Below are 57221 nucleotides of genomic sequence, written 5' to 3'. Positions count from 1 at the left end.
TTGCTACTTCATTGCTAGATATGCCATAGTCCTAGGTGTTTTAGTCTAAAAGGATTTACGTGTTCCGTCCCTATATACCCGACGAGGCGCGGCTGCCGGAGATGACCTTCCGCGCCCTGTTCCTCGGTACCTTGCTGGGCATGGTGTTTGGCGCTTCTTCGCTGTACCTGGTCCTCAAGGTGGGCCTGACTGTCAGCGCATCGATTCCCGTAGCGGTGATTGCGATTACTTTCTTCGGCCTGGCCAGGAAAATGGGCGGCAAGGACGCCAGCATCCTGGAGAACAGCATTGCGCAGACTGCCGGTTCGGCGGGCGAATCGATTGCCTTTGGCCTGGGCGTGACCATGCCGGCCATCCTGATTCTGGGTTTTGAGCTTGAAATCTGGCGCGTGATGCTGGTGGGCGTGCTGGGCGGCCTGCTCGGCATCCTGATGATGATCCCGATGCGCCGCACCATGATCGTGGACCAGCATCATGAGCTGAAATTCCCCGAGGGGACGGCATGCGCCGAGGTGCTGAAGGCTGCGGCCAGTGATTCTTCGCGCCAGGCCGCTGGCGAGCCGGTGCAGGGCGAGTCGGACGCGGCGCGCGACGCGCGGCGCCGTGCGCGGCTGATCTTTGGCGGTTTCGGCATCGGGCTGCTGTACAAGGCGCTCAATGTCTCGTTCAAGGGCTGGAAGGATACGCCGGACGTTGTGCTGGGTGCGCCGCTGAAGGGTGGCTCGATCGGCGCCGAAGTATCGCCGGAGCTGCTGGGGGTGGGGTATATCATCGGTCCGCGCATTGCGTTGACGATGACGGCAGGCGGCGTGCTGTCCTACCTGCTGCTGATCCCGATGATCAAGTTCTTCGGCGACCCGCTGAGCACGATCCTGGCGCCGGGCACCATGCTAATTTCCGAAATGGGTCCTGACGATGTGCGCGGCGCCTACATCCTGTATATCGGCGCCGGTGCTGTGGCGGCGGGCGGCCTGATTGCGCTGCTGCGCGCCATGCCGATGATCTGGCGCAGCCTGGCGGCCGGCTTGTCCGGCGTCGGCAAGGGCAGCAAGGCTGACGCTACGCGCCGCACCGAGCAGGATATCCCGATGAAGTGGGTGGTAATCGGTTGCCTGGCCCTGATTGCGGTCATCACCGCCGCGGCCCCGCTGCATATGAATCTGCTGGGTGCCTTGCTGATCCTGGTGTTCGGCTTCCTGTTCTCCACCGTTTCGTCGCGCCTGACCGGCGAAATAGGTTCGTCGTCCAATCCGACTTCCGGCATGGCGGTGGCAACGCTGCTGTTCACCTGCCTGATCTTCCTGATGGTTGGCTGGACCGGCGGCCAGTATTACGTGACGGCGCTGTCGGTTGGTGCGATTGTCTGCATCGCTTCCGCCAATGCCGGCACGGTGTCGCAGGACTTGAAGACCGGCTTCCTGGTTGGCTCCACGCCGCGCTTGCAGCAATACGCCATGCTGGTGGGCTCGCTTGCATCGGCCCTGCTGCTTGGCCCGATCCTGCTGCAGTTGAATAATGCCAGCACGGTGTATGTGCCGGCTACCCAGGTTGCGCCCGGACTGGCGACCGACGCTTCCAGGCTGACTGCGACGGCCCGTCTGGACGGACCGCAGGCGGCCGGCGACAGTGCTACCTACAAAGTGTGGCAGAAACCAGACGCGCAGGGCGGGCCTGAAGGCAAATACCTGGTGGCGCCGGACGGCAAGGCGGTCTGGTTCGTTGATCCTGGCATCAACGGCACGCACCACAAGCGCCCGGACGGTACCGAGGTGCGCAAATACGATGCGCCGAAGGCGGTCCTGGTGTCCTATATCATCAAGGGCATCCTCGACCAGCAGTTGCCGTGGACGCTGGTGATGCTGGGGGTGATGATTGCCATCGTGCTTGAAATGTCGGGCGTGCAGTCCTTGTCGTTTGCGGTTGGCGTGTACCTGCCGCTATCGGCCACGCTGCCGATTGCCGTAGGCGGCGTGTTGCGCTGGCTGGCCGACCGCCGTAACAACAAGCTGCCGCAATACGCCGGCTTGAGCGAGGAAGCGCTGCAGGCGGCAGGCGACCGCAGCGAGGGCGTGCTGCTGGCGTCCGGCTATATCGCTGGCGGCGCGCTTGCCGGCATCGTGATCGCGATCACGGCTGGCGTGCTGACCAATTTCGACGCGGCGGTGACCGCATGGGCCGAAACCAGCAATCCATTCTTCAGCGGGCCGATGGCGGATTTGCTGTCCTTGCTGCCTTATGCTGTAATCATGGCGCTGCTCCTTTGGGCGGCGCGAGAGAAATCCACACGTTAAAGGGGATTGGACGATGAGGAAACTGGGTGCGGCGGGCCTGTTGCTGACGATGGGGGCGGCGAATGCCATGACGGTTGATTGCGGCCGGCTGCTGGACGTCAAGGCAGGCGTATGGCGCGAGAATGTCACGGTCCATATCGAGAATGGCTCCGTGAAGGCGATCGAACCGACCAAGGGCAAGGGCGACGTCGACCTGGGCTCCATGTCCTGCATGCCAGGCTTTATCGACATGCACGTGCACCTGACCGGCCAGACCCAGCCGCAGGTCGAGGCCCTGCGCGGCCAGATGACGCTGGATGCCATCGACCGGGCCTACGATTCGGTCGCCTTTGCGGAACGCACGCTCAAGGCCGGCTTCACCACGGTGCGCGACCTGGGCGCCAATGAAGGCTTGAATATCGCCATGAAGCGCGCCATCAACACCGGCGCCATTCCCGGCCCGCGCATGTTCACAGCCGGCAAAGCGATTGCCACTACCGGCGGGCATGGCGACCCAAGCAACGGCCAGTCGCGCGAATTGCGCCACCTGCACGGCGCGCCGGGCCCGGACGAGGGCGTGGTCAACAGCCCCGACGAAGCGCGCCAGGCTGTGCGCGCCCGCTACCAGGAGGGCGCCGACGTGATCAAGATCAGCGCCACCGGCGGCGTCCTGAGCCAGGCCAGCAGCGGCATGAATTCGCAGTTCGACGACGCCGAACTGAAGGCGCTGATCGCCGCAGCCAGGGATTACGGGTTCAAGGTCGCTGCACACGCGCACGGCGCGGAAGGCATGAAGCGCGCCCTGAAGGCAGGCGTGGATTCGATCGAACACGGTACCTTCATGGACGACGAGGCCATTACCCTGTTCAGGAAAACCGGCGGCTGGTACGTGCCGACCATCAGCGCCGGCCGCTACGTCGCCGACAAGGCCAGGGAACCGAATTACTATTCGCCCCTGGTGCGTCCGAAAGCGGCCGCCATCGGGCCGCAAATCCAGGGCACGTTTGCACGCGCCTACAAGGCCGGCGTAAAGATCGCTTTTGGCACCGATGCCGGTGTTTTCCCGCACGGCGAGAATGCCAGGGAATTCGCCTATATGGTGGAAGCCGGCATGCCTGCACTGGAAGCAATCCGCTCCGCCACGCTCAGCGCCGCATCGCTGCTGGGCCAGTCGAGCCGCCTCGGTTCGCTGGAGCCGGGCTTTGCGGCCGACATCGTGGCGGTGGCGGGCGATCCATTGAAAGACATCACGCTGCTGCAGAAGGTAGGATTCGTGATGAAAGAAGGCGTAGTTTATAAACAGTAGCCGGGGAACGGATGGCGGACGTAGATTGCGATGTACTGGTAGTAGGCGGCGGGATCAATGGGGCGGGCATCGCGCGCGACGCGGCGGGCCGCGGGCTGTGCGTCGTCCTGTGCGAAAAGGATGACCTGGCGTCACACACTTCGTCCGCCTCCACCAAATTGATCCACGGCGGCCTGCGCTACCTGGAATACTATGAATTCCGGCTGGTGCGCAAAGCGCTGGCGGAACGCGAAGTGCTGTTGCGCAGTGCGCCCCACATCATGTGGCCGTTGCGCTTCGTGATGCCGCACGACGCCGGCCAGCGCCCGGCGCTGCTGATTCGCGCCGGCCTTTTCCTCTACGACATGCTGGCCAAGCGCGAGCTGCTGCCGGGTTCGCGCGGCATCAACCTGCGTTGCCATCCGGCGGGACGGCCGTTGAAAGAGTCCTTCAGTGCCGGTTTTGAGTACTCCGATGGCTGGGTTGACGATGCCCGGCTGGTGGTCCTGAACGCGATGGACGCTTGCGCCAAAGGGGCCTGCATCCTGACCCGCACCAGCTGCGTCGGCGTCGAGCGCCATGCCGACCATTGGGTAGCCACGCTGCGCAAGGCTGACGGTACGGAAAAACGCATCACCACGCGGGCCGTAGTGAACGCGGCAGGGCCCTGGGCGCAGTCCTTTATCCAGTCGGCAGGGGGCAAGCAGCAGTCGCGCAACCTGCGCCTGGTGAAAGGCAGCCATATCGTGGTGCGCCGCATCTTCGAGCATGACCAGGCCTATATTTTCCAGAACAGGGATGGGCGCATTGTGTTCGCCATCCCGTATGAACGCGACTTCACGCTGATCGGCACCACCGACCTCGAATACAAGGGCGATCCGCAGCGTGTAACGATTGAAGAAAGCGAAATCCGCTACCTGTGCGACTTGGCCAGCGAGTACTTCCGCGAGCCGGTGCGCCCGGCCGACGTGGTGTGGACCTACGCCGGCGTGCGTCCATTGCTGGAAGACGCAGCGGCCGATGCCAAAGCTGTTACGCGGGATTATTTCCTGGAACTCGACAAGGAAGGGGCGCCGCTGTTGAATATCTTCGGCGGCAAGATCACGACCTTCCGCAAGCTGGCCGAAGACGCAACGGACATCCTGTGCAAGACGCTCGGCCGGCCGGAAAAAGGCTGGACCGAAATGGCCTGCCTGCCGGGCGGCGACCTGTTCGGCGCCATGCCGCAGAACCGTTCGGTGCTGGAATTTTGCACCTGGGCCGCCGCAGTGCAGGTCAAGTACGACTGGCTGCCGCAGGAACTGGTGAAGCGCTATGTGCGTGCCTACGGCACGCGCGTTCATACGCTGCTCGAAGGCTGCGCATCGTTGGCCGACATGGGGGAAGAGATCCTGCCTGGCGTGTACGCGGCGGAAGTGAACTACCTGCGCCGCAAGGAATGGGCTGTCACTGCGGCCGACATCCTGTGGCGCCGCTCCAAGCTCGGACTGCATTTGCCTGCCGGAGCCGAAGCCAGGCTCGACGCCTGGCTTGCAGCAAACTGAAAAAAAGGCAGCCGAAGCTGTAATGCCGTTCAGTTAAGATCCTTTTTCAGGTATCGAACGACATATCGCTGAGGCAGGGCTTTGACGGCCCGGTCGATTTTTCGACCGGGCCGTCCTTCATTTGGGAGCATGACCAATCGCTGGCGAAGGCGTTGCATCAGTGCAGGAAGTTTGCCCTGCGCGCGGGTCACAGCAGCCCAGTGCAGTTCGTATTGAATGGTGTGGAATGCACGGATGAAGCTGATTTCTATCGGCGCGCATTTCACTGCCAGCGCTGCCTTGGCTATTTCCAGACGTATGAGATTGTAGGCGGTCAGTGTGCCCCAGATTTCCTGGTAGACGCGTTCCACAGTACGGCTGCGCAGAGTCAATGCCATGCCCATCATTGTCTGTTTGAGTTCACGGTAGCTGGTCTCGATTTGCCAGCGGTTCGCGTAACAGGCGGCGATGTCCTTAGCCGCATAGCGCTTGATATCGGACAGTGATGTCAGTAGTACGTATTTGCGTGCGCTCTGGTCGATGACTGTGATGGCGCGAGCGCGCCATGCTTTGGGAAGAGCCGGACATTTCTTGCGTGCTTGGGGCGATACGCGCATCTCGATGATGCCGTCGTCCGGTGTGCCACAGACCATTTCCCATTTGGTATTGGCCTTCGCGGGAATGATGAAGTGGCGGTTGGTTCCACCATTAGCCAGGCCGCAAAGAATCTCAGCCGACAGAAAGCCCTTGTCAAAAACAGTGAGCGAGTCATCAGGAATCGATGTGAGCAGCTCTTTAGCATAGAGCATTTCGTTGATTCCATAAGGGCCGAACCTCGCATCGCGGATCAGGTGCGTCGGCACGGCAGTTAAAGTCACACCCCGCACCTGCGGATAGCTGGAGATTCGCCCGCTGGGAGAAACGTGATAGCCAAAATGCTTGCGATGTTCTGGCGTATCGGCCGTCTTCAAAGTCGTGCCGTCCATCGCAAACAGGCTCAGCCCCTTGAATAAATATTGCTTACCGTCTTGTTCCGACCAAGCTTTAGCCGATATCTCGAATAACGCCCGCAAGGGTTCAGCACCAAGGCGTTGCCGTGCTTGCGCGACCGCACTCTTGCTTACAAAGGGCACCTGCGCATCCGGCAATGCCAGGTCCAGATCATCCACCACTTCGCTGATGGACTGATGACGATACAGCGCAAGTGCAACTACCAGCCACACTACCTGCTCAGCCGGCAGGCGGCGTTGACGGATGCTTGCTTTGCCAGTGTACGCGACCGCTTGCTCGACCCACTCGCAGGGCAAATGCTGACCTAGTCGCGCCCAGTCCGGGCATTCCTGGGCTTGCACGAGAAAATGGAGTGCGTCATCAAGCATGTGACGCAGGTTAACAGCCCCGATCAACGTTTACAACATCCAGAAAGAAAAATGCCGTTCAGTCTTAACTGAACGGCATTACAGCCGAAGCTGCCTTTTTTTTGCTTGAAAAATGGGGGCGTACCCCATTTTTTTATTTCACGCCGTGCATCAGTTTCTGGATGAACGGGGCGAGGATGAACAGCAGCACGCCGCCGCCGATCAGGATCCAGAAGCCCTGGGTGTAGCCGGTCAGCGCCGATTCAACGGTCATGCCGTGCTCGCCGGACATCATCGAGGCGACGATGCCGGACAGGTTGTTGCCGATGCCGGTGGACAGGAACCAGCCGCCCATGCCCATGCCAACCAGGCGGGTCGGGGCCAGCTTGGTCACCATCGACAGGCCGATCGGGGACAGGCACAGCTCACCGATGGACTGGATCACGTAGACCATGAACAGGGTCCAGAACGGGATCATTTTCTTGTCGTCGACCAGGTGGGTCAGCGCGTACATCAGCAGGCCGAAGGCCAGGCCGTTGCCGATAATGCCCAGCGCGAACTTGCGCGGGATCGATGGGTTCTGGCCGCGCTTGCCCATCCAGACCCAGATTGCTGCCACAACCGGTGCGAAGAAGATGATGGCCAGCGAGTTGACCGACTGGAACCAGGCAACCGGGAAGGTCATGAAGCCCAGTTCGCGGTTCACGATCTGGTCGGCCAGGAAGGTGAAGGAGGAACCTGCCTGTTCGAAGAAGCACCAGAACATGATGTTGAAGGCGAAGATCACCATCATGGCGATGGTCTTGTCGCGGGCCACAGGGCCGTTGCGCACGCCTTCGACGATCAGCATCACCACCAGGATCAGGAACAGCACCGACAGCACGCCTTGCAGTTTTTCTGCGCCCAGTGCCAGCAGGCTGTACACGACAGGGATCATGACCAGTGCGCCCAGGGAGACGTAAGCGATGCGCATCGGGCTCTTGGCTTCCGCTGCCGGTTCGCCAATGCCTTTCAGGCTACGGCGGCCCAGGTAGAACCAGAACAGCGAAATGATCATGCCAACGCCGGCAGAGATGAACACGATCTTGTAAGCCGGCGTGTCGCCGGTGTTGAAGACTTTCTGCGCGAGCAGCTGGGTAATGATCGGGGCCAGGAAGCCGCCGACGTTAATGCCCATGTAGAAAATGGTGAAGCCGGAATCGCGGCGGGTGTCGTCCAGCGAATACAGCTTGCCGACCATGGTCGAGATATTCGGCTTGAACATGCCGTTACCGACGATGATGGTCGCCAGGCCGAACTTGAAGATGGTCGGGTCGGGGATGGCGATCATGAACAGGCCGGCCGCCATGAAGCTTGCGCCGACCAGGATGGAACGCTGGTAGCCCAGCACGCGGTCGGCGACATAGCCGCCGAACAATGCACCGGCATACACCAGCGCCAGGTAGGAACCGTAAGTCAGGTTGGCTGCCGCCTGGCCCGACGCATCGCCGTGGTAAAACTGCGAAACGATGTACAGTACCAGCGCCCAGCGGATCCCGTAAAACGCAAAGCGTTCCCAGAATTCGGACATAAACAGCATCCAGAGCGGAGCAGGGTGACCCATGATCTGCCTGAACTCAGGGATTTTAGCCTCGGTGGTTTGCGTGATAGGACCGCTCATGCGGTTTCTCCTGGTCGAAAAAAAGCCGAATTGTAATCCACCCCGAACGGTTAAGGGCAAATTCGCGTGCTGCAAAGCAGCATTGTGGTATGTTTGCCAAGCTTGCGTCTGTGAATCGGCATACCAAGAGCGTATATTGAAGGTGCAGTCCCCCAAAAGTTAAATAAAAGGATTTATGTATCATGGACAGCAACGTTGTCGATACTCTCATCGCTCCGGAGGGCAGGCTTGAAGTCCTGTCCAAGGCGGAGGTGGTCCAACTGCTCGACTCGGGTAAAGGCGGCCTCTATAACATCTTCCGCAACTGCGCCCTGGCGGTGCTGAATTGCGGCAGCACGATCGACGATGGAAAGGAATTGCTGGATCGCTTCAAGTCGTTTGACATCAACATCCTGCAGCGCGAGCGCGGGATCAAGCTGGAAATCAAAGGTGCGCCGGCCATCGCTTTCGTCGATGGCAAGATGATCAAGGGTATCCACGAGCACCTGTTTGCGGTGCTGCGCGATATTGTCTTTGTCAGCAACGAAGTCACGGGGAATCCGAAGTTCGACCTGGCCCGCAGTGAGGGTATCACCGACGCCGTATTCCATATCCTGCGCAATGCGAATGTACTGAAGCCGCAGCTCAATCCGAACCTGGTGGTGTGCTGGGGCGGCCATTCGATCAACCGCGCTGAATACAACTATTCGAAGGAAGTGGGCTACCAGCTTGGCCTGCGCGGGCTGGATATCTGCACCGGCTGCGGCCCGGGCGCGATGAAGGGGCCGATGAAAGGCGCCACCATTGGTCACGCCAAGCAGCGTTTTACCGGTGGGCGCTACCTGGGTATCACGGAGCCGGGCATTATCGCCGCCGAATCGCCGAACCCGATCGTGAACGACCTGGTAATCATGCCGGATATCGAAAAGCGCCTGGAGGCATTCGTGCGCGTAGGCCATGGCATCTGCGTGTTCCCGGGCGGCGCGGGTACGGCGGAGGAGATCCTGTATATCCTTGGCATCCTGCTGCATCCGGATAATGCGGACATTCCGTTCCCGCTGATCTTCACTGGTCCGGAAACAGCGCGCGAATACTTCGTGCAGATCAATGAGTTCATCGGCCTGACGCTGGGCCCGGAGGCGCAGAAGCGCTACAAGATCATCGTCGATGATCCGGAGCTGGTGGCGCAGGAGATGCAGGAGGGGATGAAGCAGGTGCGCGAGTACCGCAAATCGCGTTCGGACGCCTACTACTTCAACTGGGCTTTGAAGATTGACGATGAGTTCCAGCGTCCGTTCGCACCGACGCACGAAAACATGCGCAACCTGAGCCTGCACAAGAACCAGCCGGTGCACGTGCTGGCGGCCAACCTGCGCCGGGCGTTTTCAGGCGTGGTAGCGGGCAACGTGAAGGAAGAGGGCATTCGCACCATCGAGAAGTATGGCCACTTCGAGATCCACGGCGACAAGGAAATCATGGGGCCGATGGATGCGCTGCTGGCGTCTTTCGTGGCGCAAAGCCGGATGAAGCTGGCGGGCAAGGCTTACACGCCTTGCTACAGGGTGATCCAGTAAGTAAAAGGGCCGCAATCGAGCGGCCCTTTTTTATCAGTCTTCCTTGCGCAGGTGCGGGAAGAGCAGTACGTCGCGGATGTTCGGCGAGTCGGTCAGCAGCATCATCAGGCGGTCGATGCCGATGCCGCAGCCGCCGGCCGGCGGCATGCCGTATTCCAGTGCGCGGATGAAGTCGGCGTCGTAGTACATCGCTTCGTCGTCGCCGGCTTCCTTGGCCTTCATCTGGGCCAGGAAACGTGCCGACTGGTCTTCGGCGTCGTTCAGCTCGGAGAAGCCGTTGGCGATCTCGCGGCCAACCATGAACAGCTCGAAGCGCTCGGTGATGCCTTCGCGGGTATCGGAAGCACGGGCCAGTGGCGACACTTCGATCGGGTAGTCGATGATGAAGGTCGGTTCCCACAGTTGCGCTTCGGCGGTTTCTTCGAACAGCGCCAGCTGCAGCGCGCCCAGGCCGGAGGTAGCGAATGGCTTGACGCCGAATTTCAGCAGCTCGGCCTTCAGGAAGTCCATGTCGTTCAGCTGCGCTTCGGTGTAGCCTGGCGCGTACTTGTTGATGGCGCCGCAGATGGTCAGGCGCTGGAACGGCTTGGACAGGTCCAGTTCACGGCCGCCGTAGGTCAGCACGGCGCTGCCCTTGGCGTCGACCGCGGCCTGGCGGATCACTTTCTCGGTGAAGTCCATGATCCATTCGTAGTCGGTGTAGGCCGCGTAGAACTCCATCATGGTGAATTCAGGGTTGTGACGGACCGACACGCCTTCGTTACGGAAGTTGCGGTTGATCTCGAACACGCGGTCGAAGCCGCCCACCACCAGGCGCTTAAGGTACAGCTCGGGAGCGATACGCATGAACATCTGCATGTCCAGTGCGTTGTGGTGGGTGATGAAAGGCTTGGCCGACGCGCCGCCCGGGATCGGGTGCAGCATCGGGGTCTCGACTTCCATGAATTCGTTGGCTTCCATGAAGCGGCGGATCGACGAAATCGCAGCGGTACGCGCCTTGAAGGTACGGCGGGTTTCTTCGCTGGTGATCAGGTCGACGTAGCGCTGGCGGTACTTGGTTTCCTGGTCGGCCAGGCCGTGGAACTTGTCCGGCAGCGGGCGCAGGGCCTTGGTGATCAGCTTGATCTCGCTGACCTTGACGGTCAGTTCATCGGTCTTGGTCTTGAACAGGGTGCCGGTCACGCCCAGGATATCGCCCAGGTCCCAGCTGCCAAAGGCTTCCATTGCCTCTTCGCCGGTGGTATCCATGTTGACGTAGATCTGGATGCGGCCGTCGGCTTTCTGGCCGGAGGAATCCTGCAGGGTCGCGAAGGCGGCTTTCTTGCCGGCTTCGCGGCGCAGCATCATGCGGCCGGCGATGACGACGGGTACAGGCTCGGCTTCCAGTTCTTCGCGGGTCTTCTCGCCGTACTGCAGGTGCAGGTCGGCAGCCTTGTGCTGAGGACGGAAATCGTTAGGGAAGGCGACGCTCTGTTTTTCGCGGATGGCAGCCAGCTTGGCGCGGCGCTCGGCGATGATCTTGTTGTCGTCCTGGCCTGGTGCCTGGTCTTGCACTTGGTTTTCCGTAGTCATGGTTTTAATGGTTTGTCAGTGTATTGATATCGATTTCGCTGAAGTCGCGTGCAATGCAGATCACATTGTCGAACGCCTTAAACGCTTCAGCAGGCAAAGTGGTTGTCAGGACGACGCAGCGCATGCCGGCTCGGCGCGCTGCTTCCACGCCCAAAGGCGCGTCCTCGAACACGATGCAGTGCGCCGGATCGGCGCCGCAGCGTTTGGCGGCCAGCAGGAACACGTCTGGTTCCGGCTTGCCGCGTTTGACGTCGGCGGCGCCGACGACGGTGTCGAACAGTTCGCGCACACCCAGGCCATCCAGCGTGAAGTCCACGTTGCAGGGCGGGGCGGCGGTACCCACCGCCAGGCGAATGCCGGCGGCTTGGGCTGCATTCACCAGTGCGCCAAAGCCTTCCACGGCGCGCAGGTGGGGAGCATAGATTTCGCGGTACAGCACTTCCTTCTCGCCGATCAGGGCGGTCACGTCGTCATGCGCCAGGCCCTCGCCGAGGTATTGGCGCATGATTTCGTGGCCGGTGCGGCCGGCGGTGGCGGCAAAGAAGGCCGCCTCGTCGACAGCATGGCCGCGGCGGCTGAAGAACTCCAGCCACGAGCGGGTGTGGAAACCCATGTTGTCGACGATGGTGCCGTCCATGTCGAAGATGAAGGCGCGCTGCTGAATCATGCTTTAGATGCCTTGCTTCAGGGACGCGGAGATGAAGTCGTCCAGGTCGCCGTCCAGCACCTTGCCGGTGTTGCCGGTCTCGAAGCCGGTGCGCAAGTCCTTGATGCGGGATTGGTCCAGCACGTAGGAACGGATCTGGTGGCCCCAGCCGACGTCGGTCTTGGAGTCTTCCAGCGACTGCTGCTCGCTCATGCGCTTGCGCAGTTCCAGTTCGTACAGCTTGGCCTTCAGCATGTCCATCGCTTCGGCCTTGTTGCGGTGCTGCGAGCGGTCGTTCTGGCACTGCACCACAATACCGGACGGGCCGTGGGTAATACGCACTGCGGAGTCGGTCTTGTTAATGTGCTGGCCGCCGGCGCCGGATGCGCGGTAGGTGTCGATACGCAGGTCGGCCGGGTTGATCTCGATCTCGATCGAATCATCGACTTCCGGGTATACGAACAGCGACACGAAGGATGTGTGGCGGCCGCCCGAGGAGTCGAACGGCGACTTGCGCACCAGGCGGTGCACGCCGGTTTCGGTGCGCAGGTGGCCGTAAGCGTATTCGCCTTCGACTTTCAGGGTGGCGGTCTTGATGCCGGCAACTTCGCCTTCGGACTCTTCCAGCACCTCGGCTTTGAAGCCTTTGCGGTCGCAATAGCGCAGGTACTGGCGCAGCAGCATGGACGCCCAGTCCTGGGCTTCGGTACCGCCGGCGCCGGCCTGGATGTCGATGAAGCAGTTGTTCGGGTCCATCGGATTGCTGAACATCCGGCGGAATTCCATCTGTTCGATGATCTGCTGGATGTCGGCGGTATCCGCAATCACGGCTTCGAGCGTGTCGTCGTCGCCTTCTTCCTTGCCCATTGCGAACAGTTCGTTCATGTCGCGCAGGTCGCTTTCTGCCTTCTGCAAGGTCAGGACCACGCCTTCAAGGGCTTTTTTCTCGCGGCCCATGTCCTGGGCTTTTTTCGGGTCGTTCCAAACGGCCGGATCTTCAAGTTCGGCGTTCAGTTGTTCCAGTTTCTCCGACTTCTTATCGAAGTCAAAGATACCTCCGAAGTTCGGCTTCGCGGTTGGTCAGGTCCGCGAGCAGGTTGGCGAGGGAATTGATGCGTTCAGCTTCCATGGTTTTTCAGGTCTGATAGTTGTGAAATCGAACCTGAAATTATACCTCAGAGGCTGGCGCATCGGGCAGCTCACACAAGCAGGCTGAATTCGGCGCGGTACAGGGCGCCCAGGCCGGCTGCCGGGCCACGGCCGGCCGGCTCCATGAAGATGGACATGCGACCTGAAAGAGGGTTGTCTATTTCATAAATTCCCGCATCCAGCCCTGGCGCGCCGGTGAAAAGCAGGGTGAACTGCTCCTGGTGTGGCGCTTCCTTGCCGCCGCGCACAGCCAGCAGGTCGAGCGAGGTGCCGCGCTTGCCCTGGAATGCGATGAATTGCTGGCCCACCAGGTCGCGGAAACCGGCCATGCGCAATGTGGATGCGCTTGGCGGCAGGGCAGCCAGCGATGCGGCGCGGGCTACGGCCGGGGCGCCAACCAGGGTGCCTGCGGCGAGGATGAAATTGCGACGTTCCATGACTTATTCCTTTAACAAGATGGGATGCCATTCCATGGCGATGTACAGGCCGTCCGTTGCCGCCGGCTGGAAGCCGAGGCGGCGATACAGGGCGCCGGCCGGGTTGTCTTGTAAAACGTGCAAGCGCAAGGGCAGGCCCGCGCGCTGGCTCGCGTCCTGCAGCCGGGCCAGCAGGCGGTAGCCGATGCCTTGGCCCCGGAAGCCGGGAAGCAGGCTGATGTCGGCCAGGCGGATCTCGTCCTGGCCGCGCGCCACGTACAGGCGGCCGGCAGCAAGGCCGTCGGCCAGGACGATGCTTTCCTCCATGCCGGGGAAGCGGCGGCGGTAATCGGTGAGCTGGGCTTCATATTGCATGCGAACCAGCATGGATTTGACAGTGTGGTCCAGGATTGCGAGATCCTCGCGCGTGCTTTCCACCAGCGCCAGCAGGAAGGTCTGGTCGCCGGCTTCGACCGGCCGCAAGGCGAGATGGCTGCTCATCGCTACTCAGCTGCGCGGCGGGAAGATGCCGCTCAAGGCAATGATGAAGTTGACCACCAGGTAGGGCTGGAGATTGTTATGCGCGCCGCCGCCGCCGGCCGTGCCTAGCGGACCCGCCGCGGATGGCGCTATTGCTGTCGCATCGTGGTAAGGCGCGCTGATCGTGACCGGTTTGGCGAGCATGGCGTTGGCCGGTGATTGCACCGAGGCGGTGGCGCTGGAGGCGGTCATGCCATGGCTGTGTGAAGGCATTTCGAGTGCGGTCAGCGTCGCTGTGGCCGCGCCGCCTTGCTCACCCAGGTCGCGCGGACTGAGCCCAGGCCCGCTGCCGGCATGCATTGGAATGCGCTGGCGCAGGTCCGGTAGCGCGAAGTTGGTTTTGCCATTTCCGCCGTAGGTGGTGCCGAGAATGGAAAACAGCGCGGTGTTCTGCGCAATGGGGAGTAGCTGGCCATTGCACATAGCCCAACCGACGGGTGCGAAATTACCGCTGAACATGCGGATTTCGCCGATATAACGCTCTGCCATGCTGGACTCCTCGGCTAGTTCTGCGATGGGAAGATGCCTTCAATGGCGATGATGAAGCTGACCGCCAGGAAGGGCGCCATATTGTTATGCGGCTGGTTGCCTCCGGCCGGCTGGATCGCCTGGGGCGACATGGCCACAGCGCTGGAAGCGGCAGGCGCGTAAAACCTGGGCTTTGCCGGCGCGGCCGGTACGTAAGTCGTCGGTCCGGCCAGGTTGATGCCGGTGCCGGTGGCTGGCGGCACCGCCGTGCTGGCGCTCGCGCTGTGGCTATGGACCGGGATCTGGTTGCTGTTCAGGGTCACCGTTTCGACGCCCGCTTGCTGGCCGATGACATAGCTGTTGCCGGTGCCGGGCTGCGTGCCCTGGTGCAGCGGCACGCGCCCGCGCAGGTCGGGCAAGGCAAAGGTGGTTTGCCCGTTGCCGCCGTAGGTGGTGCCGATCAGGGCAAACAGGGCGGTATTCTGCGCTATCGACAGCAGGCTGCCGTCGCAAAATGCCCAGCCGAGGGGCGGGAAGTTACCCGCGAACAGGCGAATCTCGCCGATGAAGTTATCCATGCGCCGGCTCCGGTCTGGTCTAGGACTGCGAGGGGAAGCTGCCCTGCAGCGCGATGATGAAATTGATGGCCAGGTAGGGCTGCATATTCTCGTGCGGCTGGCTGCCGCCGGAATTGCCGACCGTACTGGGCGCCAGGGTGGCGGTACTGTCTTGCGGCGCGTAGTAGTTGAGCGCACCGGCTTCGACATTGCCCAGCACGCGCCCGCTCGGGTCGGCCTGGTGGCTGACTGCCGTCGAAATGCCAAGGCTATGAGTGTGTGCCGGCATCTCGCTGGCGCTCAGGGTGTGGCTGGCTGCGCCCCCCTGCTGGCCCAGGCCGAAGCCGGCATCCATATGGACCGGTACGCGGCCACGCAGGTCGGGCAGGGCAAATGTGGTCTGGCCGTTGCCGCCGTAGGTGGTGCCCAATATGGAGAACAGCGCCTGGTTCTGGTTGATTGGCAGGATCTGGCCATTGCACAGGGCCCAGCCCTTGGGGGCAAATTGAAATCCCGTCATCCGGATTTCTGCGAGATACGGTTCGGACATGCAGCCTCCTTGCAGGTGCAGGCGCCCCGGCTGGGGCGCTGCAACCGTTTCAGTGGATGGAATGGTTCAGGAACGGGCGGCGCGGCGGCGGTTGTAGCCCAGGGCCGCGAGGCCACCGGCCAGCAGCGCCAGGGAGGCTGGTTCGGGCAAATCCGGGTCACCCGGGTCGTTCGGTCCGCGCAGGAATTCAAGGCTGATGTTGTCGAGCTGGTTCCAGTAGATCGGGTCGTTGTTGAAGTTGCCGAATTCAAGAAGGGTGCTTGCCGAAAGGGCGGTCACGATCAGGGTATGCGTGCCCCAGTCGCCGGCAATATCCGCTTCGTTGAAGACCGTGGCGGCGCCGAATTTGACCTGGGCCTGGTTATCCGGCGGGAATTGCGGATCGGTGGTCCAGCGCTGCAGGTCGAACTTGAGCTGGTAGGTGGCGCCGGCAATCGTGGTAATCGTTTGGCGCAAGAAGCCAAGCTCGGTAGTATTCAAGTCGCCGAAGACGCGGTTGCTGCCGTCCGCCAGCGGGGAGCCTGTTACGTCCCGGTCGAAGGCCTGGCCGCCGCCGCCCGGGCTGGCAATGGTCCACATGCTGACGTCAAGATTCTCGAAATTTCCATTCAAGACCAGGTTGGGGCCCGCTTGCGCAAGTGATGCTGTGAGGAGCAGGATCGAGGTAAGCGCGGTGCGGAGTTTCATGATCTTTTCCTTTTGGCGGATGGCTGAAAGTTGAGATGGATCATACGACCGAGTATTGACAATCGAACATTTATTTGCGTCAACGTGGCGCATTTGCAAAGATTCCATATAATTTTGCAAGCCGGTGCGCTGCGCCCCAGAGTGCAATGTGCAATTCTTTGGATTGCAAGGGCTACGTCAGTGGCGCAAGGCAAATATTCATCGGTAAATTTCAATTCAAAAGACAGTCAATGCGCCTCCTTTTTCTCGTTCCAGCCGCCGCCTTCCTGGCCGGCTGCAGCAGCATTCCAGCCAAGCCGCCGCAAGGCTCGCAAGCCGCGTTCGTCATTCTTGAAACGACGGACCTGCATGCCAATGTCCGCAGCTATGACTACTACAAACTGGCGCCGGACGCCTCGCTGGGGCTGGAGCGCACGGCGACCCTGATCCGCCAGGCGCGCAAGGAATTCCCGAATTCGCTGCTACTCGACAACGGCGACACGATCCAGGGCACCGCGCTGGGCGACTACCAGGCGCTGGTAGCGCCAGTTGGTTGCGGCCAAGCGCTGGCCATTTACAAGGCCATGAACGTACTCGGATTCGAAGGTGGCTCGGTCGGCAACCATGAATTCAATTGGGGACTGGATTTCCTGGGCCAGGTCACGGCTAGCCGCTTTGGCGCGGAAGGAGCTTCGGCCCGCGCCCAGCCTTGCGCCGGCCCGGCGTTCCCGGTGGTGCTGGCGAATGTGGTTGATGCCCGCAGCGGCGTGCCGCTGTTCGAGCCTTATCGCATTCTCGACAAGCGTGTGAGCGCGACCGGACCGGATGGCAGACCCGTTGAGGCGACGCTCAAGGTGGGCATCATCGGCTTCACGACCCCGGCGATCATGGGCTGGGACAAGCGCTGGCTTGAGGGGCGTGTGCGCACCGAAGGCTGGCGTGAAACTGCGCAACGCTACATCCCCGAGATGCGCGCCAAGGGCGCGGACGTGATCGTGGCCATTTCGCACGCTGGCCTGGATGGCGCGGCCTACGCGCCTGCAATGGAGAATGGCAGCTTGTACCTGGCGCAGGTGCCCGGCATCGATGCGCTGTTGCTGGGGCATTCGCACGACGTATTCCCGAATGCGGCCGGCAAGGCTGCTGGGTTCAACCTGCCTGGCGTCGACAAGGTCCAGGGGCGGGTGCATGGGGTGCCGACAGTGATGCCTGGACTTTGGGGCAAGCACCTGGGTGTGGTCCAGCTTGCGCTGCGTCACGACGGCGAGCGCTGGGTGTCCGATGCCGGCTCAGCGAAGGTTGAAACGCGCAGCATCCAGCGTCCTGACCGCAGCTTCGTTGACCCTGACCCGGAAATCGCCGCGCTGGTAAAGGCCGAACACGAGGCGACTATCGCCTACGTCAAAACGCCGATTGGCGATACGGACTTCCGCATGTCGGCCTATTTTGCCGACGTGGGCGACGTATCGGCGATCCAGATTGTGAACCAGGCGCAGGCCGACTATGTGCGGCGGCATGTGCAGGCGAACCTGCCGCAATATGCGCAGTTGCCTGTGTTGTCCATGTCGGCGCCATTCAAGACCGGCGCGGCGGGCGCGGCCGATTACACAGACGTCGCTCCCGGCCAGATGGCCCTGAACAATGCCGCTGACCTTTACCTGTACCCGAACGACTTGCACGCCGTGAAAGTCGATGGCGCAACGCTGAAGGCCTGGCTGGAAAAGTCTGCCGGCCGCTTCAATATCATCGATCCAGCCCGCAGCGAACCGCAGGAGCTGGTCAACGCCGCCTTCGCTGGCTTCAATTTCGACATGCTGACCGACCCGGACGTGCGCTACCAGATCGATGTGACGCAGCCGCCGGGCCAGCGCATTAAGGAATTGACTTGGCGCGGAAGGCCGGTGCAGCCTGGGCAGGAGTTCATCGTCGCGACCAATAACTTCCGCGCCAGCGGCGGTGGCGGGTTCCCGGGGCTGGATGGCAGCAAGACGATCTTCGCTTCGCCGGACAATAACCGTGCGGTGCTGATTGCTTACATCAAATCGGTGCAGCACCTGTCCCGCGCCGCCAATGGCGCCGCGCATAGCTGGCGGTTTGCCCCGGCGCGTACCAAGGGACCGGTGATTTTCCGGTCGGCGCCAGGCAAGCTGGCACTTGCGCGTGAAGCCGGGCTCGACTTCGTCCAGGAGCGCGGCGATGGTGCGTATGAAATATTGTTTGATTTGCCAATAAACTGATTGCATAGTTTATAATTTTCCCAAGGTTAACTTCGGGAACTTTGATGCAATCTTTTAGATACCTTGCAGCCACTTCTGTTGTGGCGCTTGCGGCGGCTCCTTTATACGCGGCGCCTGTCGCCATCAAGGGGCAAGATTTCGTCCGGCAGGCAGCCTTGCCTGCCTGGGTAGTGGCGCCGCTGCGCGCGTCTGCAAGCGAGAAGACAGATCCCGTCGTCGACCTGGTGTCTGAAACGCAGGTCTGGGCGGGTGCAACGACCGCAACCCTGTATAACCGAGCAGTGTTGGTCAATGACCAGAGTGCGTTGGCCGGCATTGGTCAGTATGCATTGACCTACGTCCCGGCTTACCAGCACCTGTTGATCCATCGTGTGGCGATCATTCGCAAGGGCCAGTTGATCGACCATACCGCGACCGTCAGCATCCGAGCGCTCGAACGTGAAGAAGGCCTGGAAAAGGGCGTATATGGCGGGGCCAAGACCATGCAGATGCTGTTGCGCGACGTGCGCATCGGCGACACGTTGTGGGTAACCTACACCATTGAAGGTGCGAACCCCGTATTCGGGGGGAAAATGCATCGCGTCGAGGCGTGGGACAGCGAATTCCCGGCCGAGCAGCGCCGCCTGGTCGTCACGTATCCGCGCAAACGTTCGATCGGGTGGACGCAATTGGGGGATTTCGTCACCGGCAAGCTCGAGCCTCGCGTAGAGGAAGTCGGCGAAAATACCCGGCTTACGTTCGATGGGCGCGAGCTGGCTGCGTTGGAAGGAGAGCCGTCCACGCCGGCTGAATACATGCCTGGGCGCATTTTGCAGTTCAGCGAGTTCGCCGACTGGAAAGCCGTGGCGCAGTGGGCGTCAGCCTTGTTTGAACCTGCGAAATCGACCCCGCAGCTGGCCGCACTGGCTGATAGCCTGGCAAAAGGCGGTACTCAAACGGCCCGCGCAACTGCAGCCTTGCGCTGGGTGCAGGATGAAGTGCGCTACTTCAGCGTGTCCATCGGCGAAAATTCGCATCGTCCGCAGTTGCCGGAAGTGGTGCTGCGCAACCGCTATGGCGATTGCAAGGACAAGAGTCGGCTACTTGTGGCTTTGCTGCGCCAGATGGGGATCGAGGCCAAGCCAGTTCTGGTTTCCGCATCCGCGCCGCGGCTTCCTGCGCGGGTCAAGCCATCGCCATCCTGGTTTGACCATGTGATCGTGCGCGTCACTATCGATGGCCGCGACTATTTTGTCGACCCGACACAGACCGGGCAAACCGAGGCACTGGCTGACCTTCGGCCTGCCCTCGCCGGCGGCTCGGGCCTGGTGGTGGATCCCGCGACATCGGCCTTGCTGGCGATTCCAGTCGATAGCAGCGAAGTGCCGCATTTCGAGCTGAGCGAGAACCTTGCTGTGCCGCAGTTCGACGGCGCTGGCACGCTGCTGGCGAAGCGTTATTATTGGGGCGATTACGCAGCGTGGGCGCGCCGCCATTTCAGCAGCCTGTCGCAGCCATTGCAGCGCAAGTGGGCGCTGGAGCTGTATGAAAAGCAGTACCCAGGGGTGACACTGCTGGAAGCGCCGACTGTGGCGGAAGAAAACGGCCGCTTCGTAATGACGGCGCGCTATTCCGTGCCCAAGCCGGTTGAGCATAAAGATCAGGTTTACAAAATTTCGTACGACACCCGGATACTCGAGGGGAGCCTTGACATACCGGCCAAAATTGCGAGGAATTATCCCTTCGTGCCGGCTTCAGGGAAATACCGTAGCCGCTACCGGCTCACCATGGAGTTGCCGAAAGCGCTGCGCCTCAACGTTCCGCCTGCTGGCCGCCAGCTCGATAGTCCGTACCTGGCAGCGCATGATGACTATATCTTGCGCGGCAATCTGATCGATTACCAGCTCGATTACCGCATCAAGGAAAGCCGGGTCCCGGCCTCGGATATGCCGGCCCTGCACGAAACATCGAAGAAACTGCAGGAGTTCCTGTCCGGCACTTTCAAGGTGACGGACGATCAGCTGTCGCCTCCAAGCGTGGCCGGATTCCCGTATCGCGACTTCCAGCTTGCATTAATGTGGGACGGCATGGTCGCATATAGGAGCAGATCCCAAGGGAAGAAACCAGCGGAAGTTTCGCTGCAGGATACATGCGCATACGCGACGATGTTTTTTGCAATCAGGCCCACACTGAGGACTAATAGCGTCTTCGAGGGAGAGGCCCTGCATAAGCGCTTGCTAAGCGAGCAAAAAGATCCGAAGGCGATTGAGTGCACTCCCTACAGTCTGTTGGTTGCGGGTGATGGTGCCGGTGCACTGTCCGTACTGGCAGCCGGCAAACTTGCGGACAATTCGCCTCAGCTTGCAGCGCAGGTGACCGCACGCTGGGTGACCGGCGATCTGGCTGGTGCCGCCTCCGACATGGAGCGCTCCTACAAGGCCAAGTCAGTGGTGGCGCAGGTGAATGGTTTCGATACATTGCGCCTCCTGACTTTATTGCAGCGTGCGGGAAGGCATGTGCCGGAAGAGTTGATGGCCAAGGCAAAGCGTCATCCACGGGGCCCCTGGCCCCTGCCATTACTCGCCTTGCAGGCTGGCACGCTGGATGCGGCCGAAGTAGAGGCGATTGCCAGGGCAATGCCAGCGGATGCGGCGGTGATGGCATTGAACGATTATTGGTTCCAGGTGGGCGAGCTTGCCTTGACCAGGAAGGATACGACGGCAGCACGGAAGGCTTTTGGCTGGCTTAATGCCAATGGCATTCGGGCCAGCATTCCCTACATTCTGGCGCAAGCCGAACTGGCCCGCCTTGACAGGCCAGAGCCCGAGGCCGTCATTGCAATGAATTTACTGCTTATCGATGAACGCGACGAAGGCCTATATGCCTTGCGAAACGCTGCAAAACGCGGGTCGGCGCCGGCGCAGTACAAATTGGGGATGATGTATCGGGAAGGGCAATCTGTTCCGAAAGACCCTGCCAGGGCGGCGCAATTGTTCCTGGCCGCAGCCAGTCAAGGCCATGCGGGCGCCCAGAATGAGGCGGGGAATTGTTATTTGCTTGGCCTGGGACTGCCTGCGAATGCACAGTTGGCTGCGGAATGGTTCCGCAAGGCCGCCGAGTACGGGGATGAAATTGCCTTGTATAACCTGGCAAGTCTATACAGGCATGGCAAGGGTGTCGAAGAAGACCATGCAACAGCGTTCGCGCTGATGCGTGCGTCCGCGGGACTGGGACTTACCGCTGCGCAGGAAGAACTTGTGTCCTATTATCGGCAGGGTATTGGCGTCAAAGCGGATGTTCAGCAGACCAAGCTCTGGGAATTGTTTGCGAGCCAGGAAAATGATGGCGCGAGCATCGTCGCTGAGCTGCTCCACTTGTTGAGCCTTTCCAATAAAGAGCAATCATTGCCCGGCTTCTATTTTGAGAGCGGAGTGATGAGCTTGCCTGACAAGGCGCTCGCCCTTGAATACTTGCGAGCTGCGGCTGAACACGGAGATGCCGCTGCGATGATGAACCTCGGGCGCATGTATCGGTACGGGTTCGCTGTAAAGCAAGATCTCGTGATGGCGAGGGACTGGATGAAGAAGGCGCACGCGAAGCATGATCCGGACGCTACGTACTTCTTGGCGGAGATGTTGTACTACGGTTTGGGCGGCAGTGCCGATGTGCCAGCAGCCATCGAACTATGGGCCGGTAACGCGGAGCTGTCGGCGCGGTCGGCCTTTGCCTTGGGCCAGGCATACAATACTGACGGCAAAGTCGCCATCGATCGCGCGCTGGCCTTGAAGTTTTATGCGATCGGCGCCAGGCAGGAATATGGCGCTGCCATCAATAACTTGGGCGATATGTACGAACTAGGGCAAGGTGTGCAGCAAAGCTATCCCAAGGCGATCGAGTTGTACAAACGTGCAGCCCTGGCTGAGAACCGGACGGCGTTCCTCAGCTTCTCTTCCTTATTCGCCAACGGACTCGGCGTCAAAAAGGATTTGCGCATCGCTTATACGTACCTTGCGCTGGCCGAAAAATACGGTCTGTGGGAGCGCCGCAAGGAACATAAAGAGTTGGCAGCGCAGTTGCCTGCCGCCGTCAGGAAAGAGGCGGAGGCGTTCGCCGAAACCTGGACGGTAAGGACCCCCCTGCCTGGCTTCAGTGAGGCTTCCGCTTCTCCTGCTGGACGAGAATAAACGGGCTGACGACGCTGGCCCACAGGTGGGCGTCGCTGGCGATCCATTCCTGGCACTGCTGGTCGGAGACTTTGGCGACCTGGCCGGCCTGCATCCAGGCCGAAATGCTGGTCTTGTCGTCGTGGGCGATGCGCACGGCGACGTCCACCAGGTCCAGTTCATCGGCCACCCACACCACATTGCCCTGGGCGAAGTGCTTGAGCAGTTCGCTCCACGGGATGCGTGCGGTTTCGCGGTTCACTTTGGCGCGGAGCTCCGCGTCTTTTTCTGGTTTCAGCTGCATGTTCAACTCTTAAATCGTGGGAATCTGCTCGACGATGGCCGCCGGCGAACCCCGCCATGTTAACCGATACGCCGGGCCTTTGCGAACATTGCCTACCAGCGCCGGGCGGAAGCAGGCCAGGTTGGTGCCGCCTTCGCGCCGTACGCTCGGGTAGATGACGCCGGTCGAACCTTCGGCCAGCAGGCTGCGGGCCAGGCGTTGCGAGGCGACGTAGCTGTCCGGGTCCAGGCAGTCGGCATATTCAGGCTGGCCGCAAATGTCGTGGAACTGGGCACTGAAGTCCGAGAGCAGGGCCTGGTAGCTGACGCTGTCGTCGAAGCGGTCGATCTCGGCGTATTCCACCGTCTTGTGGAAGATCACTTCCGCCAGTGCCGTTTCGTGCTCGAAGGCGCAATACCAGGCGCCGCGCTGGCCGTCGTTGAAACGGCTGCCTTGCGGGCGGGCATAGGTGAAGGCGGCATTGATGCTGCGGTAGTTGGGTACGTAGTAGACCAGTTCTTCGATACCAATGCCGAGGGCGCCGCCGTGTTCCGCGCGCAGGCGGGCATTGGTGGCGTTGTCAAGTTCAAATAGCTGCTGCAGCTCGGCGTCGTTATCGGCGAGGGCGGCCAGCACGGAATCTTCTTTGTAGACGAAGCGCGAGGGAATCAGGCGCACGGTGTCGAATTGGCGCAGCAGGCGGAATGGCGGCAATTACAGGCCTCCGCGACGAGCGTCGAGCAATTGGCGCACGGTTTGCATGGCGAGCAGGCCGCCGGCTTCCATGTAGTCGAGCGGGGTTCGGCCGCCGAAAATACTGTTGCGGTTGGCCAGGCTGACCCATTCGTCGGCCAGCTTGTCGCCGTAAATGATGTGCAGGGACTTGTAGATGCCCAGCAGGTAGGAAATGCGTGTGATGCGGTCGACTTCAAGCACGCGGTCGGGATGTTTTTTCCACTCGTAGAAGGCGCTGCTGGACAGTCCGCCCAGTAATTCACGGGCGTCGTCGTCGCGCAGTTTCCAGGCGGCGGCCAGTTTGAAGAAGCCTTTGAGGGCGGCGTGCGACAGGCGTTCACGTTCCTCTTTGCGGCTCAGGTCGACCGGTTGGGGGATGGCGTATTCGCTGTTGGGGTAGGCAAAGGCGGGATTCATATTTCCTCCGTTTATGGATTATTTATACTCCATTTTCGCATCTATTTCAAGTTGAATGTCTTTGTGCGGAGTCAAAACGGGGCTTGCCGCCTGCTGTCAATATTGCACAAAATCATCGAACAGGGACGCGCGATGGAGAAAATCCTTCCGGCGCTGGAGCAGCAATTGCGGCGCTTCCGGGCCAATGCCGCCGGTATGGCTGAGCGGCATCCCGGCCTGGCGCGGCAACTTGGCGCAGGGGACTGGCCGCCGGACGCACATGTCGACCGCCTGGTGCAGGGCGTCGCCACCCTCCACGCGCGTACGGCACTAGCTTTGCAGAGGGCGCGCTGCCAGCAGGATGAGCACTTGCTTGAACTGCATTTCGCGGAGCAGTTGCGCCCCTTTCCGGAGTGCCGTGTCGGCCCTGAGGCACATGCCGCGATCCTGACCGCCCAATATTGTCCCGGCACGCCGGCCTCGATCGAGTTCGCGGTCGATACCGGCGCGCGCCGCGCCAACACCGTCGATATCTTCATCGACGGTGACGCCGCCTTCAGCGCGGCGTTGCGCAGCGCCATGCTGGACGAGGCGGGCGGAACCCGCGCCGCGGCCTTCTGCGCCGATGGGGAGGGCGAGTGGCGCTCGCTCGGGCGCTGGCCGCTGGCGCCAACTGGCCTCGACCCGGCGCAAGCGCTGCTCCCGCGTGCGCCGGGTGCGCATGCCGGGCTGGCGTTGCTGCGCGAGTATTTCAATTTTCCTTCACGCTTCAATGTCCTGCGACTGGACCTTTCCCCGTTTGCTGGAGCCCGGCGCGGACAGTTAAAGCTGCCAGTTCGCGCTGCGAGCCTTCTGCAGACCCTTCAAGCCAGCCATCTGCGCGCTGGGTGGGCGGCACGCCCATGCCTGCAGCGGATAGCTGCCGCGCCAGTGAGGATTGACGGTCGCCAAAGCGAATACGTGGTTTCAATTTCGCCCGAAGTGGAAATCTTCAGCATCGACCGGGTTCACGTTGGCGGAGCGGAGGACTTGGGGTGGAGTGCGCGCCGGGTCGAAGGTGCGCCGGCCGGCCATGAATGGCGCATCGCCTTCCATGGCGCCCATGCCTGGCCGGCGGGCACGGTCGCTTCCATCGATGTGACCTGCTGCGAGCGCGGCAAGGTACTGGCGCGACCGGCCCGGGGGGCGGGCTGCCGCTGGCAGCTCAACTCGTTGCTGGCGCTGGACCACTTGCCGCTTGATGCAGTCGCGCTGCGCGAGTTGATGGCAACCCAGGCCATCGACAATTCCCCGGCGAGCCGCACAATCATCAATGCAGTGCGCAAGCTGCACGCCCGGACCGTACTGCTGCGCCCGGGCCGGGCCACGGCGCTGGCGGGAACCGAAATCCGGCTGCAAGTGGATGCAGCGGCATTCGCAGGATGCGGCCTGCTGCTGTTTGGACAAGTCATGGACCGCTTTTTCGGTGAATGCGCGCACATGAATACCTTTACCCGGCTGGTGCTGGCTTCGGCCGATACTGGCGAGGAGCTGATGCGATGCAAAGCGAGGAATGCCGGCACATTGCTGGAGTGAGCGAGGCAGGGGCGCATGGCTATGCCGTCTACCAGTTGGCAGCTTTGCTTGATGCGCCGGCGTGGCGCAACAGCCTGTCGCTGGCTTTCCCCGCCAGCGATGTCGCGCAGCTGGATGGCAGCGCCGTTACCCCCGCTTGCATAGGCTTGCTCGGCATGGCCGGGGCGCTGCCGTACTACTACACCGAGGCCGTGGCTCGGGCCGGAGGCCTTGCGGCGCGCGCCTTCATCGACCTGCTGTCGGCGCCGGCAATCGATGCATTTTGCGCGGCGTGGCGCGAAAGCCGGCCCGAATATACGCCGTTGCCTGCGGCGCCGCTGCAACGCGGACCGCTGAGGGCAAGGGCGCTCGGCGAACAGCTTTCGCATGCCTTGGGCGTGCCGGTGCGGATCGAACAATTTGCCGGCCGTTGGGAGAGGCTGCCGCCCGCGCAGGCAACTGCGCTTGGTAGCGGCAGCTCATGCTGTGGCGACGGGGCGCTGCTCGGTGAACGATTGTGGCGCATCGATCGCGCCGTGCGCGTCCATGCCGGTCCGCTCGGCCGGCAGGCGGCCCAGGCCTTCCTGCCTGGCGGGCGCGATGCGCTGGCGCTGGCGCAGTTATGGCAATCGTTGGCGGGCGATGGCGGCTTTGAGGCCGAGGCTCGCGTGCACATCAGCCCCGGCGCGAGTGCGGCGGCGCAGCTGGGTGCTGGCTCGCGCCTTGGGTACGACGCGCTGCTGGCAACGCAGCCGACTGGCGAAAGGGATGACTTGCGTTATCAGCTTTGCTAGTATTTGGCGACACTCTAAAGCGAGGGGACGATATGAAGAAGATGATCCTGCTGGCGGCTTTCGCAGCGACGACGGCCTGCACCAGCATGCATGCACCACCCAACAATGCGCAGTTGAAGCAGCAGGTGGCCGACACCGAGCGCGCCTTCGCGGCTACGATGGCGAAGCGTGACCACCAGGCTTTTGCGGCCTTCCTCGCGGACGAAGCGATCTTCTACAACGGTCCCAAGGTCCTGCGCGGCAAGGATACCGTCGCAGCGGAATGGAAGCCCCTCTACGAAAAGCCGGAAGCGCCGTTCAGTTGGGAACCCGACCAGGTCGAGGTCCTTGATTCCGGCACCCTGGCGCATTCCTCGGGCCCGGTGCGCGACCCGCAAGGCAAGGTCACCTCGCGTTTCAATTCCGTCTGGCGACTGGAAGCGCCGGGCAAGTGGCGCATCGTGTTCGACAAGGGCGAACGCATTTGCGACTGCAAAAAGCCGTGATCAGGCCGATTCGGCGTGCTCCACCAGCAATTGGACGCGGGTCACGCCGTTGTATTCGTTGGCGTCCAGGCGGAAAGCAACGCGGGCCCGCTCGCCCAGCGCATCGGTATGGCCGAACCAGATCGCGTCGTAGCGCACGCCTTTCTTTTCCAGCATCAGCTTGAGGTGGCGGTCTTTCAGGATGCGCTGGCTTAGCACGCGGAATTCATCGCAGAACACCGGCGGCGCAAAGCCCTGGCCCCAGACCTGGCCGTCGAGCAGTTCGATGAACTGGGTCGTGTAGCAGTTTTCTTCCAGCGGGCCGTCAGTCTCCACCACGCGTTCCAGCTGCGGCTCGGTGAGCCAGGCCTGGCCAACCGCCTCGAAGGCGGCGCAGAAATGCTCGAAGGCTTCGGCGCGCAAGCTGAGGCCCGCCGCCATGGCGTGGCCGCCGAATTTGTCGATCACGCCCGGCGCACGCTTGGAGACCAGGTCCAGTGCGTCGCGCAGGTGGAAGCCGGGGATCGAGCGCCCGGAACCTTTGATCATGCCGTCGCCGGCAGGAGCGAAGGTAATCGTCGGGCGGTAGAAGCGTTCTTTCAGGCGCGAGGCGACAATGCCGATCACGCCCTGGTGCCAGCTGTCGTCGTAGACGCAGATGGTGGTGCTGTCGGCTGGCTGGAAATCATCCAGGTGCAGCAGGGCGGCGTCTTGCATCTCCGCCTCGATCTCGCGGCGTTTCAGGTTGATGTCGTTAAGCTGCTGCGCCAGCTCCCAAGCGCGGGTTTCATCGTCCGTCAGCAGGCATTCGATGCCGAGCGACATGTCCTCCAGCCGGCCAGCCGCGTTCAGGCGCGGGCCGAGGGCGAAGCCGAGGTCGAATGGAGAGGCGGTGTGCGCGGCGCGGCCGGAAACGCGGAACAGCGCCGCCACGCCGGGGTGCATGCGGCCCGCGCGCATGCGCTTCAGGCCCTGCGCGACGAGGATGCGGTTATTGGTGTCCAGGCGTACCACGTCGGCGACGGTGCCCAGCGCAACCAGGTCCAGCAGGGCATCCAGCTTGGGCTGGGTCTGGGCGTCGAACACGCCGCGGCGGCGCAGTTCCGCGCGCAGTGCCAGCAGCACGTAGAACACCACGCCCACGCCGGCCAGGTGCTTGGACGGGAAGCCGCAAGCGGGCTGGTTGGGATTCACGATGACGCGGGCATCGGGCAGGCTGTCGCCTGGCAGGTGGTGGTCGGTGACCACAACGTCGATGCCGCGGCGCTTGGCTTCCGCCACGCCTTCGATGCTGGCAATGCCATTGTCGACCGTGATGATGATGTCGGGCGACTTCTCGCGCGCGGTCAGCTCGACGATTTCCGGCGTCAGGCCGTAGCCGTATTCAAAGCGGTTGGGGACGATGAAGTCCACCTTGGCGCCCATGGCGCGCAGGCCGCGAATGGCTGTGGCGCAGGCGGTGGCGCCGTCGCAGTCATAGTCGGCCACAATGACCATGCGTTTGCCGGCTGCGATGGAGTCGGCAAGGAATTCGGCGGCGTGGTCGATGTGCAGCAGGCCGGAAGGCTGGATCAGGGCCGCCAGTTCGCTGGAAAGGTCTGCCGGGTTGTTCAGGCCGCGCGCGGCAAACAGGCGGGCCAGCACCGGGTGGACGCCGCCCTGGCGCAGCAGTTCGGTTTCCTGCGATGGGCAGGGACGGATGGCGATACGGGTCATTGCGTGAGATTCTTCAGGTTCTGTGCGCGCCAGAATTTGCGCAGGGCAGCTTTGCTGGTGCGGATTTCGGTCCAGCCTTCGCGGCTGGTCAGGATCATTGTCAGTTCATTGGTGCTGCCGCCGCGCAAGGCGGCCAACAGCGGGGCGAACCATTCGTGTTCCAGTTGCTGCATGGCGCCCAGCCAGGCGCCCCAGTCGTTGCCGGCTGCGGCGGGGATTAACTGGGGCAGTACAACGGCGCCGTTTTCTCCCGGCGCCACCTTCGCAGCGGGCGTCGCTAAGGCTGCCAGCCACGAAGGCGCTGCGCCCGCGGCGACTGCGAGTGCACGCGGCGGGGCGCCGGCAGCGGCGGCCGAGCCGGCGCCGGCGCCGCCCCACATCCAGAACGAATTGACCGGCGCCAGGCCGCGCTGCTGGCGGGCCTCGTTGACCGGATGCTCGTGCCACAGCATCTGGATCTCGTTCTGCAGCTTCTTGAAGGCCAGCGCGGTGGGGCCGACCGGCATCCAGTCGGCCAGGTTGCTGCCCAAGGCCGCATCCGGCGAAGCGGCATCGAGGCCTTGCCAGCCATCAGCGCGCATGAACCAGGTCTCGGCATCGCCCCACACCAATTCGTCGAAATAGGGCTTGGCCAGTTCGAACAGCACCCGCGAGTCCGCCTCGTCCAGGCGCAGGCGGCGCGCATCCGCCAGCACCAGGTGGTTGCGGGCGAGCTGGATGTGCACCGGGTGGACGATGAACCAATAGCCTTCTTGCGGCGCCAGTCCAAAGCCCTGCATGACGGCCGCGGCCAGCGCGCCGCGCTCACGGGCCAGCCACGCTTCGTGCGGCAGAACGCGGCTTTCGTCGCCGGCAACATGCTTTTTTAGCAAACTGTTGCGCGAAAGTAATGTCGCGAGAGCCGGGGCCTGCAGGTTGCGGGAAAGTTCCGGGGCCAGTTCGGCGGGCGGTAATGCGAAAGGGAGTACGACGGTCGTGGAAGCCATGCGGCATTGTAGTGGAATCTCTTTATATGGCAAACTGCGGGCTTTACTGTATCAATTTAAATAAAAATGCCGTTTGAATGGCTGGTTGGCCTGCGCTACACACGCGCTGGCAGGCGCAATGGGCGCAATAGTTTCATCTCCTTCATCTCCGCGATTTCGATGGCAGGCATCGCTCTTGGCGTCACCGCCCTGATTGTGGTGCTGTCCGTCTATAACGGCTTCCAGACGGTGGTGACCGAACGCATGGTGTCCGTGCTGGGCCATGTGGAAGTCTATGAGGTGAGCGGAGCCGGCCTGGGCGACTGGCGTACCGCCGCCGCTTCTGCGGCGCGCAACCCGCAGGTGAAGGGCGCAGCGCCGTTCATCGAATTGCAGGGAATGCTGGTGCATGGCGGTGACTTGATGCGTCCTGCCATTGTGCGCGGCGTGCTGCCGGGCGAGGAGCCAAAGGTGTCCGACATCGGCAAGCAGATGAAACAGGGCGCCCTGGAGGCACTGCAAGCCGGAACTTCCACCATCATCCTGGGCGAGGAACTGGCGCGCGAGCTGGAAGTGAAGCCGGGCGACAAGGTGGCGCTGGCAATGGCGCAGGGGAATTCCACTTCGAACATGGCGCCCACCATGCACTCGTTCATCGTGGCCGGAACTTTCGAGTCCGGACATAACGAATTCGATTCCGGGCTGGCGCTGATCCACCTGGGCGATGCGCAGGAACTGATCAACGTCAGCGGCCCTTTCGGCATGCGCCTGCGCCTGCAGGACATGCAGAAGGCCCCGGCCGTGGCAAATGAACTGCGCACCGTCCTGCCGGGCCACTTGGTGATCCGCGACTGGACCAAGCTGAATTCGGGCTGGTTCGCCGCGGTGAAGTCGCAAAAGAACATGATGTTCATTATCCTGACCCTGATTATTGCAGTGGCGGCCTTCAACCTGGTGGCCACGCTGGTGATGACGGTGACGGACAAGCAGGCCGATATCGCGATCCTGCGCACGCTGGGCGCGTCGCCATTCTCCATTATGAAGATTTTCGTGGTGCAGGGGGCGCTGGTCGGGGTATTCGGCACGGCCATCGGCGTTATCTGCGGCGTGCTGCTGGCACTCAACGTCGGCGTGATCGTGGGCATGTTTGAAAGCCTGTTCGGCATGCACTTCCTGTCCAAGGAAATCTATTTCATCAGTGCCGTGCCTTCCGACCTGCGCTGGGCCGATGTCGCCTCGATTGGCGTGACGTCCTTGCTGCTATCCCTTGTATCGACCCTTTATCCAAGCTGGTGGGCCGCCCGCGTCAAACCTGCGGAGGCCCTGCGTTATGAGTAAAAACCTGCCATTCGAATGGATCGTCGGCTTGCGCTATACCCGTGCGGGCAAGCGCAATAGCCGCAACAGCTTCATTTCCTTCATCTCGCTGATTTCGGTCGGCGGCATCGCACTGGGCGTGGGCGCCATGATCATCATCCTGTCGGTGATGAACGGCTTCCGCAAGGACGTTACCGGCCGCATGCTGTCGGTGCTGGCCCACGTCGAAGTATTCGAGCGCGGCACCAGCTTGCCGAACTGGCAAGAGTTGGCCCAAAAGCTGCAAAGCAATCCTGAAGTGAAGGGCGCCGCGCCGTTTGTCCAGGCCGAAGCCATGCTGTCGCACGGTGGCGAGGCGCTGCGCCCGGCCGTGGTGCGCGGCGTTTTGCCCGAGGCGGAGCCGAACGTGTCCGACCTGGCGAAGACTACGCGCTACGGCAGCTTCAACGACCTGCGGCCGGGCGAGTTCCGCATCGTGCTGGGAGTCGACATGGCGCGCGCCCTGCAGGTCAGCCTCGGCGACAAGGTCACCATGGTGCTGCCGCAGGGGACAGTAACCCCGGCCGGCATCGTGCCGCGCATGCGTACCTTTACCGTGGCCGGCGTGTTCGTGGCAGGCCACCAGAAGTTCGACGAGAGCATGGCCTTCATCCATATCGAGGACGCGCAGAGGTTACTGAGGCTGGACGGACCGGCCGGCCTGCGCCTGCGCCTGGAAGACATGCACCGCGCGCCGGAAGTGGCCGGCGAGCTGCAAAAACTGGTTCCGAAGGAAATGACTGTACGGGATTGGTCAAAACTCAATGCGACCTGGTTCGCAGCGGTGCAAACTGAAAAACGCATGATGTTCGTAGTGTTGGCGCTGATTGTCGCGGTAGCGGCTTTCAACCTGGTGTCGACCCTGGTCATGACCGTGACGGACAAGCAGGCCGATATCGCCATCCTGCGCACGATCGGCGCCTCGCCGCGTTCGATCCAGAAGATCTTCGTGATCCAGGGCGCGCTGGTCGGCCTGCTCGGCGCGGTGCTTGGCGTGGCCGGCGGCGTGCTGGTGTCGCTGAACATCGACGTCATCGTTCCATTTATTGAAAACCTCCTGGGAGTGCAGTTCTTGCCTAAAGATATTTACACAATCAGCTCCGTGCCATCGGACATGCATTGGTCCGATGTCGGCGTGATCGGCGTGGTGGCCGTGGTGCTGGCGTTCGTGGCAACCTTGTACCCGAGCCGCTGGGCGGCCAACGTCAAACCTGCGGAGGCACTGCGCTATGAGTAATGTATTGAGCTGCCGCGACCTCGGCAAAACCTTCACCCAGGGCAGCTACAAGGTCAAGGTACTGGAAAAGATCGACCTGTCCGTGGCGCGCGGCGAGCGCGTGGCGATTGTCGGGGCTTCCGGTTCCGGCAAGTCGACCCTGCTGCACCTGCTTGGCGGCCTGGATACGCCCAGCACCGGCAACGTGGTCCTGAAAGGGAGCGACTTCGCCGCGATGAACGAGGCGGCGCGCGGCGACCTGCGCAATCGCGAATTGGGCTTCGTCTACCAGTTCCACCACCTGCTGCCGGAATTTTCGGCGCTGGACAATGTGGCAATGCCGCTGCTGATCCGCCGCGTCAAGCGTGCGCAGGCGGAGCAGCAGGCGCGCGAAATGCTGGCGCGCGTGGGCCTGGAAAAGCGCGTTACCCACGTGCCGGGCGAATTGTCCGGCGGCGAACGGCAGCGCGTGGCGCTGGCCCGCGCGCTGGTAACGCAGCCGGCCTGCGTGCTGGCCGATGAGCCGACCGGCAACCTGGATCATTCGACTGCCGAAAAGGTGTTCGACCTGATGCTCGAGCTGTCGCGCACCCTGGGGACGGCCTTCATCATCGTGACCCACGACGCCGGGCTGGCAGAGCGCTGCGACCGCATGCTGCGCCTGACCGACGAAGGTTTGCATCCTGCCTGAGGCCCGCACCATGTGGATCGATACCCATTGCCACCTTGATGCCCATGAATTCGGCGACCGATCGCTGGCGCTGGCTGCGCAGGCGCAGGAGCGCGGCGTGGGGATGGTGGTGATTCCGGCGGTCGACCGCGCCAACTTCTCCGTGGTGCGCGAGCTGGCGCACCGGGCTCCCAATGGCAGTTACGGGCTGGGCATCCATCCGATCTACGTGCCGCACGCGGTGGAGGATGACCTGGCCTTCATGCGCGAAGCGGTGGCGCAGGCGATGGACGATCCGCGCTTCGTGGCTATCGGCGAGATCGGGCTGGATTTCTTCGTTCCGATGCTGTGCGAACCGGATATGCGCGAGAAGCAGGTGTACTTCCTGCGCGAGCAGCTCAAGATCGCGCGGGATTTCGACTTGCCGGTCCTGTGCCATGTGCGCAAGTCGCAAGACCAGGTGCTGAAGCACGTGCGCCAGGTTGGGCCGGCAGGCGGCATCGCACATGCGTTCAATGGCAGTTTCCAGCAGGCGCAGGCCTATATCGACGCCGGTTTCAAGCTTGGCTTCGGCGGCAACCTGACGTTTACCCGGGCGCTGCAGATCCGCCGCCTCGCGGCCGAATTGCCGCTGTCGTCGATCGTCGTTGAGACGGATGCGCCGGATATTGCGCCTGCCTGGGTGCATCCGGGCGTGAATACGCCGGCCGAGGTGGCGGGGATCGGCGAGGCGCTGGCCGGGCTGCGCGGCGAAGAGGCCGGTGAAGTCGCGACGGTGACAACCCGGAATGCTTTGGATGTGATGCCGCGCTTGCGGGCCTTGATGGCCGCCTGACCGGCCAGCCGATCGGGGAGGGGAGATGCGCTGCGCAATCCTCGGCCTGGTCGGCGGCGTAGCCTGGCTCCAGGCGCAGGCGGTATTGCCGGAAGCCGGCACGCAGCTGGGGTGCGCATCCGGTGCGATCCTTGCCGCTGCCGGGAGCGCGTGGCTGACGCGGCGGACGCTGCTGAACGCTTCGCAGCCCCTGGCCACTTTCTCCTGCCTTTTCCGCGCATGCCTGGTTGCCGCGGCGGGAGCTTTGCTGGGCTTCGCCTGGGCCGCCTTCATTGCGCAGGCTGGCCTGTCCAGCGAGCTGGCGAAGTCCGACGAAGGGCGCGACTTCGACATCGTCGGCACGATCGACAGCCTGCCCAACCGCCAGGATGGCAGCACGCGCTTCAATTTCGCCGTTGAATCGCCATCGGCCGTCCCGCCGCGCATTGTGCTGTCCTGGTACGCGGGGACGCGTCCCGGCAACGCGGCGCCGGCGCCGGACTTGCTGCCGGGTGAGCGCTGGCGACTGAAAGTACGCCTGCAGCGGCCGCATGGAAATGCCAACCCGTTCGGCTTCGACTATGAATTGTGGCTGCTGGAGCAGGGCATCCGGGCTACCGGCTATGTACGCGCCGAGGGGCGCAATGAACGCCTGTCCGGTTTCGTGCCGAGTGTGCACAATGCGGTTGAACGCGCCCGCTATGCGATTCGCCAACACATCAATGCCGCGCTGCCCGGCGCACGATTTGCCGGCGTAATCGCCGCGCTGGCGATGGGCGACCAGCGCGGGATTTCCCAGCAGGACTGGCAAGTATTCAGCCGTACGGGTATTTCGCATCTGGTTTCCATCTCGGGCCTGCACATCACCATGATCGCCGGGTTGGCGGCGTGGGCGGCCGGCTGGCTGTGGCGCAAATCGTTCTTCATGCCGGAATGGCAGCTGCCGTTGCTGCTGCCCGCCGCGCGGCTGGCGGTGGTCGCAGGTTTCCTGGCCGCGTGGGGATACGTCGCGCTGGCCGGGTTCGGGGTTCCGGCGCAGCGGACCCTGTACATGCTCGCGGTAGTAGCCATCGCGGTGTGGCTGGACCGGGTGTCGGCGATTTCGCACGTACTGGCCCTGGCGGCAGGGGTGGTCGTGATCCTTGATCCTTGGGCGGTGATGTGGCCGGGATTCTGGCTGTCGTTTGGCGCAGTCGCGGCGATCCTGTATGCCACAGTCGGCCGGATGTCGCTGTCAGCTGCCGCGGACCCTGCGGGCGCGCCGCCGGCCGCGCCGGGACCCGCGGCCTGGCGCAACGCCGCATGGCTGGCCCGCACCCGCGAGAACCTCCGCCTGGCCGCGCTGACCCAGCTTGCCGTCACGGCCGGCCTGGTGCCGCTGACAATGCTGCTGTTCTCGCAGGTTTCGCTCGTAAGCCCGTTGGCAAATGCCATTGCCATTCCCGCCATCAGCCTGCTGGTCACTCCGCTGGCGCTGGCGGGCAGCGTCCTGCCCGACCCTTTGGCCGCACCGGTACTGCAATGCTCCCATTGGCTGCTGGAGGCGCTGCTCGACCTCCTGCAGCGGCTCTCCGTCCTGCCGCTGGCCGTCTGGTCCGCCCCTGCGCCGGGGTGGCCAAGCTTCGCTTTGGCCCTCGGCGGGACGGCCTGGATGCTGGCCCCGCGCGGCTGGCCGCTGCGTTGGCTTGGCCTCGCCTGTTGGCTGCCGCCGCTGTCCGCGCAGCCGGACAGCCCGCCGCCCGGCGCATTGCGCGCCACCGCCTTCGACGTGGGGCAGGGCATGGCCGTCCTGATTGAGACCGGCAGGCACCGCCTGCTTTACGACACTGGTCCTGCCTACACGCCGGAGACCAACGGCGGCAACCGCGTGATCCTGCCGTACCTGCGGCAGCGCGGCATTGCACGGCTCGACGGCATGGTGGTCAGCCACAGCGACACGGACCACAGCGGCGGCGCGCTGGCAGTGCTGGGCGAGCAGGAGGTGGGCTGGGTCGCCTCGTCGCTGGCGCCCGGTCACCCGATCGCGCGGGCGGCCAGGCGCCATCTGCAGTGCGCCGCGGGACAGCGCTGGGAGTGGGACGGCGTGCGCTTCGAGATGCTGCATCCGGCAGCCGGCAGCTATGCCAACCCCGGGCTGAAGGCGAATGCGCGCAGCTGCACGCTAAGGATTAGCAATGGCCGCACAGCGATCCTGCTGGCCGGCGACATCGAAGCGGCGCAGGAAGCGGAGCTGGTCCTGGGCGGCGCCGATCGGCTGCGTGCCGATGTGCTGCTGGCGCCGCACCACGGCAGCGGCACCTCGTCCACAGCGGCCTTTCTGGCGGCTGTACGTCCGGCCGTCGCCGTATTCCAGGTGGGGTGGAGGAATCGCTACCACCATCCGAAAGACACGGTGTGGATGCGCTACGGCGAGCTGGGCATCCGCCGCGAACGCACGGACGAGGCGGGCGCGGTGCTGCTCGCGCTCGGCGATCGGGTGGATGTCAGCACGTGGCGCGCCCAGCATCTGCGCTACTGGTATGGCCGCTAGTGATGATGACGGCGACATGGTAATTGCTGAGAGTCAATGTTATCATGTTGGCTACTTAGTTATCATTTCAGTGGAAGGTGCGGCATCGTGGCAACAGATTATTGCGTGTATCACGCGGACAGGGCGGCAAACTGGAATTGCGTCGCTTGCGGTACGCTCCTGTGCCAGGAATGTTTCCCGGCCGCGCGACAAGCGACCCATACGCTGTATTGCACGCTGTGCAGCGGAAAAATGCGAGCGCTCGGCGTCGGTAATGCCCTGCCGTCGTTCTGGTCGCAATTGTCCCGATTCTTCGCCTATCCGTTCGCGCTGAACGGACTGCTTTTCCTGGCCCTGCTTGCCGGCCTGGCCAGCGCATCGGCGATGCTGTTTGACCCGCAGAGCATCCAGATCTTCTTGCCGATCTTCATTGTGGTTGCGCTGGCAGTCCGGCAAGGCCTGCGCGTCATCGAGTTTTGCAGCCAGGGCAGGGCGCAGCCGCCCAGCATTCCTGAATTGTTCGACGGTAATCCGACCACGCTCAAGATGTTCGGACTGATGCTGGGCTACGGCATAGCAGTGGGCTGCCTGGGGCATTTCGGCTTGCTGGGTTTCGGTTTGATCATCTGCCTGTCGGGTTTGCTGCCGGCCAGCATCATGCTGCTGGCCATCCACGGTTCCTTGCGCGACGCCCTCGATCCCATCCAGGTATTCCAGCTGGCGTTGCGTATCGGCTGGTCCTATTTCGGCTTGCTTTTCGTATTGTTCATTACTGCGCAAGGGCCGGAACGGGCGATCGGGCTCTTGCCTGCCACAACACTGCGCTACCTTGCTGAGCACTATTTCTACCTGCTCATCGCAATTCCAGTAGTGGTCACCGTCTATTTCAATATGGTCATGGGGGCGATGATGGGATACCTGCTGTTCCAGCATCACGAAGACCTGGGCATCGAGCCCGACGACGACGGGACGGCCGCGCCAGCGGACTATCGCGCCCTGGAACTGGCCCGTGCGGTGATCCTGGTGCGGGAATCCCGCTACCCGGACGCGCTGAAGCACATGGCCGGCATGGTTGCCGACTACCCGAACGACCTGCAGGTGCTGGAATATCACCACAAGCTGCTGTGCCAATCGCGCAGCGAGCCGGAGCGCATACAGCAGCATACGGAGCGATACCTGCAGGTCTTGCTCGACATGCAGCGCAAGAACCGCATGACCGCTGTGCTGGAAGCGGCATGCATGGTGGTGCCGCACTACAAGCCGAAGAGCATCGCCTTGCGGCGCGCATTAGCGGAGGAGTATTTTGCCCAGAAGCGTTTCAACCAAGCCATTGCGCTGATCGGCATGCTGCACAAGGAAGCACCGACGAGCGAGGAGCTGCCGGCGGCCTATTACCTGCTGGCGCGCATCTACTCGGAAGGATTGCGCGACGATGGCAAGGCCGTCATGATCCTCGACTTCCTGCTCAAGCAGCATGCCGGCCACGCCATCGCCGGCGAGGTTGGGAATTATCGCAAGGTGATCCTGTCGCTCGGGCAAATGAGTCAGGCTGCCGTGTGAGCGGCCAGTTGGCGCGCTTCGTCCGAATCGGGGAAGCGCTCCAATAACTGTTCGCGGTAGCGCTGCGCCTGCGCCGCCAGCTGTGCCTTGGCGGACAGATTGGCCACTGCCTGCAAAATTCTTGGCATCATCTGGTGCCGGCATTGCCGTTCCAGCAGACGCTCGGTCAGGACGGCCAGCGGTTTGATATGCTCGACCCGGCCGAGGCGCTGCGCGAGCAGGAGCGACACCGATTCCGTCAGCGCCGGTGTAGCGCCACCAGTCGCGGTGTAGGCATGCGCCACTTCCACGATCAGGTCTTGCAGCACCGGATCGCGCGCGGCATGGCCGGCCTGCTTGAACAGGGCGTGCACGGTCTCGTGGTATTCCCGGCTTGCCGGAGAGATTTTCACGACGTTATACAAGGCGCGCCAGGCGCGCGCATCGTGCGGATGCGCCTTTACCAGCTGCACAGCCGCCCGCCGCGCCTCATCCAGCTTCATCATGACGACCAGTTCCTGGAGCCGGGACAGCGCGGACTTGAGCGGGGTGTCGGGGTCAATCTTCTCGACAAAATTGCGGTTGTAGTCGAGGCCAAGGCGCATCCAGAGCGCAAGCAGGACGAAGCCGAACAACAGCCCGCCCGTATGGGCCCAGTGGGCTACCCCGTCATTGCCAGAGCTCGACCCCAGCAGCTCATAGCCCACCCAGACCGGGAAGACGATAAGCGCCGGCGCCCGCAACTGCCCGGTAAAGAAAATTACGTGGTAGAAGAAATTGATTTTTCTCAGGCCATACAAGGCGATATACATGCCCATCAAGCCCGATATCGCCCCCGACGCGCCCAGTGCGCTGTGATCGGTACCAAACTCCGACATCCAGTACAGCAAGGTCCCGCCAAATCCGCTGCACAGGTAGAGCAGCAGGAAAACGCCGCGCCCGATGGCGATTTCCAGCGCAAAGCCGAACAGGAACAGGAATACCATATTCCCCAGCAGGTGCATGAAGTCGCCATGCAGGAACATATTGGTGATCCAGGTATCCCAGCGCGCTTCCCTGGCATTGAAGGCGTAGGCCCGGTAGCTGAGGGAATTGACCAGCTGCTCGAACCGGCTGCGGTCAGTGCGCCACTCCGGATCGCTGTCCAGTTCCTGGTGCAAGGCCTGGATGAACGGCCGGTCGTAGGCTGCATGCTCAAACTGCATGTCGCGCCGCCGCGCCAATCGCTCTCGCTGCGGCATATCCTCGTCATCCGCTGCGTCGAGAGATTTCCTTACTTGCGGGGTGGCCCGGCTCAGGTATTGGCGAAACGGCTGTTGCTCGCGCTCGAACAGTCCTGATTCCACATACCACCGGTAGGATTGCTCCAGCCGTTGCGGATCTTTGCCTTGATAGGCAAAGAAAATCAGCACGTTGATGAGGATGAGCAGCAGAGTCGCGACAGGCGGATTCTTCCAGTCGGGACGGTTTTCTATGGGGACGATAAGCATCGGATTGACACCAACTTTTTATTGTTGTTCGAATTTTTCTTGCCATTTGGACATACATCGGGATCTTACATGTCATGAAGACGTGGCGTCCAGCGGCATGCCCAATACTGGCATGGGCGTCCATCCTGAGCGATAATTAGAAGCTTTGTACGAAACACCTGTTGCCATTGCTTTTAGAATAAGTTGATGACGAAACCGAAAGTCCATTTCGCCCACGCGAACAGTTATCCGGCGGGCACTTACCGTCAATTCTTCGAGTACCTTGGCCAGGATTTCGAAGTGCAGGCGCTCGACATGCATGGCCATAACCCGCGCTACCCGGTGGAAGACGGCTGGGCCAAGCTGGTGGAAGAACTGATCGCCGAGCTGGAATCCCGCTATCAGAAAGAGCCGGTGATCCTGGTTGGCCACTCCCTGGGCGGGCTCCTTAGCCTGATGGCGGCTGCCCAGCGCCCGGAACTGGTGCGCTGCGTGGTGATGCTCGATTCCCCTGTAGTTGCCGGCTGGCGCGCCAAAGTGTGGCGGCTGTTCAAGGGCACCCGGTTTTCCGACCGCTATTCGCCGGCGCGTTTCTCGGTCAAGCGCCGCAACGTCTGGCCAAGCCACAAGGAAGCGCTGCGCCATTTCGCCAGCAAGGAAGTGTTCGGCGCCTGGGCGCCGGGCGTGCTGCTCGATTACCTGGAACACGGCCTGGTCGAGCACCCGGAGGGCGTGCAGCTGCGCTTTACCCGCGAAGCCGAAACCGCCATCTACCGCAGCCTGCCGCACCATATCGGCACCTTGGTCAATGGCGAATTCCCGGTTCCGGTGGGCTATGTGGCGGGCGACAACTCGGTGGAAAATCGCCAGGCGGGGCTGGAGCATACCCGCAAGCTGGTGGGCCGCAATTTCCGCATGATGCGGGGCTCGCACCTGTTCCCGATGGAGATGCCGCGCGTGGCGGCTGAAATGACGCGCGACGTGATCCGCCAGATGCTGGGGAGCGGGCTCCAGGCCAGCGAAGCGCCCCAGCGCATGCGCGCCTGATGTAAAATCCGCACCATTATTTAAACCAGAAAGCACCTGCGATGACGATTAAAAGCGACAAATGGATACGCCGCATGGCGGAACAAACCGGCATGATCGAGCCGTACGAGCCTGGCCAGGTACGCGCCGTGGACGGCCGCAAGGTGATTTCCTACGGCACTTCGTCCTACGGCTACGACATTCGCTGCGCTGATGAGTTCAAGGTTTTCACCAACATCAACAGCACCATCGTCGACCCGAAGAACTTCGACTCGAACTCCTTCGTCGATGTGAAGAGCGATGTCTGCATCATTCCTCCGAACTCCTTCGCGCTGGCCCGTACCATCGAATACTTCCGCATTCCGCGCAATGTGCTGACCGTTTGCCTGGGCAAATCGACCTACGCGCGTTGCGGCATTATCGTCAACGTGACCCCGTTCGAGCCTGAATGGGAGGGTTATGTGACGCTGGAGTTCTCGAACACCACCCCGCTGCCGGCCAAGATTTACGCTGGCGAAGGCTGCGCCCAGGTGCTGTTCTTCGAGAGCGACGAGATCTGCGAGACCTCCTACAAGGACCGCAACGGCAAGTACCAGGGCCAGCACGGCGTGACCCTGCCGAAGGCTTAAGCGTTAAGCGTTAAGCGTTAAGGTTAAGCGCTGGTCAGCGGGAGCGAGAGCTCCACGCAAAGTCCGCCGCCGGTTCGATTGGCGGCGGCGATGCGGCCGCCGTGCTGCTGCACCACCTGCTGGGCGATTGCCAGGCCCAGTCCATGTCCGTCCACGTCCTTTTCCGTGTTGCTGCCGCGGTAGAAGGGCTGGAAAATCTTCCCCAAGTCTTCCGGCGCCACGCCAGGTCCGTCGTCCATGACGCGGATGCGGATGAAGCGCGCGTCGTGCGCGGTCTCCACCTCGACCTTGCCGCCGGCGGGGCTGTGCTTGATGGCGTTGCGGACCACGTTTTCGACGGCGCGCGCCAGTAGTTCCGGCTGGCCGCTGACCTGGGCGTCCGCAGTGCTGCCGAAGGCCACTTCGCGGTCGTTGGTTGCGGCCTCGAACTTCGCGTCCTGCAGGATGTCGTCGAGCAGTTCGCCAATGCTGAATTCCTGCTTGGGCGCGTCGAAGGCGCCTGCTTCGAGGCGGGACAGGGTAAGCAGTTCGCCGACCAGCTTGTCCATCCGTACGCTTTCGCGCTCGATGCGCTGCATCGAGGCGGCTGCCTTTTCCGGCTGCTGGTGGGCCAGGCCGATGGCTGCCTGCAGGCGGGCCAGCGGGGAGCGCAGTTCGTGCGAAACGTCATGCAGCAGGTTCTTCTGGCCATCAAGCAGGGCGCGCAGGCGGCCTGTCATGCGGTCGAAGTCGCGGCCCAGGGTGGTGAGTTCGTCGCCGCCGGCCCGCGGTTTGGCGGTGAAGCGCGGGGCGAGGTCGCCGCTTGCCGCGGCGTCAAAGGCCTGGCGCAGCGCGCGGATGGGACGGGCAAAATACCATGCGAGCAGGGCTGCGAACAGCAGGCTTGCCAGCACGGCGGCACCGATCGGGATGAATGGCGTCAATGGGCGGAAACGGGGCGGTGGGCCGCCTGGCTCACCACGGCCAGGTTCAGGACCAGGGCCCGCGGCTGCGCCTGGTCCCGCAGCAGCGCGTCCGTCCGCGCCGGGTGGGCGTGTTTCGGGACCGTCGGGCGGTGGCGCTGACGGACGGCGTCCTTCCGGGCGGCGATAGGCGCGTGGGTCGAGTCCTGGGATTCCCGAACCGGCAAGCAAAGTGCGGGAGTCGGGCGCTTCGAGCACGCCCTGGTGGCGGCGCGAAGGCAGGAACAGCAGGTAGCGCTGGCCGTTTGGCGCGGCGACCTGGCGGACGCCGCGCGGGTCCGCGCTGGCAAGCTTTTTCTGTGCTTCCGACAGCATGCTCGGCGTCGTGATGCGCCCCAGCAGTTCCTTGCCATCATCGCCCACGGCATAGACGCGATGCCGCGGCATGTTTTCCAGCAGCTGCCGCAAGCCGTCGGTGCCGCCAAAGGCGAGGGTGGCGGCGGCGGACTCGATCGACATTTCCGCCGGCGGCCCGGTCTCAATATCGGATGGCCGCGCTTCCGTGGCAGCGCGCGCCTTGAGCCAGACGGCGCCGCCTATGGCGGCGGTGGCCGCTACCTGGGCCAGCAGGATCGAAAAGAAGAACTTCCAGAACAGGCGGCCCACGGCTTACTCCCGGACCAACTGGTAGCCGAGGCGGTACACCGTCTGCAGGCAGGAGCGTCCGTCCGAAATGGAGCCCAGCTTGTGGCGCAAGCTGCTCATATGCACATCGATATTGCGGTCGAAGCGCGCCATCGGGCGGCCCAGGCCCTGTTCGGACAGCACATTCTTGCTGACCGGCTTGCCCGCATTGCGGGCCAATACTTCAAGGAGGTTGAATTCGGTGCTGGTCAGCTCGAGCGGCATGCCGGCCCACGCTGCGCGGCGCTGTTCCGGCCACATGGTGAGCTGGCCGATCACCAGCGGTCCGCTGCCCGTATCCGGAACGGCCTGCGTGCGGCGCAGGATGGCGCGGATGCGCGCGGTCAGTTCGCGCGGCGTGCAGGGCTTGGTGACGTAATCGTCCGCGCCCAGTTCGAGGCCGACAATGCGGTCGGTATCGTCGCCGCGCGCCGTCAGCATCAGAATCGGCATCTGGCTCACGGCGCGGATGCGGCGCAGGGTTTCGAGGCCGTTCATGCGCGGCATCATCACATCGAGGACCGCAATGGCATATGCCCCCGTCAATGCGGAGGCGGTGCCGGCTTCGCCATCGTGGGCGGTGCTGGCTTCGAAGCCTTCCTGCTCCAGGTACTCCTGGAACATGCCGACCAGTTCGACGTCGTCGTCAATCAATAGGACCTTGTTCATGGCGCCCATGATAGCAAATCGTTCCTGCCGGGCTGCTCCATCTTTACACGTTTTTACCTGCCACTTACGGCGCTTTACAGGCCGTAGCCAGAGAATGGAAGCTCACCATCAACACTGGAGATTGAGAATGAACAAGAGCAAATTGACCCGGCTACTGCTGGCCGCTGCCATGGCGCTGCCGTTGCTGGCCCGCGCTGAGGAAGCCACGCCGCCAGAAGGCGACCAGCCGCCGCTGGCCAGCCCGCACGGTGATTTCCAGGGCGGCCACCGGGGCCCCCGTTTCGGCGCGCCAAGCTTGCCGTTCCTGCGTGGCCTGGCGTTATCGGAAAGCCAAGAGGACAAACTGTTCCAGCTGATGCACGACCAGGAGCCATACCTGCGCGAACAGGCCCGTACCCACGAAAAGGCGATGCGCGCCCTGCAAGAGATGCGCAATGCCGAAAAGTTCGATGACGCTGGCGCCGCCAGGCTGGCGCAGGCCGCGGCGCAGGCGCAAGCCAACCTGACCCTTTCCCATATGCGTACGCACCAGAAGGTGCTGGCCCTGCTGACCCCAGAGCAGCGTAAACAACTGGACGAGCGTAAGGCCCGCCGGCAACGAGGAGACTTCTATGAACGTTAACGCGGTCGGCTTCACTGGCTACACCAGCCAGCTTTCCACCAGCGGCGCCGAGCAGGCCCGCCAGGCGCCGCCACCGCCGCCACCCGGCCCGCCGCCGGGCGAGGGAGGCTTCATCAACGCGATCGGTTCGGCGCTGGAATCGCTGGGCATCAGCGATGTCGCGTCGACCGACAAGGAAAGCGCGGCGTCCTCGCTGGGCAGCTTCCTGCAGGAACTCATGACTTCTTTGCATGAGCAGGGCGAGGCCAATGGTGCGCAAGCGGAAGGCGCTGGCGGCCCGGGTGGCCCTGGCCGGCTGGCGGCGGACTTGCAAAGCCTGGTCTCTTCGCTGCAAGGCGATCCGGATGAAACCAGCGAAACTTCGTCGCTCGAGTCCTCCTTCTCGTCGCTGCTCTCGTCGCTCGGTGCCGACAGCGCTGAATCTAGGAGCAAGCTGGCCAGCTTCCTGCAGGCGCTGGCGGACAAACTGCCGCAGGCCGGCAGTAGCGGCAACCTGATTAACACCACAGCATAAAAAGGAGAACCTTATGGACGCGCACGACCACGGCCTGGCAGCAGACCTGGAAGCAATGATGAACATGGGCAGCAACCGCCGCCGCTCGCTGCGATGGTTGCTCGCCAGCGCGGCCACGCTGCCGCTGGTGGCCTGCGGCGGCGGCGCGGACAGCACGAGCGCGGGCAGTGGCAGCAGCGGTGGCAGCGCCGGCACCAGCACCTCCACAGGAGGGTGCACGGTGATTCCCGAGGAAACCGGCGGCCCATATCCGGGCGACGGCACCAACAGTAATGCAAGCGGCATTGTCAATGTGCTGACGCAAAGCGGCATTGTACGCAGCGATATCCGCGGCAGCTTCAATGGCGCCAGCGGCACGGCGGCCGGCATTCCGCTGACCATCAAGCTGAAGATCATCAACGCGAACAACAGCTGCGGCGCGGCGGGAGAATTCGCGGTCTACCTGTGGCATTGCGACCGCGAAGGCCGCTATTCGCTGTACTCCAGCGGGGTGACGGACCAGAATTACCTGCGCGGGGTGCAGGGCGCGGACGCTAACGGCGACCTGTCTTTCACCACCATCTTCCCCGGTTGCTATGACGGCCGTATGCCGCACGTGCATTTCGAGGTCTATCGCAGCCTGGCGCAAAGCAGCAGCGCCTCGAACCGCATCAAGACCTCGCAGTTCACCTTCCCGATGGCGACGCTGAATCAGGTCTATGCCACTTCGGCTTACAGCAGTTCCGCCAGCAACCTGTCGCGCATCAGCTACGCCACCGACAATATCTTCAGCGATGGCTACTCCCTGCAGCTCGGCACCATGAGCGGCAACGTCGCCGACGGCTATGTGGTGACCCTGACGGTAGCAGTCGCCGCCTGACTCCCTTTCGGGGCGAAGCCGATTTCGCCCCATTTCCTCCTTTTCCGCCGTTCCCCGAAACCGCTTTCGCCGCGGTCGGCGCCTGCCCCGGTGGTTGCGCTGGCACGCGCCTTGCACTAATCCCTGCATGGTTAGGCACTGGAGAAAGCATGGACCGTCTGCTCAGCTATCGGCCGGAACTGGAACTGTCCCCGGCGGCGCCACAGGCGGCATGGCGCGATGAAAGCCTGCCGCAAGCCGCTGAATTGCTGGCGGCGCGCCGCGAAGGCCGATTGCCTGCCTGGTTCCGCCATGCGGCACCAGGCCTGGATGGCCTACTGCCCAAACTGGCCGACCATGTACTCTCTGCGGGCCCCAGGGCTGGCCGCATGCTCGGCCTGGAGCTTGAAGGCCTGAGTGCCGAAGACCGCGAATTCGAAACGGCGCGCCAGTTCATGCGCTTCGCCGGCCTGGCCGCACGCCGTGCAAGGCAGGCCGCTCGCGGCGACCCGCGCCAGGTAAGGCGCGCCGCATTGAACTTAGCGGCCAGGCAGTATGCACCGGGCCTGCTGCCCATCATCGTATCCATCATGGAACGGCATCCCGTTCCACCATCCGCAGCATCACATCAAAGGGGGCTAATCATGCATGACATCGACCGTACCACCCTGGAATTCGGCAACGAAACCTCCTATGAAGGCGAGTATGAGTTTGGCGAGTCGGAATGGGGCGGCGAAATGGGCCAGCAAGGCATGCTGACCGAAGCCGAAGAAATGGAACTGGCCAGCGAACTGCTGTCGGTGACCAATGAAGCGGAACTGGAGCAGTTCCTGGGCAGCTTCCTGAAGAAGGCGGCTTCGTTCGCCGGCAATGTGATCCGCTCGCCGGTCGGCAAGGCGATTGGCGGCGCGCTGAAAGGTGTGGCCAAGAAAGCGTTGCCGCTGGCCGGTGGCGCTATCGGCGGCTACTTCGGCGGCCCGCTGGGGGCCAAGATCGGTAGCGGCCTGGCGTCGGCCGCGGGCAGTGCGCTGGGCCTGGAGGCGGAGGGTGAAGTATCGGGAGAGGACCGCGAATTCGACGGCGCCCGCACTTTCGTCAAAGTGGCAGCGGACACCGTCAACCGCGCGGCGCAGGCGCGGGGCGGCGACCCGCGCCAGATCGCCATGCAGGCCGCTACCGCGGCAGTGCGCCAGCACGCACCGGGCTTGCTGGCACGGGCCGGCCAGCAGGGCGGGCAGGGCGCGCAGCAGGGCGGCGCGCGCGGCACGGCCGGAACGATGCACGGCAACGCCGGCCGCTGGGTGCGCCAGGGCCGCAAAATCGTCCTGTACGGAGCTTGAGCCAAATGAGCCCGTACGCCGCCTGGATGCTGGCACAGGAGGCGCGGTCCCTGCTGACGCGCCTGGCCCGAGTGCTGCCATTCGCCCTGATCGAGCCGATGGTGCCGGCTGCAGCCTTGCTGCCGAGCGCGCAGCTTGGCATCGAGCGGCAACTCGTCGCGGGGCGGCGCGAGTTGCGGGCCATGGTGCGCGGCTTCCTGCGCTGGTTGCGCAGCCCCGCTGGGCGGCGCGCCAGTCCGTCCCATGCCCAGCGCCGCTTCACGTTCCTGCGCATGAAGTTCAATGCGGCCCTGATCCAGTTCGACATGTTCAACGACGTGATCACGCAGCGCAGCGAGCACCGCAACGGGGTGTGGCTGGCAGGGCTGGACATCGCTTCCGCCGATGCGCTGGCACTGCGTGGCGGCTATTACCAGGCCCCGCCGGTCGTGTGCTACCTGGATCGCGGGCCGGGCGCGTCGATCCGGCGCGTCCGTACCCGGCTGCCGGGCGGCGGCGACAATCCTGTCGCCATCATCCGCGTGCCGCGCGAGCGGATGGTCGGCGCCAGCATCGCCTCTTCGCTGTTCCATGAGGTTGGACACCAGGGGGCGGCGCTGCTGGACCTGGTCAACTCGCTGCGGCCGGTGCTGCAATCGCTGCAGTCCGGTGCGACGGGGCCGGCGCAAGTGTGGAAGCTGTGGGAGCGCTGGATCTCGGAAATCGTCGCCGACTTCTGGTCGCTGGCAAGGGTAGGCGTGGCGGCGACCCACGGCCTGATCGGCGTGGTCAGCCTGCCGCGTATTTTTGTCTTTCGCATCAACATCGACGACCCGCATCCGGTGCCGTGGATCCGGGTCCTGTTGAGTTGTGCGATGGGCGAGCGGCTCTATCCGCACCCGCAGTGGCAGCGCATGGCACGCTTGTGGGAGTCCTACTATCCCATGGACGGCCTGCCGCAAGCGGAGCGGCGGTTGCTGATGGCACTGCGCAATTCGATGCCGGCGCTGGCGGGCTTGCTGGCCAGCCACCGTCCGGCCTTGCTGCGCGGGGCCTCGCTGCCGCAAGCGCTGCAAGTGCAGCAACGCCAGCCAGCCTACCTGGCCTTGTTGTTCCGCCTGTGGCAGCGCAAGCCGCAACGCATGTATGAGGCTTCGCCGGTGCTGGTGTTCGCCGTCATCGGCCAGGCGCGTGCGGACGGCATCCTGAGCCCGGAACACGAAAGCATGCTGCTGGCGCGCCTGCTGACGCACTGGGCGCTTCGCAACACCCTGACCGACCTTTGAGGAGAGCTCCATCATGGCAAAGAACGTAACACAGGCGAAATCCGGTGGCGGGCATGGCCGGATCGACGTGCATGTACGCGCAATGACGCCGGCCAACGGCCCCGTCCCGGTCATGCATGCAAAACTCAACCTGTACAAGCTGACCCAGGCTGAAGCCGATGCATTGAAAGCCAGTAAGCGCATCGACGGCCAGCAGGCTGCCGTCGATGCGAATCCGGCATGGACCCTGGTCGCCCATACGCATACCAGTCCCGCCGGCGATGGCCAGTTCGCGGGGTTGGAAAACGGGTTCTATATCGTGCTGTACATGAACGCCAGTCCATTCGACAGGAATATGATCAGGGGACGGCTGATCGGTATCAGCGATGGCGACATGCGCGGCGAATGCGCCTATGAGCTGGACACCCGCTTCCGCCTGGAGACAGAGTTCTACTCCAATGGCGAAAAGCTGTCGCGCCTGCATGGGCTGGTGGGCGACCAGGCATGGGTGACAGTGAAGCACGATGCGAAAGAAACGAACCCGATGCCGGACATGTACTACGTGCCGGAAGCACCCTTGCAAAGCCAGGGCAGGGACGGGGTCGAATCGAGCGCGCGGCTGAACTCCGTCGGCACTGCGGAGGTGGCGGTGAGCGTCTACATGCGCGCCTATGACGACGCCGGCGCGATCGATCCGGACGACGCTGCCCATTACCGCAACGCCAGGCAGGTGATCGTCGACGAACCAAGCCCGCTGCAGGTGGCCGGCAAGATCACGACCCAGGCCTCGCGCACCGAGGCGGAGTGGCGCCCCGTCATCGCCCACTGGACCTTGATCCGGAACAGCGCCGAGGCGCTGTCCTTCAACAACTACCAGCTCTTCGTCGATCACTTGTTCTGCCACAACGCCGGCGGCGTTGTCCCCGAGTTCGAGCGCGAGCGCTTCCACGAAAAGGAACACGCCTTCCGTTCGCTCGAAAAGCGGCGCGCCTTGCCGTTCAGCGACTCGGACTCCTATCGCGTGCTGAAGGCCGCCACCGAAGCCTTCGTCATGGTCAATTGCGGCGTGCTGCGCACCCCATATGCCTTCCGCGGCAAGGATGATGCTGAATACCTGGACCGGCGCGACCTGCCCGACGACCGCAAGCTGGAGGAGGAACTGGTCAAGCGCTACCTGTCTTCGCTGGACCCGAAGACCAGGATCTTGCCATACCTGGCCCTGATCCGCAGCAAGCTGCCCGATGTGCGCATCCATATGGACCACAAGGAGCACCATGACGCCGAGCTGTGCGCGGGTTTTATCCGCGACCGCCTGGTCAATCCCTGCATGATGGAGCTGATCTGGTCGTACTGGCAGGAAGAGGGGATGCTGGTGCAGACCATGAACGCGATCACTCGCCGCTTCCAGAACGTGCGCTCGCCCGCGCATGGCAACGGCCCCGATCCGCTGGCCAATATGGAAGTGGATATGCTGCGTCCCCTGAACAACCTGCTGTGGGGCTATGTACAGGACGAGCAGCATCGCCTTAGCGTGGTGCGCCGCAATTACGAGTACGACCACCATTACGGCATCCACCTGGACGGCAGGGCCGTGCGCGACTTCCGCCCAGCCGACAGCCGTTCCAAATTCGTCGAAGCCTTTCACAACCTGCTGCGCCAGTTGATGCCGTTCTATCGCCAGGACGACGACACCACGGTCAAGGCCGACGCCTTCCCGATCCTGAACGCGCTGAAGGAAGTGCACCTGATCCTGTCGCAGGGTGCGCATAACCAGTTCGGCGATTTGCCGTCCACGGCACGCATAGAGATGCTGATGCAGCAATGGATGCTGGCGCGCCCGGAGTTCCGAGAATTCCTGCCCACCCGGCTGATGGTGGCGCATCCAGAGCCGTGGATGGACCGGGTGGACGCAATGAAGAAGGTGCAAGGCTGGAGCGACACCAGCATCGCCCATTTCCGCGACCTGGCCATGTTCGGCGAGCAGTTGCTGCTGTCGATCCGCTACACGCATTGGAGCGATGTGTACGACCCGACCGAGGCCTTTGCGTGGGCGCGTTTCTGGCGCCCGCAGGCGCAGGGCTATATGCATGCCTACCGCGCAGTTACCGGTGTTGACATGACTTCGGAAACTGCGAATCCGAAACTGGAGTCCAGCATGCCGTCGGTGCTGCTGCGGCAGCGGCTGGAGGCCATGCCGCGCACGGCGTGAGGCAGCGGTGCGCGCCGACTTCACCAGCGCCCTGTACCTGGGCATGCGCCATCCAGCGCAGTCGCTGCTGGCGTGGGATGAGCTGACGCTGGGGAAGCCGGCGGCAATGGAACCGGTGCCGGGTGAGCCGGAACTTGGCGCCGCGCTTGCCACCCTGATGGATTGCGAAGCGGCTTGCCTGCTTCCCTCCAGCCTGCACCTGTTCTGGGACTTGTTCGGCTGGCTGGCGAGCGCCCGCGTGGCACTGCTGGTCGACAGCGCCGCCTATCCGGTGGCGCGCTGGGGCGCCGAACGCGCCAGTGCGCAAGGCGTTCCCCTGCAGTGCTTCAGCCACTGTAATGCAGCACAGGCAGCGGCCATGGCGCTGCGCTGGCGTACCGCCGGGCGCAGGCCGGTGATCCTGTCGGACGGCTATACCCCGGGCGATGCTGCGGCACCGCCGCTGGCGGCCTACGCCGACATCGCGGATTCCAGCGGCGGCATGCTGCTGCTGGATGACACACAGGCGCTCGGCCTGCTGGGAGTCGATGGCGGCGGATCGGTGGCGGAACATGGCCTTGGCGGCGCCCCGGTACTGGTGGGCGCATCGCTGGCCAAGGGCTTCGGGGCGCCGCTGGCGGTACTCGCCGGGCCGCGCAGGATGCTGGGCAGATTTATGGCGGCCAGCGCGACACGGGTCCATTGCAGCCCGCCATCCTTGGCTGCGATTGCGGCTGGCCGCTGTGCGCTGGCCGCCAATCGCAGGGTGGGCCGGGCGCTGCGCGAGCGCTTGAGGGATCGGATAGCGCAACTTCAGGCGGCCCTGGCTGCACACGGGATCGATTGCCTGGGCGGCGAGTTTCCGGTTCAGCGCGTCGTGCTGCCGCCGTCGTGCGATGGCCAGGCATTAAGAAACGAACTGTCGCTGGCCGGCGTTGAAGTGCTGTTGCAGGGAACACCGGCAAGGCAAATCCTGACTTTGTTGCTGCGGGCTGACCACAGCGCACAGCAGGTTGCATATGCCGCCCGCTCAATCGGAAAACTGATGGAGGTGCTGCATGTTTGAGACGATGGAATTTGAGTGGCGGCCTAAAGCTGCCCGCGCAATGGGACGGCCGCGTGCGCGTCCCGCCCGCAGATCGCGCCCAGCGCCAGTGTTTGGGGGAGGCTGGCCTTACCGTGTGCCGGTGTTTGAGCCACTACCGTTGCTTGAGCCGCCGGCCGGCGACGAGCCGGGTCCGGATGAGGGCGACCGCGATGGCGACAATGAACTGCCGCCGACCATCGCCCAGGCCGTCGGGCGGATGCCGCTTGCCCTGCAACCGGCCTATGCACCGGTTACCACGCTTGACCGGGCACCAGCCGATACGCGTACACACGGACCCGGACTGTACTACCTCGAATTCACCGTGAATGGCCAGCGCCGGGGTTACAGCGGCCAGGCCCGCCACATGGGCCAGCGCCTGGCGCAGCACCGCATCTGCGCCGGCATGATGGGCATCCGGCCATCTGATGTCAGCGTCTACATCGCGGCCAACCTGGCGGACGACGCCGATCGCCGCCGGCGCGAACGAATTTTGCACGACACGATGTTCCGGCATCACCAAGGCGTACTGACCAACCAGCGCCGGGAGCTGGAGTTCGAAGTGCTGGGCGAAGAGCATGCAGCGCCCTGCGGCTGCAAGCGCTGCCGGCACGGCCCGTTCAGCCCCCAGCAGGAAATGGAGCTGGCGATGGAGCTGCTGGGCGTGCAAAGCGAAGAGGAACTTGAACAGTTCCTCGGCAAGATGTTCAAAGGCGTGTGGAAGGGCATCAAGAAAGTCGCCAAGCCACTGGGTGGCATCCTGAAGGGGATTGCAAAGAAGGCCTTGCCGTTTGTCGGCGGCGCGCTGGGATCGTTCATCCCGATTCCCGGAGTCGGCACAGCGCTTGGCCGCGCGCTGGGTGGGGCGCTAAGCAATGCTCTGGAAATGGAAATGGAAATCCAGGAAATGCCGGAAGTGGACCGCGAGCTGGAGGTGGCGCGCCGCTTCGTGCGCATTGCCGGCAGCGCCGCACAGGGGGCCGGCGACAGCGACGGCAGCCCGCAAGCAGTGCGGCGTGCCGTGCTGGACGCCCTGCGTACCCACGCCCCGCACTTCGGCAAGTCATGATCATCGACTGCCATTGCCACGCCGGCCCCGGTGACGGCTTGACCGGCCCTTGGGACAGTAACGCCGCGCTGGGCCGGTATGCCCGGCGCGCGAGGGAGGCCGGTATCGACCGCACCGTGCTGCTGGCCGCCTTCCATTCCGATTACGGTGCCGCCAACGCTGGCGTGGCGCGCCTGGTGGCGGCGCAGCCGGAGCGCTACCTTGCGTTCGCTTTCGTGCACGCCAGGCGCGACGCAGGGCGGATCGCCGTGCTGGTGCGCAAGGCGGTGGAGCAGTATGGTTTTGCCGGCATCAAGCTGCATCGGCACGACGCGCCGATCACCGGCGAAGTCTGTGAAGCGGCGCGCCGCTTTGGACTGCCGGTACTGTACGACCCGGTCGGAGTGACATCGGTGGCGGAGCTGCTGGCCGAGCAATATCCGGATGTGAATTTCATCCTGCCCCATCTTGGCAGCTTTGCCGACGACTGGGCCGCGCAGCTGGCATTGATCGACCACTTGGCGAGGCACCCGAATATCTACACGGACACTGCCGGTGTGCGGCGCTTCGACCTGCTGGATCAGGCGATCCGCCGCGCTGGTGCGCACAAGATCTTGTTCGGTTCGGACGGGCCCTGGCTGCATCCCGGCGTGGAACTGGAAAAGATCCGCTTGCTGCGACTGGGGACAGGGGACGAAGCCCTGGTCCTGGGCGGCAACCTGCTGCGCCTGATTGGCCGTGCTTAGACAGGGCTAAGCAGGCGCAATGCGTGCCTTGCGGCGCAGTTGCAATGTCCTGTCAGTCACGCCCAGCCGCAGCGCGGCGCGCTGGTTGTTGTCGCCTTCCTGCTGCAGCACGAGCTGGATCGCTGTGTCGGTCGCCGCCTGGCCAATGCGTGCAAGGTTGACTCCAAGGTCCACCGCACGCCCGATGGCACTCAGGAAAGCTGCATCTGGCCAGCATGATGCTCCTCCGGGCGGCCGGTCTTCCGCTGGTACATCGCCGATGGTGAGCGGCCCCGGGCCGATATGCCGATGCCAGATGCGTGCCACGGTCTGCCGCAGGTCGCGTACATTGCCCGGGTAGCTGCGGGTGAGCAGGTATTGGCGCACGGCGGGATCGAGGTCGACATCGTGCCCGCTCAACTGGCGCAGGAAGTGCTGCACCAGCGGCAGGATGTCGCCCTGCCGTTCGCGTAACGGTGGCGTACGGCAGCGCCACGCCGCGATACGGTAGTAAAGGTCGGCGCGAAAGGTCCCGCGCTCAACTTCGGCCTCCAGGTCCCGATTTGTTGCGCACACCAGGCGGAAGCGCGTTGGGTGCCAGTCATTGCTGCCGACGCGACGATATTGCTGCTCCTGGATCACGCGCAGGAGCTGCGCCTGCAGCGGCAACGGCAACTCGCCCACTTCGTCGAGGAATAGCACGCCGCCATTGGCAGCGGCGAAAGCGCCGTCGCGCGCGCTGTAGGCGCCGGTGAAAGCGCCGCGCTCGTGCCCGAACAATTCGCTGCCGGCCAGTTCTGGCGACAGTGTGGTGCAATCGACCACCGTGAGCGGCCCCAGCCCCCCATGCAGGCGATGGACGGTTTGCGCCAGCAAGTCTTTGCCGGTCCCGGTTTCGCCGGTGATCAGGACAGGGGAGTCGGTGAAGGCCGCCACCTCGACCAGGCTTTGCAGTATGTGCAGCCACGGCGCACTTTGCCCGACCAGGCAAGCGCGTATGCGGTCGGACGACATGAGCTGTGCGACATTTTGCCAGCGTTCCAGGCGAGCCAGGACCTGCGGCAGGATTGCCTCGCCATTGCGCCACAGGAGCAGGTCGGACGCCCCGGCTGCCAGAACTTCCCACATGGCGTCGGCCGCCAGTTCGCCAGGTTCGCAGCAGATGGCCAGCATCTGCCGCGCGCCCGCCACATGCAAGGTCGCGGCCAGTTCGCTATCCCAGTGTTTGAACAAGAGGATGGAAGCGTCGCTTTCCTGTGGCGCTTCGAGGACGGAGACTCCAGCGTCGGTCAGGTCGATCCGCAGCTTGTTGCTGGCATTTGCAGGCGCCTTCCCGGCCGCGAGAATGCAAGCTGAAAGCGCCATAGATTCTCCCCTCGGTGCGGACTGAAGTTCAACTATAGAGCGAACTCAGTCCATTGGATTGAGCTTGCTCAATCGCGCATCGCAGCTGTCGCCCTGTCGGCGATCGCATCGCCCGCACGACCGTCGGCGGGTAGAGTCATATTTCAAAGTATCTGAATGCTGGCGGAATACTCAACTATCTCGTGGTTGCGCAGTTGGCGTCTCCTGAACGCCAGCGTGAGGCGGCCATGAATGCAAAAAAGCCCGCAGGGACTTGCGTCCTGTGCGGGCTTCTTTCTGCGGGACGAGCTTACTGCCTGACGCAGTCGACGAAGTAGTCTTTGCGGCCGTTCACTTCGCGCTTGACCAGGCCGTGCACGTCGGTCTCGAAGCCTGGGAAGCGTTCGTTGAAGTCACGTGCGAAGCGCAGGTAGTCCACGATGGTCTTGTTGAAGCGCTCGCCCGGGATCAGCAGCGGGATGCCCGGCGGGTAAGGCGTCAGCAGGATCGAGGTGATACGGCCTTCCAGGTCGTCCAGCGCCACGCGTTCGATTTCGCGGTGGGCCATCTTGGCGAAAGCGTCCGACGGCTTCATTGCAGGCACCATGTCCGACAGGTACATCTCGGTGGTCAGGCGCGCCACGTCGTAGGCTTTATAGAAGTCGTGGATCTGCTGGCACAGGTCGCGCAGGCCCATTTGTTCGTAACGCGGGTTGGCAGCCGAGAACTCCGGCAGGATGCGCCACATCGGGGCGTTCTTGTCGTAGTCGTCCTTGAACTGTTGCAGTGCGGTCAGCAGCGTGTTCCAGCGGCCTTTGGTGATGCCGATGGTGAACATGATGAAGAAGGAGTACAGGCCGCACTTCTCCACGATCACGCCGTGTTCCGCCAGGTACTTGGTCACGATCGACGCCGGGATGCCGGTCTCGCCGAACTGGCCGTCCAGCGACAGGCCCGGGTTGACGATGGTGGCCTTGATCGGGTCGAGCATGTTGAAGCCCGCCTTCAGGTCGCCGAAGCCGTGCCACTTCTTGCTGTCTTCGGTGAAGATCCAGTCTTCCTGCGAGCCGATGCCTTCTTCGGCGAAGCTGTCCGGACCCCAGACCTTGAACCACCAGTCCTGGCCCCATTCTTCGTCGATCTTCTTCATCGCGCGGCGGAAGTCCAGCGCTTCCAGGATGGACTCTTCCACCAGGGCGGTGCCGCCCGGCGCTTCCATCATGGCTGCTGCCACGTCGCAGGAGGCGATGATCGAGTACTGCGGCGAAGTCGAGGTGTGCATCAGGTACGCCTCGTTGAAGGCATCCTTGTCCAGCTTCACAGTCTCCGAGTCACGCACCAGCACCTGCGAAGCCTGCGACAGGCCGGCCAGCAGCTTGTGGGTCGACTGGGTCGAGAAGATCATCGACTCCTTGGCGCGCGGGCGGTCCTTGCCGATCGCGTGCATATTCTTGTAGAAATCGTGGAAGGTGGCGTGCGGCAGCCAGGCTTCGTCGAAGTGCAGGGTGTCGATCTTGCCGTCCAGCATTTCGCGCAGGGTTTCCACGTTGTAGACCACGCCGTCGTAGGTCGACTGGGTAATGGTCAGGATGCGCGGCTTCTTGTTCACCGCAGCCTGGGCGAACGGGTTGTTGGCGATCTTGCGCTCGATGCTCTCCATGGTGAATTCCTCGAGCGGGATCGGGCCGATGATGCCGAGGTTGTTCCGGGTCGGCATCAGGAACACAGGGATCGCGCCGCACATGATGATCGAGTGCAGGATCGACTTGTGGCAGTTACGGTCAACCACGACGATGTCGCCCGGGGCCACGGTCGAATGCCACACCATCTTGTTGGAGGTGGAGGTGCCGTTGGTGACGAAGTAGGCGTGGTCGGCGTTGTAAATACGGGCAGCGTTGCGCTCGGACGCGGCGACCGGGCCGGTGTGGTCCAGCAGCTGGCCCAGCTCTTCCACCGCGTTGCAGACGTCGGCGCGCAGCATGTTCTCGCCGAAGAACTGGTGGAACATCTGGCCGATCGGCGACTTCAGGAACGCCACGCCGCCGGAGTGGCCCGGGCAGTGCCAGGAGTAGGAGCCGTCGTTCGCGTAGTGCACCAGGGCACGGAAGAATGGCGGCGCCAGGCTGTCCAGATAGGACTTGGCTTCGCGGATGATGTGGCGCGCCACGAATTCCGGGGTGTCCTCGAACATGTGGATGAAGCCGTGCAGCTCGCGCAGGATATCGTTAGGGATATGGCGCGAAGTGCGGGTTTCACCGTACAGGTAGATCGGGATGTCAGCGTTCTTGTAGCGGATTTCTTCGACAAACGCGCGCAGCGATTTCAGTGCGTTGTCGGTTTCCTCCGGCGTGCCGCCGCCGAACTCTTCGTCGTCGATCGACAGTACGAAAGCGGAGGCGCGCGACTGCTGCTGCGCAAATTGCGCCAGGTCGCCGTAACTGGTCACGCCCAGGACGTCCATGCCCTCATTTTCCATCGCCGCGGCCAGGGCACGAATACCCAGGCCGGACGTGTTCTCGGAACGGAAATCCTCGTCAATGATGACGATGGGGAAGCGGAATTTCATCGATGGTCTCCAGGCGCGACCAAGCGCCTCAAAAAAATAAGACCGGGAGTATCGCAGAATTTACGCTCCCGGGGGAAAAAACTTTACAGCAACGCAATCACGCCCAGGCCGATGCCCACCGCCGCCACGCCGTAGGTGGCATACATCAGCCATTTACGGTTGGTCAGCAGGGTGATCGCGGCCAACGCAATGGCGATTTGTTCGGCCGTGGTGGCCAGTGCCCACTGGTGGTGCTTGTGCAGGGCGTGATCCGATTTATGGTCCCAGTCGGTCGATTTTGCTTCCCATCCCTCGGCATCCTTCTTGATGGCGTCCTTCTCTTCCTTGTAGCGCAGCACCTCGGCCTTGAACTTCTCCACATCGGCGTTTGGCAGCAGCATGGCCAGCTCCGCCAGGTTTTGCTTGGACGATTTGGCCTGGTAGTAGTTCCAGCGGTTCGACGCTTCGGTCTTGGCGATGGCCGCATTGTTCTTGAACAGGGCTGCATCGTTCTGCGTAGCGCCGCCCTGGTAGCCGAAGATGGCGCCCACGGTAGCCAGGATGGCCGTTGTCACGGCGATGTTGCCGGAGAATTTGTCGTTGCTGTGTGCTGCGTGTTCCACGGCGTGGTCATGCGGGCCGTGGACGTGGAAACCGTGTCCGGACATGTTTTAGTTCCTGATAAAGCTGATGAATGAATAAGGCAGCCCGGCTGCCGAAACGTGCTCCTCGCGCGCTACTTCCTGC

At 63.1% G+C, this 57221-nt stretch carries 49 protein-coding genes (1 of these 49 only partly in view); 26 read left to right on the top strand and 23 right to left on the bottom strand.

Translation table 11 applies throughout. The features are described from left to right. The first annotated feature begins 59 nt into the window (after window positions 1-59). From ASD07_RS05535 to glpD, 3 genes are read left to right on the top strand one after another with little or no spacing between them, the layout of a single operon-like run. Window positions 60-2291: an OPT family oligopeptide transporter gene (locus tag ASD07_RS05535; RefSeq protein ID WP_229207062.1), complete on the top strand. Its 2232-nt coding sequence runs from the start codon at window positions 60-62 to the stop codon at window positions 2289-2291. Between the two features lie 13 nt (window positions 2292-2304). Next, on the top strand, window positions 2305-3576 hold the full coding sequence (locus tag ASD07_RS05530; RefSeq protein ID WP_055926535.1) for an amidohydrolase family protein: 1272 nt from the start codon (window positions 2305-2307) through the stop codon (window positions 3574-3576). Window positions 3577-3587: 11 nt separating this feature from the next. Continuing rightward, on the top strand, window positions 3588-5099 hold the full coding sequence (glpD, locus tag ASD07_RS05525) for a glycerol-3-phosphate dehydrogenase (RefSeq protein WP_055926533.1): 1512 nt from the start codon (window positions 3588-3590) through the stop codon (window positions 5097-5099). 29 nt (window positions 5100-5128) lie between these two features. Here glpD and ASD07_RS05520 read toward each other — a convergent pair whose 3' ends face one another. Next, a complete protein-coding gene (locus ASD07_RS05520) occupies window positions 5129-6457 on the bottom strand; it encodes an IS4 family transposase (RefSeq protein WP_055926530.1) in 1329 nt (442 codons plus the stop codon). 133 nt (window positions 6458-6590) lie between these two features. Further along, window positions 6591-8096 carry a peptide MFS transporter gene (locus ASD07_RS05515; RefSeq protein ID WP_055926528.1) on the bottom strand — a complete coding sequence of 502 codons (1506 nt, stop codon included), beginning with the start codon at window positions 8094-8096 and terminating at the stop codon, window positions 6591-6593. 182 nt (window positions 8097-8278) lie between these two features. On the opposite strand from ASD07_RS05515, the gene ppnN reads away from it, so the two are divergent. Beyond that, window positions 8279-9649 (top strand): nucleotide 5'-monophosphate nucleosidase PpnN, encoded by a 1371-nt coding sequence (gene ppnN, locus ASD07_RS05510; protein ID WP_055926526.1) that lies wholly within the window; start codon window positions 8279-8281, stop codon window positions 9647-9649. A 33-nt stretch (window positions 9650-9682) separates the two neighbouring features. Here ppnN and lysS read toward each other — a convergent pair whose 3' ends face one another. The 9 genes from lysS to ASD07_RS05460 all read right to left on the bottom strand — a co-directional run bounded on the left by lysS (window position 9683) and on the right by ASD07_RS05460 (window position 16234). Next, window positions 9683-11221: a lysine--tRNA ligase gene (lysS, locus tag ASD07_RS05505; protein ID WP_055926524.1), complete on the bottom strand. Its 1539-nt coding sequence runs from the start codon at window positions 11219-11221 to the stop codon at window positions 9683-9685. Window positions 11222-11225: 4 nt separating this feature from the next. After that, the gene (locus ASD07_RS05500) at window positions 11226-11888 is read right to left on the bottom strand and encodes an HAD family phosphatase (RefSeq protein ID WP_055926521.1); all 663 of its coding nucleotides are present in this window, start codon (window positions 11886-11888) and stop codon (window positions 11226-11228) included. A gap of 3 nt (window positions 11889-11891) precedes the next feature. Further along, a protein-coding gene (gene prfB, locus ASD07_RS05495; protein WP_156397884.1) for a peptide chain release factor 2 occupies window positions 11892-12996 on the bottom strand; the annotation gives its coding sequence in 2 pieces (ribosomal slippage) (window positions 11892-12914 and window positions 12916-12996; 1104 coding nt in all). A gap of 70 nt (window positions 12997-13066) precedes the next feature. Further along, window positions 13067-13453, bottom strand: coding sequence for a hypothetical protein (locus tag ASD07_RS05485; protein ID WP_055926517.1), 387 nt, complete (start codon window positions 13451-13453; stop codon window positions 13067-13069). Window positions 13454-13456: 3 nt separating this feature from the next. Continuing rightward, complete coding sequence (locus ASD07_RS05480; protein ID WP_055926516.1) at window positions 13457-13933, bottom strand: GNAT family N-acetyltransferase; 477 nt, start codon at window positions 13931-13933, stop codon at window positions 13457-13459. Window positions 13934-13939: 6 nt separating this feature from the next. After that, window positions 13940-14461 carry a phage tail protein gene (locus tag ASD07_RS05475; RefSeq protein ID WP_055926513.1) on the bottom strand — a complete coding sequence of 174 codons (522 nt, stop codon included), beginning with the start codon at window positions 14459-14461 and terminating at the stop codon, window positions 13940-13942. Between the two features lie 14 nt (window positions 14462-14475). Continuing rightward, a complete protein-coding gene (locus ASD07_RS05470) occupies window positions 14476-15018 on the bottom strand; it encodes a phage tail protein (RefSeq protein WP_055926511.1) in 543 nt (180 codons plus the stop codon). Between the two features lie 19 nt (window positions 15019-15037). Next, entirely contained in the window at window positions 15038-15547 is a 510-nt protein-coding gene (locus tag ASD07_RS05465) for a phage tail protein (protein ID WP_055926508.1), read from the bottom strand. A 66-nt stretch (window positions 15548-15613) separates the two neighbouring features. Further along, window positions 15614-16234 carry a PEP-CTERM sorting domain-containing protein gene (locus ASD07_RS05460; RefSeq protein ID WP_055926505.1) on the bottom strand — a complete coding sequence of 207 codons (621 nt, stop codon included), beginning with the start codon at window positions 16232-16234 and terminating at the stop codon, window positions 15614-15616. 230 nt (window positions 16235-16464) lie between these two features. Between ASD07_RS05460 and ASD07_RS05455 the strand changes: the two genes are divergently transcribed. Both ASD07_RS05455 and ASD07_RS05450 read left to right on the top strand, forming a co-directional pair. Beyond that, complete coding sequence (locus ASD07_RS05455; protein ID WP_055926502.1) at window positions 16465-18450, top strand: bifunctional 2',3'-cyclic-nucleotide 2'-phosphodiesterase/3'-nucleotidase; 1986 nt, start codon at window positions 16465-16467, stop codon at window positions 18448-18450. A gap of 44 nt (window positions 18451-18494) precedes the next feature. Then, window positions 18495-22613 (top strand): DUF3857 domain-containing protein, encoded by a 4119-nt coding sequence (locus ASD07_RS05450; protein WP_082507143.1) that lies wholly within the window; start codon window positions 18495-18497, stop codon window positions 22611-22613. Here the strand turns inward: ASD07_RS05450 and ASD07_RS05445 are convergent. From ASD07_RS05445 to ASD07_RS05435, 3 genes are read right to left on the bottom strand one after another with little or no spacing between them, the layout of a single operon-like run. Beyond that, complete coding sequence (locus ASD07_RS05445) at window positions 22576-22896, bottom strand: DUF2288 domain-containing protein (protein WP_055926497.1); 321 nt, start codon at window positions 22894-22896, stop codon at window positions 22576-22578. The genes ASD07_RS05450 and ASD07_RS05445 overlap by 38 nt on opposite strands. Before the next feature lie 9 nt (window positions 22897-22905). Next, window positions 22906-23589, bottom strand: a complete 684-nt coding sequence (locus tag ASD07_RS05440) for an RES family NAD+ phosphorylase (protein ID WP_055926494.1) — start codon at window positions 23587-23589, stop codon at window positions 22906-22908. After that, window positions 23590-24027, bottom strand: coding sequence for an MbcA/ParS/Xre antitoxin family protein (locus ASD07_RS05435; RefSeq protein WP_055926491.1), 438 nt, complete (start codon window positions 24025-24027; stop codon window positions 23590-23592). Window positions 24028-24159: 132 nt separating this feature from the next. Here ASD07_RS05435 and ASD07_RS05430 point away from each other — a divergent pair, with 132 nt between their 5' ends. The 3 genes from ASD07_RS05430 to ASD07_RS05420 are packed head-to-tail and all read left to right on the top strand — an operon-like array spanning window position 24160 to window position 26839. Continuing rightward, a complete protein-coding gene (locus ASD07_RS05430; RefSeq protein WP_156397882.1) occupies window positions 24160-25581 on the top strand; it encodes a type VI secretion system baseplate subunit TssF in 1422 nt (473 codons plus the stop codon). Continuing rightward, window positions 25545-26354 (top strand): type VI secretion system baseplate subunit TssG, encoded by an 810-nt coding sequence (locus ASD07_RS05425; RefSeq protein WP_162246537.1) that lies wholly within the window; start codon window positions 25545-25547, stop codon window positions 26352-26354. The genes ASD07_RS05430 and ASD07_RS05425 overlap by 37 nt, the downstream gene beginning before the upstream one ends. A gap of 32 nt (window positions 26355-26386) precedes the next feature. Continuing rightward, a complete protein-coding gene (locus tag ASD07_RS05420; protein WP_055926483.1) occupies window positions 26387-26839 on the top strand; it encodes a DUF4440 domain-containing protein in 453 nt (150 codons plus the stop codon). Here the strand turns inward: ASD07_RS05420 and recJ are convergent, their stop codons facing one another. After that, the gene (gene recJ / locus ASD07_RS05415) at window positions 26840-28534 is read right to left on the bottom strand and encodes a single-stranded-DNA-specific exonuclease RecJ (protein WP_055926480.1); all 1695 of its coding nucleotides are present in this window, start codon (window positions 28532-28534) and stop codon (window positions 26840-26842) included. After that, the gene (locus ASD07_RS05410) at window positions 28531-29520 is read right to left on the bottom strand and encodes a hypothetical protein (protein ID WP_055926477.1); all 990 of its coding nucleotides are present in this window, start codon (window positions 29518-29520) and stop codon (window positions 28531-28533) included. The genes recJ and ASD07_RS05410 overlap by 4 nt, the downstream gene beginning before the upstream one ends. A gap of 66 nt (window positions 29521-29586) precedes the next feature. Here ASD07_RS05410 and ASD07_RS05405 point away from each other — a divergent pair, with 66 nt between their 5' ends. The 6 genes from ASD07_RS05405 to ASD07_RS05380 all read left to right on the top strand — a co-directional run bounded on the left by ASD07_RS05405 (window position 29587) and on the right by ASD07_RS05380 (window position 37624). Continuing rightward, the gene (locus ASD07_RS05405; RefSeq protein ID WP_055926474.1) at window positions 29587-30837 is read left to right on the top strand and encodes a lipoprotein-releasing ABC transporter permease subunit; all 1251 of its coding nucleotides are present in this window, start codon (window positions 29587-29589) and stop codon (window positions 30835-30837) included. Beyond that, window positions 30830-32092, top strand: a complete 1263-nt coding sequence (locus ASD07_RS05400; RefSeq protein ID WP_055926471.1) for a lipoprotein-releasing ABC transporter permease subunit — start codon at window positions 30830-30832, stop codon at window positions 32090-32092. The genes ASD07_RS05405 and ASD07_RS05400 overlap by 8 nt, the downstream gene beginning before the upstream one ends. Continuing rightward, complete coding sequence (gene lolD, locus ASD07_RS05395; RefSeq protein ID WP_055926468.1) at window positions 32085-32762, top strand: lipoprotein-releasing ABC transporter ATP-binding protein LolD; 678 nt, start codon at window positions 32085-32087, stop codon at window positions 32760-32762. The genes ASD07_RS05400 and lolD overlap by 8 nt, the downstream gene beginning before the upstream one ends. Before the next feature lie 10 nt (window positions 32763-32772). Next, window positions 32773-33576 (top strand): TatD family hydrolase, encoded by an 804-nt coding sequence (locus tag ASD07_RS05390; protein ID WP_055926465.1) that lies wholly within the window; start codon window positions 32773-32775, stop codon window positions 33574-33576. Window positions 33577-33601: 25 nt separating this feature from the next. Next, window positions 33602-36085 (top strand): DNA internalization-related competence protein ComEC/Rec2, encoded by a 2484-nt coding sequence (locus ASD07_RS05385; protein WP_055926462.1) that lies wholly within the window; start codon window positions 33602-33604, stop codon window positions 36083-36085. Between the two features lie 231 nt (window positions 36086-36316). Further along, the gene (locus ASD07_RS05380; protein WP_055926459.1) at window positions 36317-37624 is read left to right on the top strand and encodes a hypothetical protein; all 1308 of its coding nucleotides are present in this window, start codon (window positions 36317-36319) and stop codon (window positions 37622-37624) included. On the opposite strand, the gene ASD07_RS05375 is transcribed toward ASD07_RS05380, so the two are convergent. Then, window positions 37609-39093 carry a rhomboid family intramembrane serine protease gene (locus ASD07_RS05375; protein WP_055926456.1) on the bottom strand — a complete coding sequence of 495 codons (1485 nt, stop codon included), beginning with the start codon at window positions 39091-39093 and terminating at the stop codon, window positions 37609-37611. The two genes, ASD07_RS05380 and ASD07_RS05375, sit on opposite strands and share 16 nt — an antisense overlap. Before the next feature lie 186 nt (window positions 39094-39279). On the opposite strand from ASD07_RS05375, the gene ASD07_RS05370 reads away from it, so the two are divergent. After that, complete coding sequence (locus ASD07_RS05370; RefSeq protein ID WP_055926453.1) at window positions 39280-40119, top strand: alpha/beta fold hydrolase; 840 nt, start codon at window positions 39280-39282, stop codon at window positions 40117-40119. Between the two features lie 41 nt (window positions 40120-40160). Continuing rightward, a complete protein-coding gene (gene dcd, locus ASD07_RS05365) occupies window positions 40161-40727 on the top strand; it encodes a dCTP deaminase (protein WP_055926450.1) in 567 nt (188 codons plus the stop codon). Between the two features lie 23 nt (window positions 40728-40750). On the opposite strand, the gene ASD07_RS05360 is transcribed toward dcd, so the two are convergent. Beyond that, complete coding sequence (locus ASD07_RS05360; protein ID WP_055926447.1) at window positions 40751-42295, bottom strand: ATP-binding protein; 1545 nt, start codon at window positions 42293-42295, stop codon at window positions 40751-40753. Window positions 42296-42298: 3 nt separating this feature from the next. Continuing rightward, on the bottom strand, window positions 42299-42982 hold the full coding sequence (locus tag ASD07_RS05355) for a response regulator transcription factor (protein ID WP_055926809.1): 684 nt from the start codon (window positions 42980-42982) through the stop codon (window positions 42299-42301). Window positions 42983-43109: 127 nt separating this feature from the next. Here ASD07_RS05355 and ASD07_RS05350 point away from each other — a divergent pair, with 127 nt between their 5' ends. The 9 genes from ASD07_RS05350 to ASD07_RS05310 all read left to right on the top strand — a co-directional run bounded on the left by ASD07_RS05350 (window position 43110) and on the right by ASD07_RS05310 (window position 52606). Then, window positions 43110-43604, top strand: a complete 495-nt coding sequence (locus ASD07_RS05350; protein ID WP_055926445.1) for a Spy/CpxP family protein refolding chaperone — start codon at window positions 43110-43112, stop codon at window positions 43602-43604. Further along, window positions 43594-44118, top strand: coding sequence for a hypothetical protein (locus ASD07_RS05345; RefSeq protein WP_055926441.1), 525 nt, complete (start codon window positions 43594-43596; stop codon window positions 44116-44118). Before ASD07_RS05350 ends, ASD07_RS05345 begins: the two co-directional genes overlap by 11 nt. 13 nt (window positions 44119-44131) lie before the next feature. Next, entirely contained in the window at window positions 44132-44977 is an 846-nt protein-coding gene (locus ASD07_RS05340; protein WP_055926438.1) for an intradiol ring-cleavage dioxygenase, read from the top strand. A gap of 149 nt (window positions 44978-45126) precedes the next feature. Beyond that, the gene (locus ASD07_RS31355) at window positions 45127-46296 is read left to right on the top strand and encodes a hypothetical protein (RefSeq protein ID WP_200953762.1); all 1170 of its coding nucleotides are present in this window, start codon (window positions 45127-45129) and stop codon (window positions 46294-46296) included. 5 nt (window positions 46297-46301) lie between these two features. Then, window positions 46302-47561, top strand: coding sequence for a hypothetical protein (locus tag ASD07_RS05330; protein ID WP_055926435.1), 1260 nt, complete (start codon window positions 46302-46304; stop codon window positions 47559-47561). A gap of 13 nt (window positions 47562-47574) precedes the next feature. Then, entirely contained in the window at window positions 47575-49749 is a 2175-nt protein-coding gene (locus tag ASD07_RS05325; RefSeq protein WP_055926432.1) for a hypothetical protein, read from the top strand. A gap of 7 nt (window positions 49750-49756) precedes the next feature. After that, window positions 49757-50794, top strand: coding sequence for an aminotransferase class I/II-fold pyridoxal phosphate-dependent enzyme (locus ASD07_RS05320; RefSeq protein WP_055926429.1), 1038 nt, complete (start codon window positions 49757-49759; stop codon window positions 50792-50794). Further along, window positions 50787-51881 (top strand): hypothetical protein, encoded by a 1095-nt coding sequence (locus tag ASD07_RS05315; protein ID WP_156397881.1) that lies wholly within the window; start codon window positions 50787-50789, stop codon window positions 51879-51881. Before ASD07_RS05320 ends, ASD07_RS05315 begins: the two co-directional genes overlap by 8 nt. Then, window positions 51878-52606, top strand: a complete 729-nt coding sequence (locus ASD07_RS05310; protein ID WP_055926423.1) for an amidohydrolase family protein — start codon at window positions 51878-51880, stop codon at window positions 52604-52606. The genes ASD07_RS05315 and ASD07_RS05310 overlap by 4 nt, the downstream gene beginning before the upstream one ends. Window positions 52607-52612: 6 nt before the next feature. Here ASD07_RS05310 and ASD07_RS05305 read toward each other — a convergent pair whose 3' ends face one another. The 4 genes from ASD07_RS05305 to ASD07_RS05290 all read right to left on the bottom strand — a co-directional run. Further along, window positions 52613-53950 carry a sigma-54 dependent transcriptional regulator gene (locus tag ASD07_RS05305; protein ID WP_055926420.1) on the bottom strand — a complete coding sequence of 446 codons (1338 nt, stop codon included), beginning with the start codon at window positions 53948-53950 and terminating at the stop codon, window positions 52613-52615. 289 nt (window positions 53951-54239) lie between these two features. Beyond that, window positions 54240-56495 carry an arginine/lysine/ornithine decarboxylase gene (locus ASD07_RS05300; protein WP_055926417.1) on the bottom strand — a complete coding sequence of 752 codons (2256 nt, stop codon included), beginning with the start codon at window positions 56493-56495 and terminating at the stop codon, window positions 54240-54242. 83 nt (window positions 56496-56578) lie between these two features. Then, window positions 56579-57142: a DUF4337 domain-containing protein gene (locus ASD07_RS05295; protein WP_055926414.1), complete on the bottom strand. Its 564-nt coding sequence runs from the start codon at window positions 57140-57142 to the stop codon at window positions 56579-56581. Between the two features lie 3 nt (window positions 57143-57145). Beyond that, window positions 57146-57221 carry the 3' end of a dihydrofolate reductase gene (locus ASD07_RS05290; protein WP_082507157.1) on the bottom strand. The gene runs 407 nt beyond the window's last position, so 76 of the gene's 483 nt are visible here — the last part of the coding sequence; its start codon lies beyond the right edge, outside the window; its stop codon occupies window positions 57146-57148.

This window comes from Duganella sp. Root336D2 (genome assembly GCF_001425005.1).
In the GTDB taxonomy this organism is placed as follows: Bacteria; Pseudomonadota; Gammaproteobacteria; order Burkholderiales; family Burkholderiaceae_D; genus Rugamonas.
The sequence above is the reverse complement of the archived record's forward strand: the minus strand, read 5'-3'. Positions and strand labels throughout refer to the sequence as shown.

Excerpts from the sequence above, each read along its gene's own strand:
- ASD07_RS05530 (WP_055926535.1), top strand. The coding sequence starts at position 2,305 with ATGAGGAAACTGGGTGCGGCGGGCCTGTTGCTGACGATGGGGGCGGCG.
- glpD (WP_055926533.1), top strand. The coding sequence starts at position 3,588 with ATGGCGGACGTAGATTGCGATGTACTGGTAGTAGGCGGCGGGATCAAT.
- ASD07_RS05520 (WP_055926530.1), bottom strand. The coding sequence starts at position 6,457 with ATGCTTGATGACGCACTCCATTTTCTCGTGCAAGCCCAGGAATGCCCG.
- ASD07_RS05515 (WP_055926528.1), bottom strand. The coding sequence starts at position 8,096 with ATGAGCGGTCCTATCACGCAAACCACCGAGGCTAAAATCCCTGAGTTC.
- ppnN (WP_055926526.1), top strand. The coding sequence starts at position 8,279 with ATGGACAGCAACGTTGTCGATACTCTCATCGCTCCGGAGGGCAGGCTT.
- lysS (WP_055926524.1), bottom strand. The coding sequence starts at position 11,221 with ATGACTACGGAAAACCAAGTGCAAGACCAGGCACCAGGCCAGGACGAC.
- ASD07_RS05500 (WP_055926521.1), bottom strand. The coding sequence starts at position 11,888 with ATGATTCAGCAGCGCGCCTTCATCTTCGACATGGACGGCACCATCGTC.
- ASD07_RS05485 (WP_055926517.1), bottom strand. The coding sequence starts at position 13,453 with ATGGAACGTCGCAATTTCATCCTCGCCGCAGGCACCCTGGTTGGCGCC.
- ASD07_RS05480 (WP_055926516.1), bottom strand. The coding sequence starts at position 13,933 with ATGAGCAGCCATCTCGCCTTGCGGCCGGTCGAAGCCGGCGACCAGACC.
- ASD07_RS05475 (WP_055926513.1), bottom strand. The coding sequence starts at position 14,461 with ATGGCAGAGCGTTATATCGGCGAAATCCGCATGTTCAGCGGTAATTTC.
- ASD07_RS05470 (WP_055926511.1), bottom strand. The coding sequence starts at position 15,018 with ATGGATAACTTCATCGGCGAGATTCGCCTGTTCGCGGGTAACTTCCCG.
- ASD07_RS05465 (WP_055926508.1), bottom strand. The coding sequence starts at position 15,547 with ATGTCCGAACCGTATCTCGCAGAAATCCGGATGACGGGATTTCAATTT.
- ASD07_RS05460 (WP_055926505.1), bottom strand. The coding sequence starts at position 16,234 with ATGAAACTCCGCACCGCGCTTACCTCGATCCTGCTCCTCACAGCATCA.
- ASD07_RS05455 (WP_055926502.1), top strand. The coding sequence starts at position 16,465 with ATGCGCCTCCTTTTTCTCGTTCCAGCCGCCGCCTTCCTGGCCGGCTGC.
- ASD07_RS05450 (WP_082507143.1), top strand. The coding sequence starts at position 18,495 with ATGCAATCTTTTAGATACCTTGCAGCCACTTCTGTTGTGGCGCTTGCG.
- ASD07_RS05445 (WP_055926497.1), bottom strand. The coding sequence starts at position 22,896 with ATGCAGCTGAAACCAGAAAAAGACGCGGAGCTCCGCGCCAAAGTGAAC.
- ASD07_RS05435 (WP_055926491.1), bottom strand. The coding sequence starts at position 24,027 with ATGAATCCCGCCTTTGCCTACCCCAACAGCGAATACGCCATCCCCCAA.
- ASD07_RS05430 (WP_156397882.1), top strand. The coding sequence starts at position 24,160 with ATGGAGAAAATCCTTCCGGCGCTGGAGCAGCAATTGCGGCGCTTCCGG.
- ASD07_RS05425 (WP_162246537.1), top strand. The coding sequence starts at position 25,545 with ATGCAAAGCGAGGAATGCCGGCACATTGCTGGAGTGAGCGAGGCAGGG.
- ASD07_RS05420 (WP_055926483.1), top strand. The coding sequence starts at position 26,387 with ATGAAGAAGATGATCCTGCTGGCGGCTTTCGCAGCGACGACGGCCTGC.
- recJ (WP_055926480.1), bottom strand. The coding sequence starts at position 28,534 with ATGACCCGTATCGCCATCCGTCCCTGCCCATCGCAGGAAACCGAACTG.
- ASD07_RS05410 (WP_055926477.1), bottom strand. The coding sequence starts at position 29,520 with ATGGCTTCCACGACCGTCGTACTCCCTTTCGCATTACCGCCCGCCGAA.
- ASD07_RS05405 (WP_055926474.1), top strand. The coding sequence starts at position 29,587 with ATGCCGTTTGAATGGCTGGTTGGCCTGCGCTACACACGCGCTGGCAGG.
- ASD07_RS05400 (WP_055926471.1), top strand. The coding sequence starts at position 30,830 with ATGAGTAAAAACCTGCCATTCGAATGGATCGTCGGCTTGCGCTATACC.
- lolD (WP_055926468.1), top strand. The coding sequence starts at position 32,085 with ATGAGTAATGTATTGAGCTGCCGCGACCTCGGCAAAACCTTCACCCAG.
- ASD07_RS05390 (WP_055926465.1), top strand. The coding sequence starts at position 32,773 with ATGTGGATCGATACCCATTGCCACCTTGATGCCCATGAATTCGGCGAC.
- ASD07_RS05385 (WP_055926462.1), top strand. The coding sequence starts at position 33,602 with ATGCGCTGCGCAATCCTCGGCCTGGTCGGCGGCGTAGCCTGGCTCCAG.
- ASD07_RS05380 (WP_055926459.1), top strand. The coding sequence starts at position 36,317 with ATGCGAGCGCTCGGCGTCGGTAATGCCCTGCCGTCGTTCTGGTCGCAA.
- ASD07_RS05375 (WP_055926456.1), bottom strand. The coding sequence starts at position 39,093 with ATGCTTATCGTCCCCATAGAAAACCGTCCCGACTGGAAGAATCCGCCT.
- ASD07_RS05370 (WP_055926453.1), top strand. The coding sequence starts at position 39,280 with ATGACGAAACCGAAAGTCCATTTCGCCCACGCGAACAGTTATCCGGCG.
- dcd (WP_055926450.1), top strand. The coding sequence starts at position 40,161 with ATGACGATTAAAAGCGACAAATGGATACGCCGCATGGCGGAACAAACC.
- ASD07_RS05355 (WP_055926809.1), bottom strand. The coding sequence starts at position 42,982 with ATGAACAAGGTCCTATTGATTGACGACGACGTCGAACTGGTCGGCATG.
- ASD07_RS05350 (WP_055926445.1), top strand. The coding sequence starts at position 43,110 with ATGAACAAGAGCAAATTGACCCGGCTACTGCTGGCCGCTGCCATGGCG.
- ASD07_RS05345 (WP_055926441.1), top strand. The coding sequence starts at position 43,594 with ATGAACGTTAACGCGGTCGGCTTCACTGGCTACACCAGCCAGCTTTCC.
- ASD07_RS05340 (WP_055926438.1), top strand. The coding sequence starts at position 44,132 with ATGGACGCGCACGACCACGGCCTGGCAGCAGACCTGGAAGCAATGATG.
- ASD07_RS31355 (WP_200953762.1), top strand. The coding sequence starts at position 45,127 with ATGGACCGTCTGCTCAGCTATCGGCCGGAACTGGAACTGTCCCCGGCG.
- ASD07_RS05330 (WP_055926435.1), top strand. The coding sequence starts at position 46,302 with ATGAGCCCGTACGCCGCCTGGATGCTGGCACAGGAGGCGCGGTCCCTG.
- ASD07_RS05325 (WP_055926432.1), top strand. The coding sequence starts at position 47,575 with ATGGCAAAGAACGTAACACAGGCGAAATCCGGTGGCGGGCATGGCCGG.
- ASD07_RS05315 (WP_156397881.1), top strand. The coding sequence starts at position 50,787 with ATGTTTGAGACGATGGAATTTGAGTGGCGGCCTAAAGCTGCCCGCGCA.
- ASD07_RS05310 (WP_055926423.1), top strand. The coding sequence starts at position 51,878 with ATGATCATCGACTGCCATTGCCACGCCGGCCCCGGTGACGGCTTGACC.
- ASD07_RS05305 (WP_055926420.1), bottom strand. The coding sequence starts at position 53,950 with ATGGCGCTTTCAGCTTGCATTCTCGCGGCCGGGAAGGCGCCTGCAAAT.
- ASD07_RS05300 (WP_055926417.1), bottom strand. The coding sequence starts at position 56,495 with ATGAAATTCCGCTTCCCCATCGTCATCATTGACGAGGATTTCCGTTCC.
- ASD07_RS05295 (WP_055926414.1), bottom strand. The coding sequence starts at position 57,142 with ATGTCCGGACACGGTTTCCACGTCCACGGCCCGCATGACCACGCCGTG.